General features: G+C 60.7%; 59 protein-coding genes and 8 pseudogenes (1 of these 67 running past the window's edge). 32 read left to right on the top strand and 35 right to left on the bottom strand.

Annotated features, from left to right (window positions below; genetic code table 11):
* Positions 1-284: 284 nt before the first annotated feature.
* The 4 genes from OKW38_RS01435 to OKW38_RS01420 all read left to right on the top strand — a co-directional run bounded on the left by OKW38_RS01435 (position 285) and on the right by OKW38_RS01420 (position 5,812).
* Positions 285-1,301, top strand: a complete 1,017-nt coding sequence (locus tag OKW38_RS01435) for a DMT family transporter (protein WP_244145117.1) — start codon at positions 285-287, stop codon at positions 1,299-1,301.
* Positions 1,302-2,475: 1,174 nt separating this feature from the next.
* Positions 2,476-3,834 carry a chitooligosaccharide synthase NodC gene (gene nodC, locus OKW38_RS01430; RefSeq protein WP_429359642.1) on the top strand — a complete coding sequence of 453 codons (1,359 nt, stop codon included), beginning with the start codon at positions 2,476-2,478 and terminating at the stop codon, positions 3,832-3,834.
* A 247-nt stretch (positions 3,835-4,081) separates the two neighbouring features.
* Positions 4,082-5,020, top strand: a complete 939-nt coding sequence (gene nodI, locus OKW38_RS01425; protein ID WP_429332826.1) for a nodulation factor ABC transporter ATP-binding protein NodI — start codon at positions 4,082-4,084, stop codon at positions 5,018-5,020.
* Positions 5,021-5,023: 3 nt separating this feature from the next.
* The gene (locus tag OKW38_RS01420) at positions 5,024-5,812 is read left to right on the top strand and encodes an ABC transporter permease (RefSeq protein ID WP_090811273.1); all 789 of its coding nucleotides are present in this window, start codon (positions 5,024-5,026) and stop codon (positions 5,810-5,812) included.
* Here OKW38_RS01420 and OKW38_RS01415 read toward each other — a convergent pair.
* The 12 genes from OKW38_RS01415 to nifH form a co-directional block, all read right to left on the bottom strand.
* Positions 5,802-5,924: a hypothetical protein gene (locus tag OKW38_RS01415; protein ID WP_429332324.1), complete on the bottom strand. Its 123-nt coding sequence runs from the start codon at positions 5,922-5,924 to the stop codon at positions 5,802-5,804. The two genes, OKW38_RS01420 and OKW38_RS01415, sit on opposite strands and share 11 nt — an antisense overlap.
* A gap of 79 nt (positions 5,925-6,003) precedes the next feature.
* Positions 6,004-6,507 (bottom strand): hypothetical protein, encoded by a 504-nt coding sequence (locus OKW38_RS01410; protein ID WP_429332325.1) that lies wholly within the window; start codon positions 6,505-6,507, stop codon positions 6,004-6,006.
* A gap of 263 nt (positions 6,508-6,770) precedes the next feature.
* Positions 6,771-7,331 carry a nitrogen fixation protein NifQ gene (locus tag OKW38_RS01405; RefSeq protein ID WP_429332326.1) on the bottom strand — a complete coding sequence of 187 codons (561 nt, stop codon included), beginning with the start codon at positions 7,329-7,331 and terminating at the stop codon, positions 6,771-6,773.
* Between the two features lie 11 nt (positions 7,332-7,342).
* A complete protein-coding gene (gene fdxB, locus OKW38_RS01400; RefSeq protein WP_429359640.1) occupies positions 7,343-7,669 on the bottom strand; it encodes a ferredoxin III, nif-specific in 327 nt (108 codons plus the stop codon).
* 25 nt (positions 7,670-7,694) lie between these two features.
* A complete protein-coding gene (locus OKW38_RS01395) occupies positions 7,695-7,895 on the bottom strand; it encodes a CCE_0567 family metalloprotein (RefSeq protein WP_090811280.1) in 201 nt (66 codons plus the stop codon).
* Positions 7,896-7,919: 24 nt separating this feature from the next.
* A complete protein-coding gene (locus tag OKW38_RS01390; protein WP_429359638.1) occupies positions 7,920-8,405 on the bottom strand; it encodes a NifX-associated nitrogen fixation protein in 486 nt (161 codons plus the stop codon).
* Positions 8,398-8,811: a nitrogen fixation protein NifX gene (gene nifX / locus OKW38_RS01385; protein ID WP_090811284.1), complete on the bottom strand. Its 414-nt coding sequence runs from the start codon at positions 8,809-8,811 to the stop codon at positions 8,398-8,400. Before nifX ends, OKW38_RS01390 begins: the two co-directional genes overlap by 8 nt.
* Positions 8,812-8,833: 22 nt before the next feature.
* Positions 8,834-10,225, bottom strand: coding sequence for a nitrogenase iron-molybdenum cofactor biosynthesis protein NifN (gene nifN / locus OKW38_RS01380; RefSeq protein ID WP_429359636.1), 1,392 nt, complete (start codon positions 10,223-10,225; stop codon positions 8,834-8,836).
* Between the two features lie 50 nt (positions 10,226-10,275).
* Positions 10,276-11,733 carry a nitrogenase iron-molybdenum cofactor biosynthesis protein NifE gene (gene nifE, locus OKW38_RS01375; protein ID WP_429359634.1) on the bottom strand — a complete coding sequence of 486 codons (1,458 nt, stop codon included), beginning with the start codon at positions 11,731-11,733 and terminating at the stop codon, positions 10,276-10,278.
* A gap of 370 nt (positions 11,734-12,103) precedes the next feature.
* Positions 12,104-13,663 (bottom strand): nitrogenase molybdenum-iron protein subunit beta, encoded by a 1,560-nt coding sequence (nifK, locus tag OKW38_RS01370; protein ID WP_429332330.1) that lies wholly within the window; start codon positions 13,661-13,663, stop codon positions 12,104-12,106.
* A gap of 74 nt (positions 13,664-13,737) precedes the next feature.
* Positions 13,738-15,201, bottom strand: a complete 1,464-nt coding sequence (nifD, locus tag OKW38_RS01365; RefSeq protein WP_133667172.1) for a nitrogenase molybdenum-iron protein alpha chain — start codon at positions 15,199-15,201, stop codon at positions 13,738-13,740.
* 105 nt (positions 15,202-15,306) lie between these two features.
* The gene (gene nifH, locus OKW38_RS01360; protein WP_184053497.1) at positions 15,307-16,188 is read right to left on the bottom strand and encodes a nitrogenase iron protein; all 882 of its coding nucleotides are present in this window, start codon (positions 16,186-16,188) and stop codon (positions 15,307-15,309) included.
* A gap of 379 nt (positions 16,189-16,567) precedes the next feature.
* On the opposite strand from nifH, the gene OKW38_RS01355 reads away from it, so the two are divergent.
* The 3 genes from OKW38_RS01355 (at position 16,568) to OKW38_RS01345 (ending at position 18,221) form a co-directional block, all read left to right on the top strand.
* Positions 16,568-16,987, top strand: a complete 420-nt coding sequence (locus OKW38_RS01355) for a group II truncated hemoglobin (RefSeq protein WP_026226291.1) — start codon at positions 16,568-16,570, stop codon at positions 16,985-16,987.
* Positions 16,988-17,023: 36 nt separating this feature from the next.
* The gene (locus OKW38_RS01350; protein ID WP_429359632.1) at positions 17,024-17,632 is read left to right on the top strand and encodes a hypothetical protein; all 609 of its coding nucleotides are present in this window, start codon (positions 17,024-17,026) and stop codon (positions 17,630-17,632) included.
* 76 nt (positions 17,633-17,708) lie between these two features.
* The gene (locus OKW38_RS01345) at positions 17,709-18,221 is read left to right on the top strand and encodes an ankyrin repeat domain-containing protein (RefSeq protein WP_429360659.1); all 513 of its coding nucleotides are present in this window, start codon (positions 17,709-17,711) and stop codon (positions 18,219-18,221) included.
* Between the two features lie 9 nt (positions 18,222-18,230).
* On the opposite strand, the gene OKW38_RS01340 is transcribed toward OKW38_RS01345, so the two are convergent.
* From OKW38_RS01340 to OKW38_RS01315, 6 genes are all read right to left on the bottom strand, one after another.
* Positions 18,231-19,313, bottom strand: a complete 1,083-nt coding sequence (locus OKW38_RS01340; RefSeq protein ID WP_429359630.1) for a fatty acid desaturase — start codon at positions 19,311-19,313, stop codon at positions 18,231-18,233.
* Positions 19,314-19,417: 104 nt separating this feature from the next.
* Positions 19,418-19,750, bottom strand: a complete 333-nt coding sequence (gene cyoD, locus OKW38_RS01335) for a cytochrome o ubiquinol oxidase subunit IV (RefSeq protein ID WP_090811308.1) — start codon at positions 19,748-19,750, stop codon at positions 19,418-19,420.
* On the bottom strand, positions 19,751-20,359 hold the full coding sequence (gene cyoC, locus OKW38_RS01330; RefSeq protein ID WP_429332335.1) for a cytochrome o ubiquinol oxidase subunit III: 609 nt from the start codon (positions 20,357-20,359) through the stop codon (positions 19,751-19,753).
* Between the two features lie 3 nt (positions 20,360-20,362).
* The gene (gene cyoB / locus OKW38_RS01325; protein ID WP_429332336.1) at positions 20,363-22,369 is read right to left on the bottom strand and encodes a cytochrome o ubiquinol oxidase subunit I; all 2,007 of its coding nucleotides are present in this window, start codon (positions 22,367-22,369) and stop codon (positions 20,363-20,365) included.
* Positions 22,370-22,372: 3 nt separating this feature from the next.
* On the bottom strand, positions 22,373-23,269 hold the full coding sequence (cyoA, locus tag OKW38_RS01320; RefSeq protein WP_260330634.1) for a ubiquinol oxidase subunit II: 897 nt from the start codon (positions 23,267-23,269) through the stop codon (positions 22,373-22,375).
* A 112-nt stretch (positions 23,270-23,381) separates the two neighbouring features.
* Complete coding sequence (locus tag OKW38_RS01315) at positions 23,382-23,663, bottom strand: hypothetical protein (RefSeq protein WP_429360718.1); 282 nt, start codon at positions 23,661-23,663, stop codon at positions 23,382-23,384.
* Positions 23,664-23,816: 153 nt separating this feature from the next.
* On the opposite strand from OKW38_RS01315, the gene OKW38_RS01310 reads away from it, so the two are divergent.
* A complete protein-coding gene (locus OKW38_RS01310) occupies positions 23,817-24,491 on the top strand; it encodes an OmpW/AlkL family protein (RefSeq protein ID WP_090811318.1) in 675 nt (224 codons plus the stop codon).
* An 82-nt stretch (positions 24,492-24,573) separates the two neighbouring features.
* The gene (locus tag OKW38_RS01305) at positions 24,574-24,810 is read left to right on the top strand and encodes an FmdB family zinc ribbon protein (RefSeq protein WP_429332337.1); all 237 of its coding nucleotides are present in this window, start codon (positions 24,574-24,576) and stop codon (positions 24,808-24,810) included.
* Positions 24,811-25,008: 198 nt separating this feature from the next.
* Here the strand turns inward: OKW38_RS01305 and OKW38_RS01300 are convergent.
* The 14 genes and pseudogenes from OKW38_RS01300 to OKW38_RS01235 all read right to left on the bottom strand — a co-directional run.
* Positions 25,009-25,473 (bottom strand): annotated as a pseudogene (locus OKW38_RS01300) (SIR2 family protein); the annotation flags it as partial.
* A gap of 10 nt (positions 25,474-25,483) precedes the next feature.
* Positions 25,484-26,647 carry a DegT/DnrJ/EryC1/StrS family aminotransferase gene (locus OKW38_RS01295; RefSeq protein ID WP_429359628.1) on the bottom strand — a complete coding sequence of 388 codons (1,164 nt, stop codon included), beginning with the start codon at positions 26,645-26,647 and terminating at the stop codon, positions 25,484-25,486.
* Positions 26,634-26,912, bottom strand: a complete 279-nt coding sequence (locus OKW38_RS01290) for a hypothetical protein (protein WP_429359626.1) — start codon at positions 26,910-26,912, stop codon at positions 26,634-26,636. The genes OKW38_RS01295 and OKW38_RS01290 overlap by 14 nt, the downstream gene beginning before the upstream one ends.
* A gap of 1 nt (position 26,913) precedes the next feature.
* Entirely contained in the window at positions 26,914-27,132 is a 219-nt protein-coding gene (nifT, locus tag OKW38_RS01285; RefSeq protein ID WP_007177241.1) for a putative nitrogen fixation protein NifT, read from the bottom strand.
* A 133-nt stretch (positions 27,133-27,265) separates the two neighbouring features.
* Positions 27,266-27,478, bottom strand: a pseudogene (locus tag OKW38_RS01280) (cysteine desulfurase NifS); the annotation flags it as partial.
* Positions 27,479-27,555: 77 nt separating this feature from the next.
* Positions 27,556-27,927, bottom strand: a complete 372-nt coding sequence (locus tag OKW38_RS01275) for a hypothetical protein (protein WP_184072322.1) — start codon at positions 27,925-27,927, stop codon at positions 27,556-27,558.
* Positions 27,924-28,199, bottom strand: coding sequence for a nitrogen fixation protein NifZ (locus tag OKW38_RS01270; protein WP_429359624.1), 276 nt, complete (start codon positions 28,197-28,199; stop codon positions 27,924-27,926). The genes OKW38_RS01275 and OKW38_RS01270 overlap by 4 nt, the downstream gene beginning before the upstream one ends.
* Positions 28,196-28,576, bottom strand: a complete 381-nt coding sequence (locus OKW38_RS01265; protein ID WP_090811330.1) for a nitrogen fixation protein NifZ — start codon at positions 28,574-28,576, stop codon at positions 28,196-28,198. The genes OKW38_RS01270 and OKW38_RS01265 overlap by 4 nt, the downstream gene beginning before the upstream one ends.
* 151 nt (positions 28,577-28,727) lie before the next feature.
* Positions 28,728-29,309: a hypothetical protein gene (locus tag OKW38_RS01260; protein WP_429359622.1), complete on the bottom strand. Its 582-nt coding sequence runs from the start codon at positions 29,307-29,309 to the stop codon at positions 28,728-28,730.
* 15 nt (positions 29,310-29,324) lie between these two features.
* Entirely contained in the window at positions 29,325-29,753 is a 429-nt protein-coding gene (locus OKW38_RS01255; RefSeq protein ID WP_429359620.1) for a HesB/IscA family protein, read from the bottom strand.
* Positions 29,750-30,775 carry an IS630 family transposase gene (locus OKW38_RS01250; protein ID WP_429359560.1) on the bottom strand — a complete coding sequence of 342 codons (1,026 nt, stop codon included), beginning with the start codon at positions 30,773-30,775 and terminating at the stop codon, positions 29,750-29,752. Before OKW38_RS01250 ends, OKW38_RS01255 begins: the two co-directional genes overlap by 4 nt.
* Before the next feature lie 139 nt (positions 30,776-30,914).
* Positions 30,915-31,109: a 4Fe-4S binding protein gene (locus OKW38_RS01245; RefSeq protein ID WP_090811334.1), complete on the bottom strand. Its 195-nt coding sequence runs from the start codon at positions 31,107-31,109 to the stop codon at positions 30,915-30,917.
* Positions 31,110-31,149: 40 nt separating this feature from the next.
* Positions 31,150-32,745, bottom strand: a complete 1,596-nt coding sequence (nifB, locus tag OKW38_RS01240) for a nitrogenase cofactor biosynthesis protein NifB (protein ID WP_429359618.1) — start codon at positions 32,743-32,745, stop codon at positions 31,150-31,152.
* A 174-nt stretch (positions 32,746-32,919) separates the two neighbouring features.
* Positions 32,920-33,207 (bottom strand): hypothetical protein, encoded by a 288-nt coding sequence (locus OKW38_RS01235; RefSeq protein ID WP_316252008.1) that lies wholly within the window; start codon positions 33,205-33,207, stop codon positions 32,920-32,922.
* 29 nt (positions 33,208-33,236) lie between these two features.
* On the opposite strand from OKW38_RS01235, the gene OKW38_RS01230 reads away from it, so the two are divergent.
* The 11 genes and pseudogenes from OKW38_RS01230 to OKW38_RS01180 all read left to right on the top strand — a co-directional run bounded on the left by OKW38_RS01230 (position 33,237) and on the right by OKW38_RS01180 (position 40,361).
* Positions 33,237-33,494, top strand: a complete 258-nt coding sequence (locus tag OKW38_RS01230) for a hypothetical protein (protein WP_429332342.1) — start codon at positions 33,237-33,239, stop codon at positions 33,492-33,494.
* Positions 33,495-33,554: 60 nt separating this feature from the next.
* A pseudogene (locus OKW38_RS01225) lies at positions 33,555-33,809 on the top strand (aminotransferase class V-fold PLP-dependent enzyme); the annotation flags it as partial.
* Between the two features lie 292 nt (positions 33,810-34,101).
* Positions 34,102-34,476 carry an iron-sulfur cluster insertion protein ErpA gene (gene erpA / locus OKW38_RS01220; RefSeq protein ID WP_187613735.1) on the top strand — a complete coding sequence of 125 codons (375 nt, stop codon included), beginning with the start codon at positions 34,102-34,104 and terminating at the stop codon, positions 34,474-34,476.
* Positions 34,477-34,492: 16 nt separating this feature from the next.
* Positions 34,493-34,648: pseudogene (locus OKW38_RS01215) on the top strand (2Fe-2S ferredoxin); the annotation flags it as partial.
* Between the two features lie 293 nt (positions 34,649-34,941).
* A complete protein-coding gene (gene nifV / locus OKW38_RS01210) occupies positions 34,942-36,078 on the top strand; it encodes a homocitrate synthase (protein ID WP_429359616.1) in 1,137 nt (378 codons plus the stop codon).
* Positions 36,079-36,232: 154 nt separating this feature from the next.
* Entirely contained in the window at positions 36,233-36,571 is a 339-nt protein-coding gene (gene nifW / locus OKW38_RS01205) for a nitrogenase stabilizing/protective protein NifW (RefSeq protein WP_090811340.1), read from the top strand.
* 34 nt (positions 36,572-36,605) lie between these two features.
* Positions 36,606-37,454, top strand: coding sequence for an electron transfer flavoprotein subunit beta/FixA family protein (locus tag OKW38_RS01200; protein ID WP_090811342.1), 849 nt, complete (start codon positions 36,606-36,608; stop codon positions 37,452-37,454).
* Positions 37,451-38,554, top strand: a complete 1,104-nt coding sequence (locus OKW38_RS01195) for an electron transfer flavoprotein subunit alpha/FixB family protein (protein ID WP_429332345.1) — start codon at positions 37,451-37,453, stop codon at positions 38,552-38,554. Before OKW38_RS01200 ends, OKW38_RS01195 begins: the two co-directional genes overlap by 4 nt.
* Before the next feature lie 11 nt (positions 38,555-38,565).
* Positions 38,566-39,876 (top strand): FAD-dependent oxidoreductase, encoded by a 1,311-nt coding sequence (locus tag OKW38_RS01190; RefSeq protein ID WP_429332346.1) that lies wholly within the window; start codon positions 38,566-38,568, stop codon positions 39,874-39,876.
* On the top strand, positions 39,873-40,172 hold the full coding sequence (locus tag OKW38_RS01185; RefSeq protein WP_018423212.1) for a ferredoxin family protein: 300 nt from the start codon (positions 39,873-39,875) through the stop codon (positions 40,170-40,172). The genes OKW38_RS01190 and OKW38_RS01185 overlap by 4 nt, the downstream gene beginning before the upstream one ends.
* 36 nt (positions 40,173-40,208) lie before the next feature.
* Positions 40,209-40,361 carry a hypothetical protein gene (locus OKW38_RS01180; protein WP_429332347.1) on the top strand — a complete coding sequence of 51 codons (153 nt, stop codon included), beginning with the start codon at positions 40,209-40,211 and terminating at the stop codon, positions 40,359-40,361.
* A 212-nt stretch (positions 40,362-40,573) separates the two neighbouring features.
* On the opposite strand, the gene nifA is transcribed toward OKW38_RS01180, so the two are convergent.
* Both nifA and OKW38_RS01170 read right to left on the bottom strand, forming a co-directional pair.
* On the bottom strand, positions 40,574-42,412 hold the full coding sequence (gene nifA, locus OKW38_RS01175) for a nif-specific transcriptional activator NifA (RefSeq protein ID WP_429359614.1): 1,839 nt from the start codon (positions 42,410-42,412) through the stop codon (positions 40,574-40,576).
* Between the two features lie 478 nt (positions 42,413-42,890).
* A pseudogene (locus tag OKW38_RS01170) lies at positions 42,891-43,190 on the bottom strand (hypothetical protein); the annotation flags it as partial.
* Between the two features lie 233 nt (positions 43,191-43,423).
* On the opposite strand from OKW38_RS01170, the gene OKW38_RS01165 reads away from it, so the two are divergent.
* The 9 genes and pseudogenes from OKW38_RS01165 to OKW38_RS01125 form a co-directional block, all read left to right on the top strand.
* Positions 43,424-43,666: a hypothetical protein gene (locus tag OKW38_RS01165; protein WP_429359612.1), complete on the top strand. Its 243-nt coding sequence runs from the start codon at positions 43,424-43,426 to the stop codon at positions 43,664-43,666.
* Positions 43,667-44,186: 520 nt separating this feature from the next.
* Entirely contained in the window at positions 44,187-44,819 is a 633-nt protein-coding gene (locus OKW38_RS01160) for a NodA family N-acyltransferase (protein ID WP_090811363.1), read from the top strand.
* Positions 44,816-45,508, top strand: a complete 693-nt coding sequence (gene nodB, locus OKW38_RS01155; protein ID WP_429332351.1) for a chitooligosaccharide deacetylase NodB — start codon at positions 44,816-44,818, stop codon at positions 45,506-45,508. The genes OKW38_RS01160 and nodB overlap by 4 nt, the downstream gene beginning before the upstream one ends.
* A gap of 1,041 nt (positions 45,509-46,549) precedes the next feature.
* Positions 46,550-46,813, top strand: coding sequence for a hypothetical protein (locus OKW38_RS01150; protein WP_341809964.1), 264 nt, complete (start codon positions 46,550-46,552; stop codon positions 46,811-46,813).
* Between the two features lie 142 nt (positions 46,814-46,955).
* A pseudogene (nifV, locus tag OKW38_RS01145) lies at positions 46,956-48,093 on the top strand (homocitrate synthase).
* A 42-nt stretch (positions 48,094-48,135) separates the two neighbouring features.
* A complete protein-coding gene (gene nifW / locus OKW38_RS01140) occupies positions 48,136-48,492 on the top strand; it encodes a nitrogenase-stabilizing/protective protein NifW (protein ID WP_429332354.1) in 357 nt (118 codons plus the stop codon).
* A gap of 38 nt (positions 48,493-48,530) precedes the next feature.
* Positions 48,531-48,659: pseudogene (locus tag OKW38_RS01135) on the top strand (electron transfer flavoprotein subunit alpha); the annotation flags it as partial.
* 165 nt (positions 48,660-48,824) lie between these two features.
* On the top strand, positions 48,825-49,310 hold the full coding sequence (locus OKW38_RS01130) for a hypothetical protein (RefSeq protein WP_090811371.1): 486 nt from the start codon (positions 48,825-48,827) through the stop codon (positions 49,308-49,310).
* A gap of 198 nt (positions 49,311-49,508) precedes the next feature.
* A pseudogene (locus OKW38_RS01125) lies at positions 49,509-49,690 on the top strand (IS3-like element ISBvi4 family transposase); the annotation flags it as partial.
* Positions 49,691-49,748: 58 nt separating this feature from the next.
* Here the strand turns inward: OKW38_RS01125 and OKW38_RS01120 are convergent.
* Positions 49,749-50,696, bottom strand: a complete 948-nt coding sequence (locus OKW38_RS01120; protein WP_187611945.1) for a LysR family transcriptional regulator — start codon at positions 50,694-50,696, stop codon at positions 49,749-49,751.
* A gap of 514 nt (positions 50,697-51,210) precedes the next feature.
* On the opposite strand from OKW38_RS01120, the gene OKW38_RS01115 reads away from it, so the two are divergent.
* The 3 genes from OKW38_RS01115 to nodU all read left to right on the top strand — a co-directional run.
* Complete coding sequence (locus OKW38_RS01115; protein ID WP_429359610.1) at positions 51,211-53,223, top strand: carbamoyltransferase family protein; 2,013 nt, start codon at positions 51,211-51,213, stop codon at positions 53,221-53,223.
* A 192-nt stretch (positions 53,224-53,415) separates the two neighbouring features.
* The gene (gene nodS, locus OKW38_RS01110) at positions 53,416-54,045 is read left to right on the top strand and encodes a nodulation methyltransferase NodS (protein ID WP_429359608.1); all 630 of its coding nucleotides are present in this window, start codon (positions 53,416-53,418) and stop codon (positions 54,043-54,045) included.
* 13 nt (positions 54,046-54,058) lie between these two features.
* On the top strand, positions 54,059-55,699 hold the 5' portion of the coding sequence (gene nodU, locus OKW38_RS01105; RefSeq protein ID WP_429359606.1) for a nodulation protein NodU. It continues 81 nt past the right edge of the window; the window shows 1,641 of its 1,722 coding nt (coding positions 1-1,641); its start codon is at positions 54,059-54,061; its stop codon lies off the right edge, out of view.

Raw genomic sequence — 55,699 nt, 5'->3', positions numbered from 1 at the left:
CGTTTGTCGGGAATCCGACGTCGGCAATGTCAGCCGAGGCAATTTCGCGAAATGCGCCAAAAGTTCGTTCACCGGGGATTTCGAGCTTTCAGGCCGACATGGTGCGAAAGCTGCATGCAGACAGCTATCCGACCTGGGATATTTCGACAAACCGCGACGTCCCGTAACGCGGCTCAATTCCGTCCACGCTGAAATGGCCCCGACAGTTAGCCGGTATGCGCCGTGTGGGCTTCGTTACCACACGCGATCGAGCAGGCACTCCTTTTTCGCGGGACCTTCGCAACATGAAAAAACTTTTCGTGATGACGCGCACAACGAAATTCTGCCTTCTGCGGTATGTCGGTTTGAATTGTGTTACGTTAGGGAATGCTCATATAAGTCACGATTCTTTTGAGACATCGGAGCAGTCTGGCTACAAGTTGCCGACCGAAAATCGGCTTTTTCGCACACGATTTAGAAAGCTGCGCGGGATTGCGTTCATGTTCTACGCGATTCTGCTCTTCGCAATAAGCAATGCGGTTGCGAGGATCATTCCGGCAAGATATCCGGCGAACGAGATGATGTTCTTTCGGATGCTATCCGGATTAATTCCCGCCGCGTTCCTGTTCGGGACTCGTCACATTCAATGGAAGGAACTGACGATTTATCGCTTAGGCGGTCATTTCATCAGAGCCGCCACAGGGCTTGCCGCAGTAGGATTTTTCATTGCCGGCGTGCCATATCTGCCTTTATCAACTGCTGTAACGCTGAAGGAGACAGAAGCAATCTTTGTCTGCTTTTTCGGCATCGTGTTCTTGGGCGAGCGTTTTCGTCTACCTACGGCGATAGCGTCGATGTCCGGATTCGTGGGAGTCGCGGTGGCTTCCTCACCATTTAGCGCCAATGGTGCGTCGCTGCGCGCAATGATTCTAATTCTGCTGAGTGCTATGTTTAGCGCCGGTTCAGTCATCCAGGTCAAGAGACTCTCGCGAACTGACGAGCCAGCGACAATCGTCTTCTATTACACAATCATAGCGACGATTGTTAGCGGAGTGTCACTTCCCGTCGCTTGGGTAGCGCCAGATCTAAGGGATCTCGGGTACATGGTTCTTTTTGGGCTGACTGCAGGTGTAGCGCAACTTATGCTAACGATCGCAGTCGCGACTGTCGCCACCCCAATCGTCGCCTCATTTGGTTACCTCAGCATTGTATGGGCAATCATTTTCGACTATTTTATTTGGGGGGAGGTCATTTCTCTACAGGTAGCACTCGGGACGGTCATAATTATTGCAAGTGTGCTCTACCTGTCGTGTCGCGCCTAAATGATCTTTCGTGACAGAGCAATCTGCGCAGGACCACGACCAGATACTGATATGACTTTCGCAGTCGAGTACCGCAAAGGTGACGACGCGAGCGACAGGACGCGCCGCTCAAGCTCGTCTTCTTCCAGATGTTCGACCGACGCCCAGCCCAGTCCTGCCGCTGTGGCAAGCTGAAGATACTGCGTGATCGTCCCCAGACCGACGCTGAGGGCGCCCTGCACGCTGGCGGTGCGTGAGATCGCATGCCCACTTCAGGCGGAGTACTTCCTTGATTTTGCGCATGGTTGTGCGATGAGCCGGCATCGTCGGTCGCTCCAAAAACGGAGCTACCTTAACGCCAGCGGATTGGTCTATACGCTCGAGCGCAACGAGCAGACTTAGATCGAAACCCTTAAAACCCATTTCTCAACATATCCACGCTATAGATGCAAGGCATCAACGCAATCGATTTTACAAATCAATTTTTGTGTTGCACAGTGAAGCCTCTCGTTGCGGAAATCGGAATCGAAGTTGATTGATCGAATACTTCAAATTTATAAGTAGTACGACAATGTTTAGACGTGTCTCCATGTTGACCATACTTTTAGATGTATCTCTCGACGCGCCACCTAAGCTTACCGGAACCGTGCCCGTCGCAGCCTTTCGGTTGGGACTATCGACCGTGGAGCGACCTACTGGCTCGATAATTGAACGAAACGGTCCAGAGCTGTGAAGGTCCTCAATTGCGTATCCGCGGCGCGCGACGAGTGCCACAATCGCGCCGGATGTCGCGACGTCTACTTAACCTTTGACGACAGTACCAATTCCTTTTTCATACCGAATTTGCTCGATTTACTCGGGCCGTACATGCGTGCCCCGTATGGCATGTGGACCGAAGCAGTGCTCACTACGTCAACGAGCGCTGGTCTGGCGCCCCTCCACTGGTCGGCAGGCCCGCGAGACTGGTCTCGTCCCGGCGTGGACGCGATTGTCAGCGCAGTGCTGGCCTCTGTCCGGCCGGGTGCAATTGTGCTCTTGCACGACGGATGCCCTCTCGATGAGTTGGGACGATGCACTCACGCTGGTCGGCGCGAGCAGACCCTCACGGCGCTTTCCCTCATGATTCCAGCATTGCATGACCGGGGGTTTGCAATCCGATCGCTTCCTCAACCTCACCGGACGAACCAGGTACCCTATGAACATGCTTGCCGCAACTAGCACTGTCGCTGTCTCGTTTTATGCGCTGCTCTCGACTGTCTATAAAAGCACGCAGGCGCTTTATGCTCAGCCGACAAACGTGTCATCGCTGTCGGACGGCCTGATCGACTCCGACACTCTGCCGGGCGTGGATGTCATCGTTCCCTGCTTCAATGAGGACCCACGCACGCTCTCGGCATGCCTGGAGTCCATCGCAAACCAGGACTACGCCGGAAAACTGCGCGTCTATGTGGTTGATGATGGTTCTGCGAATCTGGACGCCGTGAGGCCGGTATACGATGCGCACACGCGCGACCCCAGATTCAACTTCATTACGCTCCCCCAAAATATGGGAAAGCGCAAGGCACAGATCGCCGCGATACGCTCTTCATCCGGGGAACTGGTACTCAACGTCGACTCGGACACGACGCTGGCGCCCGATGTCGTCAAGAAGCTCGTATTGACAATGCGAGACGCGACGATAGGCGCCGCCATGGGGCAGTTGACGGCCAGCAACCGCAGCGACACCTGGTTGACCCCTCTGATCGATATGGAGTACTGGTTGGCTTGCAATGAAGAACGCGCCGCACAGGCTCGCTTCGGCGCTGTTATGTGTTGCTGCGGTCCATGTGCTATGTACCGCCGGTCCGCGCTCCTTTTGCTGCTAGATCAGTACGAGACGCAACTTTTTCGCGGGAAGCCGAGCGACTTCGGCGAGGACCGTCATCTGACGATTCTCATGCTGACGGCAGGTTATCGGACCGTGTACGTTCACGACGCCATTGCGGCGACAGTCGTTCCAGACAGACTGGGGGCGTATCTGCGCCAACAACTGCGCTGGGCGCGCAGTACGTATCGGGACACGTTGCTTTCGCTGCGCCTGCTGCCCCGTCTCGATCGTTACCTCACGCTGGACGTGATCGGGCACAATCTGGGCTCGCTATTTCTCGGCTTATCGCTACTAGCGGGTCTCGCGCAGCTCGCATTGACAGCGACAGTGCCGTGGTGGACTGCCCTGATAATCGCATCATCGACCATGATCCGCTGTAGCGTGGCATCGGTTCGCGCTCGCCAGGTTCGATTTCTTGGCTTTTCTCTTCACACACCCATTAACCTCTTTCTCTTGCTCCCCCTGAAAGTCTATGCGCTGTGTACATTGAGCAATAGCGATTGGCTGTCCCGTGGCTCTGCAGGGAACGTATCGAACGTTCGTGAAAAACAGGTCGATACTCCGAATCCGGTTACAAAGCCGAACGCCACTTCAGCGTCAAGATCTGCGACTCCACACCGTCGGCAGGATCACGCGTGCGAGTCTTCAACATTAGCGACGTCTCACGAAGCATTCGATGGCGATTAGTTAATCGTACATATAGATCTCGAGTATTGCGCCAACCCAGAACCGCCCACCATCGGCACTGGTCCGCTTGAGTGCGATCGTCTCACGCAAAGGCTCGATTGTCGTCTTCCCAACGCCAGTGCATTCACCGAAATCCTGGTACTTCATTGTCAGTAACTCTCGCGCTTGGCAGGCAAGGATCTTCTATCGACCAGGGCGTTTTCAATCGGGCCGCGGCAGCAGAACGGCTTCTTTTTCTTTAAGACGAGTGCGTAATTTCCTTCTTATCTCCATGTCCAAAGCAGCAATCAGCTTCACCGGCGTAAGGAAGTCATATGGCGACAAGATCGTAGTCGACGGATTGTCGTTCAGCGTCGCGCCTGGAGAGTGCTTCGGTCTGCTAGGGCCAAATGGCGCGGGCAAGAGCACGACGGTGCGTATGGTTCTCGGCATGGCGCCGCCCGACGCAGGCAAGATCATCGTGCTCGGGGAGCCAGTGCCGGCGCGCGCTCGCTCGGCACGTATGAGCATTGGCGTGGTGCCGCAATTCGACAACCTTGAGCCCGGGTTCACCGTGCGCGAGAACCTTCTGGTGTTTGGGCGCTACTTCGGCATGAGCACACGTGAAATTGAAGCGGTCGTGCCGTCGCTGCTCGAATTCGCTTGCCTCGAAAGCAAGGTCGATGCGCGCGTCACCGAACTATCCGGTGGCATGAAGCGGCGGCTGATGCTGGCACGCGCGCTGATCAACGATCCACAGTTGTTGGTCATGGACGAGCCTACAACGGGTCTCGACCCGCATGCGCGCCACCTGATCTGGGAAAGCCTGCGGTCATTGTTGGCGCGCGGCAAGACGATCCTCTTGACCACCCATTTCATGGAAGAGGCCGAGCGGCTGTGCGACCGACTGTGTGTGCTGGAGGAGGGGCGAAAGATCGCCGAAGGCGGGCCTCGCGTGCTGATCGAAGAACAGATCGGGAGCCACGTGGTCGAGATCCACGGCGGCAATCCGCATGAGCTGCGCACGTTGCTCGCGCCGCACGCGCAGCGTATCGAGGTCAGTGGTGGGACCCTCTTCTGCTATGTGTCCGATCCGGAACGGGTGTCTGTACAGTTGCGCGGGCGCGCGGCGCTGCGCCTTTTACAGCGTCCAGCAAATCTCGAGGATGTCTTTTTGCAGTTAACCGGGCGCGGGATGAAGGAGTGAACGATGAGAGAGTTTTATGCAGCGGCCCTGCCCGCGAACGTGTGGAACTGGGTTGCAGTGTGGCGCCACAACTATCTGGCATGGAAAAAAGTCGCGTTTGCCTCGATTCTCGGTAACCTTGCCGATCCTATGATTTATCTGTTCGGCCTCGGCTTTGGTTTCGGGATAATGGTAGGTCGCGTCGATGGCGCATCTTATATCGCGTTTCTCGCGGCGGGTATGGTCGCCACGAGCGCGATGACCTCCGCGACCTTCGAAACGATTTACGCAGCTTTCTCTCGCATGCATGTTCAGCGCATGTGGGAAGCGATCCTGTGTACACGGCTCACGCTCGGCGATATCGTTCTCGGTGAACTGGCATGGGCCGCCACCAGGGCCTTTTTTGCCGGCATCGCCGTCATGGTGGTAGCCACCGTACTGGGTTATGCAGCGTGGTCATCCATTCTCTATGCATTGCCTGCCATCGCCCTGACTGGCCTCGCCTTCGCGAGTCTGGCGATGATCCTCACGGCGCTTGCACCCAGTCACGATTACTTCGTGTTCTATCAAACGCTCGTTCTCACGCCCATGGTGCTCCTGAGCGGCGTGATCTTCCCGATCAGTAAGCTACCTGCCGTTTTTTGCGACGTAGCGCGCTTCTTGCCGCTCGCACATTCCGTCGACCTTATCCGTCCCGCGATGCTCGGACGCCCGGTGGGCAGTGTTGCCCTGCATATTGGCGCTCTCTGCATTTGCACGGTGTTGCCGTTCTTCCTGTCGGTGGCACTGTTACGTCGACGCCTCATGTCTTAATGCCAGCTATGGCCGGCGCATTACGCACGGTTTGCGTCTGCGCATCGCGCGCGTCGCCGTCGGGGTTCTCGACGTTGAGGAAAAGGCCGTAGCGTTGTGCGGAATCGGGCATTGCAGGCCCTCTCGTGGAAAGACCACGTCAAAGGCAAGTTTTGCGCCCACATCTCGCGGTACGTAAAGTCATGACGACGTCAGCCATGCCTCAGGCAGAAGCGCGACGCTGCGACCACGCCGCGCGGCTGGGCAGGCCGAGCCCGCAACACGCCCGCGATGAAGCTCGTCACGCTCGACGAACGCAAAGCGGACCACGGCGTGCGGTGACGCGCGCACAATCGCCGCAGCGCGACCAGCGAATCCGGGTCGATCAGATCCAATGGGCACAGCACCCGGTAGGCGCCCGACAGCAAAGCCTCGAAGCCTTCGGCACGGCTATCGTCGTCGATGGTTCCGGTGTGATGAACGAACTCGCCTCCGGCCGCCTCCACCAGCGCACGCAGCACGGCGTTGATGCTTGGCCGCCCGCCCACATAAACCCATCGACGCCCGCTCAATGCGCGCGTCAATGCGCGGTCGTCGAGCAGCGCCTGCTCAACCGCGAACAACTCGTGCTGCAGGCTCGCGACATGTGCCCGCGCGCGCTCCAGCGACAGGCTCGCACTGCTGTCGGGAAGGCATGTGCCGCGGTTCTGATTCATGACGGGCTGCGCTTCGGATCGCACCGTTACGGCAACGGCAGGCGGCATGGGTCTCATGGAGAGCGCCTCGTGACATGGCCCGCAAGCCGTTCGCCCGCTGCCGGAGTGAAAAACCAGCTACGCACCGTGTCGTACGTGTAGCGCGTCCGGCCGGCATGACGCGCGTGCGGCGCCAGCCGATGCTCGGACAGCGGCTTCGCCCAGCCCCAGAAGTCGGCCACCCGCGACGCGACACAATCGAAGCGGTGGCCGACGCGTGCTGCCTACTCCGCTCCAAAGCAAAGCGCATGGTCCGAACAGACGCCACAACTCGGCGCCTTGCAGATGAACAGGCCCTCGCGCTCGCACAGTTGCTTGTAGAAGAACTTCTTCCACTTCATGTCATGCGTATTCTTCGCGGCCAGCCGCGGAAACCAGTGGCTGATCAATGCGGACAACTCGCGCCGCGACGGCAGAAGCAGGTCTTGCCAAAGGTGGTTTTGCCCGAGGCTCGCGCAGGCCAATGCATGGGCCACGCAGTTCGCCTCGTCTGCCGGGCCGGCGCGGGGATCGGCATGGTGATTGAGCAACGCCACCAGGTCTTCCAGTTCGTCGCCACGCGGCATCGTGGCGGGCGACAAGACGCACGTAAGACCGAGCGCCGAGCCGGCACCCGGGAACCAGCGCGCGAGCATCCGGCGCGTCTGGTCGGCGTCCAGTCCGGGCATCGGCAGCACATCGACGCCGTGGTGCTCGAACCCGCTCGACAGCACGCCGGCCAGTGCCAGCACGGTGGGATCGCCCGCATCCACCGCACACGCCATCAGGGTTGCATAGGCGTCCATCGCGGCATCGCTCAGAGAACGGCCGCCGCGTGCGTGTAGCACTTTTTCGGGCAGATCTTCGCGCACGCGGTGCAGCCGACGCACAGTTCCCGATGCACGATAATCATCACCTTCTTCTCGTACTCGTCGTCGTCTTCGTCTTCGTCTTCGTCTTCGTCGTCGCCGTCCAGTGCGACGTGCGCGCCGTCCTCGTTAAGCCCGACGAGTTGCAGCACGCCACGCGGACAGACACGGAAGCAACGTCCGCAACCAATGCATTTTTCTTCGTCGAGCCTGTTGACGAAGGTCGGCGTCCAGGTGGCGCCGCTCGGCAGCGTAACGCTGAAGGTATCGCTCATGATGTGGCTCCATGGCTTCGCTGGTTCAGGCCTCTGCCGCAGCGGCAGCCTTGCGGGCTGCCATCAGCGCGGCGTGGGCGTCATGGCAGCGCTGGGCGACAGCGAGAATGTTCTCCCAGTTGGTCGGGAGTTCCTCTGAGAGGTCGTGCAGGTCCAACTTCGCCCGGGTCGCTTGCGCGTTGAGTTTCTTCAGGTGCGCCTTGAGTTCATCGGCATCGGTGCTCATCGTCTCGGTCCCCTCACGATTCCTTCAGGCGCCGTACTGTGCGACGGCGGGGTACATCCGGATCACCTCGACCGCTTCGTCGAAAAGCTTTGCGCCCGCCTGGGCGAGCGTCTCCAGCGAAGCGAAGCCGAACCGGTGTACGTCGCGCAACTGCTTGTTGACGACAACGAGCCGCCCCGCGATCAACACCATGCGGCCGAAGCCCTCGTGGCTCATCTTCATCATCGGCGAAACCATTTGGCCGGTCTCGCGCTCGATCGCCACCGCAATCGCGCTATAGAAAAGCTCGAGCCGCCACAGCGTTTCGGGGTCGGGGTCGCCCATGATCGGAATCGCGCGGCGTTCCTCCGGCGTGTGGATGTACGGCTTGAGCAGTTGCAGGTCGGTCTTTCCGTCCCACACGCCGTGGGTGTCCTGCGCGCGCAACTGCTTGACGAGCTGCTGCACAAACGGTGCGACCAGCAGCATTTCGTCGTTGGCCTTGGACGGAATTGCGGATGTTTCAGCCATGGGATACCTCATCGTCTTCAAAGTCGTATACACGTTCGCCATCCTTCGCCAGCGCCTTGCGCAGCCACGGCGGCGGCGTGCCCTTCAGCACCTGTTGCAACTTGCCGAGAGTCTCCTCGATGGACTCGGGCCGCGGCACCTTGATCGGATGAATCTTCAGCGCAACCACTCGAGCCGCGGCCGAGCCGCCGATTGCGGCGACGTACAGGATCGCGCAATCCTTGACGGCTTCGAGTTTGGGCGCGAGCTTGTCCTCGTCGCCGTCCTCTTCGAGCTTGTCACCAAAGTCGAACGCCTCGACGAACTGGTAGCCGTCCGGTGTGACGTCGTAGGTGACGATGCTCCTCGCCCAGCCAAAATGCGCATCGACGAACTGCCTGTCCTGGGTGGCGAACGCGATCTTCATGCTGTGTGCTCCTTTAGGCGGGTCAAGCACCGGCCGCGACGACAGGAATGTTCGCTTCGCGCGCCGGATCGGGCGCGGCCAGATCGATAGCGGCCTGCGGCAGCGGCCATTCGCCCGGATCGTGATGCGGAACCTGCTCGATCATCAGGTTGGCGATCTCAAAGATCAGGTTCATCGTGCCGCGGTAGCCGACGTAGCGTCGATGTGCGTTTCCAACCCGGTCGAAGACCGGAAAACCGATCCGGAAGAGCGGCTTTTGCAGGTGCTCGGCCATCTGCCTGCCGTGCGAATGGGTGATCAGCAGGTCGCAGTCCGCCGCGGCGCGCTCCATGTCTTCGAGATCGCCGATCACGACCTGATCAGCGGGCAGCAACGCGTGCGCGCGCGATCGCGTCGTGCTGATGCAGCAGCGCAACTGCGCGCCCATCTCGTGCAGCATGCTGCCGACCGCGAACAGCAGATCGGGCTCTGCGCCGATCGCGACCTTGATGCCTCCGGTGTAGAAATGGCCGTCCAGCATCGCATCGAGCAATTGGCTGCGCTGACGCCGGTATTTCGCGGGAACGGGTCGTTCGGAGCGCTGCGCGAGCAATTGCAGCAGACGATCGTTGGGTTCCAGTCCGGTGAGCCGCCCGAACACTTCGAACGGTGTGCCGGCGATAGCATGCAATGCCTCGGCGCCGTCGCGCGTCTGCTCGCCCACGCCGATCGTCAATGCCGATGCACCCGCGGCCCGGATCTCCGCGAGCGTGGTACCACCCAGTGTGGTGCCGCGCCAGTCCGGCGCGATATGGCCGTCGAGCGAGCCGGAAATGTCGGGCAGCACGATGACATCGAGGCCGAACGCTTCGATGATCTCGCGCAGTTCGTCGATGTCGCCAGGCGACAGATGGCTGCCGGGCAGCAGCGTCACCTGATTGGCCACCGTTGGCAACGCCTTGACCAGCGCGTTGACGATGCCGGTAATCGCATGCCGGTAGCCGTCTTCGAATGCGCCGACATAGTCGGGGGTCGACACATAGACGATCTCAGTGTCGTTGAGTTCGGGCTTGCGCTTGCGCACGGTAACGAGATAGCCGTCCACGTCGTCGCCCTCGGTCTCGGTGAGACCTGTTGAACAGATCGCGATGACCTTCGGCGCAGCGCGCTTGCGGATGTTGAGCAGCGCGGCCTCGATGTTCTCGTAGCCGCCGAGCACCGCGGTGACTTCGTCCATGGCTGTCGTCTGCAGCGGGATCGCCTCCCTGAAGTGGCGCACCAGCAGCACGAGGCCGAATGACGTGCAGCCCTGCGAGCCGTGCATCACGGGCATGCAGGCATCGAGCCCAAGGAACGCGAGGCTCGCGCCCAGCGGCTGGCTCATCTTGAGCGGATTGACCGCACAGGCTTTCATAGATTCGACGACATCGGCCATGGCATGTTCTCGAGTTCGGGGGCGTCAGGTCGGCATACTGGGTTCGAGGCTCATCGCCCCCACCCCACGGCGCTCGACAGCGGGCGCGCGGCTTGCGCCTGGACCACACCGAGCGCTCCCCCGTCGTCGCCCCACGGAGCGGGGATCCGCACCTGTTGCCACACCGGGTTGTAGATCGCGCGGTCGATCTCATGCACCAGCTCGACGATCCCCTCGTAGCCGCCATAAGGGTGGTGGCGTTCCTGATTGATGTCGAGCCACGGTATGCGGGCCTTCAATGCGACGAACTGTGAGCGGCCACCCGACAGCATGATGTCGGCCCGCGCGTCCCTGAGCATCGCGTACATCTCGCGCGGCGTCATGCCGTCGATCATGTGGGCGTCATCGCCCATGATCTCCCTGATCTTGTCCTTGTCTTCCTTAGTGCTCTTCTTGACGCTGGTGCCGACGATTTCGAGCCCTGCTTCCTGCAGCGCGGAAACCACCGACCAAGACTTCACGCCACCTGTGATGAGCAACACCCGCTTGCCGGTAAGGCGCGCTTTGTAGTGCGCGATGCGCTCCCACGCGCGCGCTTCCTCGACGGCGATCAGGCGCTCGGTCCGCTCGAGCAGATCGTCCGGCGCGCCCTGCTGCACGAGCAGGCGGGCGATATGGCGCAGCGTGTCGCTCATGTCGCCGATCCCATAGAACGAGCCCTCGAAGTAAGGGATGCCGTAGCGCCGCTGCATCTTTGTCGCGATGTTGATCATCGACTTCGAGCAGACCATCATGTTGACCTTGGCGCGATGCGAACTTGCGATCTCGTTGTAGCGCCCGTCGCCGGAGATGCACGAGAGGATACGGATGCCTAGCGCGTCGAGCAGCGGCTTGGTCTGCCAGAGTTCGCCCGACAGGTTGTATTCGCCAATGACGTTGATGTCGTACGGCGTCGTGTACTCGGGCTCGCGCGTGCCGATCACATAGTTGAGGATCGCCTCGCCGCCAAGCTTGTTGCCCAGATTCTTCGGCCCGGCGAAACCGGGGGAAATGACCGGAATTACCGGCTTGCCAAATTGTTCGGTGGCGCGCTTGCAGACTGCCTCGATGTCGTCGCCGATCAGCGCAGTGACGCAGGTCTGGTAGACGAACACTGCGGGCGGATCGTATTTCTCGATGATTTCGCGCACGCTTCTGAACAGGCGCTTCTCGCCGCCGTACACCACGTCGAGTTCGTTGATATCGGTGGTGAAGCCGGTGCGATAGAGTTGCGGACCGGATGAAGCGGCGTGCCGGTTGTCCCACGAGTTACCTTCACAGGCAATCGGCCCGTGCACGAGGTGTGCGACGTCCACCACCGGCTGCAGAGCGATCTTCGCGCCGTCGAACGCGCACCCGCCTGCGGCCGAACCCGGCGAAAGCTGCTTCGTGCAGCCCCTTTTGCGTTCCTTCTCGCTCTTGCCTTGATTCTTGTCGCAACCCGGCTCGTCGAAAACTTCGGCGATTTGGGCATTGAGCGAAGCAGACATGACGTGCTCCTGATGGATGGACGTTTCTCTAGTGGCAAGTCCCATACCACCGGGAAACGCCTTGAAAACGTGCCAATTGGCGCTGAGGCAGTCGCTCGCGCGCATCGCCATGGCGGGTTTGAACGGTTTGCGACAGACGGCTCGCGACACAGAAAACGACAACACACGTTCACTGCCTGCCTTGCCGTTCCGTATGGAGCAGGACCCGCGCGATCGCATTCGCGCGCGCCTCCAGCAACGCATCCGGCCTCGCCCACACCGGCCAGGCAAACCTGGCCGTTGATGACCTCGACGTTAAGGCCGTCCTGCGTCATCTTGACCAGCCGCGCCCGATGCATCTGCTGTGTCTGCCATGGCCGCGCTCTCCTCGTCAGCGAATGATGTCGTAGCTGTAGTCGGTCTTCGCCACGTCGATCGTGTTGGCGTCGAGCGCTTCGAAGAACTCGTCCAGCAGCGTGACCAGCACCCGCAACGCACCTTCATAGCCCCAGGTCGGGAAGCGATGGTAATGGTGGCGATCGAAGATCGGGAACACCATGCGTATCAGCGGCGTTTTGGTATCGCGCTCCAGATATTTGCCGTAGGTGTTGCCGATCAGGAAATCCACTGGCTCGGTAAACAGCAGTGAGCGCATGTGCCACAGATCGCGTTTCGGATACACCTTGCAGCCGGCGCCGTAGGGCGACGCGTCGAACAGCGCCTGCACCTTCGCAGCCCAGGTTTCGTTGCCGTTGGTCGCCAGCACGTGAGCCGGCTCGGCGCCGAGTTCCAGCAGGAACTGCGTGTAGCCCAGCATCTGGTCCGGGTCGCCGTAGAGTGCAAAGCGCTTGCCGTGCAGGTGAGCCTGGCTGTCGGCCATCGCATCGACGAGCTGGCCTCGCTCCTTCTCCAGTTGCGCCGGAATCGGCTTGCCGGTCACGCGCGAGATTTCCATCAGGAACTGATCGGTGCCCGCGACGCCAACCGGCGAGTTCAGCACCACCACTTCCTGGCCATGCTCGCCAATGAACTTGCTGGTCTTCTCGCAGCAGTATTCCTGGAACACGAAGGTCGCCTTCGCGTTCAACGCGCGCTCGACTTCCTCCTTGGTCGTGCCGCCTTCGTACATCCGGAACTCGCCGTCGGTCGGCGTATTCCACGTTTCGGATGGGTCGCAGATGATGTTCACCGTCACGCCGAACAGATCGAAGATGCGGCGAATTTCCTTCATGTTGCCGACCACGTAGCCGTCGAAGCCGCCGATGAAGTTGACGCTGTCGTCGGGCACGCGCTCAAGCGGCGTCGCTGTGCCGGCCTTGCCGTCCCAGAAGTGCCTGAGGATGCCGAGGAGCGCGTTGTCGTAGCCGGTCACGTGGCTGCCGACGAAGGCCGGCGTGTGCGCGAACGGCACGTCATAGTCTTCCGGCACGCTGCCCTTCTGCTTGCTGCTCTTGATGAGCGCGTCGAGGTCATCGCCGATCACTTCCGCCATGCAGGTCGTGGAGACCGCGATCATGTCGGGCTTGTACAGGTTGTACGCATTTGCGAGGCCGTCGATCATGTTGTTCATGCCGCCGAACACCGCCGCGTCCTCGGTCATCGACGAGCTGACGCACGAGGTCGGCTCCTTGAAGTGACGCGAGAAGTGCGAGCGGTAAAACGCTACACAGCCCTGCGAGCCATGCACAAAACTGAGCGTCTTGTGAAAGCCGTTGGCCACGTACACTGCGCCGAGCGGCTGGCAGGCCTTGGCCGGGTTGATGGTGAGCGAGTCGCGTGCAAAGTTCTTTTGCCGGTAGTCTTCGCTCTTGGTCCACTCGACGATCTGCTTGACCTGCTCGTCTGAATGGTTGAACTCGAAATTTTCCTTTTTCGCGCGAAAAATTTTCTGGTACTCGGGCTCACGGAACAGGAGTTCCTGGTCGAGAATCTGGTCTGCGGATTGGGGCACGGGATGCTCCTGATATTCAATTCAATGGCCTGCCGGCCGGTGATCAGTCCGGTGATCGGTGCGGTGGCCAGCGCTTAGGGGTTTTTCTTCCAGGGCGCCTTGGCGAGCCCCCATACCGGGCTGGAAATGGCCATGTCCATGTCGCGCGCGAAAATGGCGTAGCCGTCGTAGCCGTGATATGGACCGGAATAGTCCCAGCTGTGCATCTGGCGAAACGGCACGCCCATCTTCTGGAACACGTACTTTTCCTTGATGCCGGAGCCGACCAGATCGGGCTGGACCTGTTCGACGAACCTCTCAAACTCGTAGCCGGTCACGTCGTCGTAAATCAGTGTGCCGTCCTTCACGTAGTGCGTGGTGCGCTGATAGTCGTCGTTGTGGCCGAATTCGTAGCCGGTGCCGACCACGTTCATGCCGAGGTCTTCGTAGGCGCCGATCACGTGGCGCGGACGCAGCCCCCCAACGAACAGCATCACGGTCTTATCCTGCAGGCGCGCTCTGAACTTCGCGTTCACCGCATCGACCAGGGGACGATACTTGGCGATCACCCTCTCCGCGTTGGCTTTGATGGTGTCGTCGAAGTGGCTGGCGATCTCGCGCAGGCTCTTCTCGATCATCGACGGGCCGAAGAAGTTGTATTCCGCCCACGGAATGCAGTACTTCTCTTCCATGTGCCGGCTGATATAGTTCATCGAGCGGTAGCAATGCAGCAAATTGAGCTTGGCCTTGGGCGTGTTCTCGAGCTCGGCGATCGAGCCGTCGCCCGACCATTGCGCGATCACGCGCAGGCCGATCTCTTCGAGCAGAATCCGGCTCGACCAGGCATCGCCGGCGATGTTGTAATCGCCGATGATCGCAACATCATAAGGCGTCGAAACAAATTCGGGCCGCTTGTCCGGATCGGCCTTGTCGAATATCCAGTCTCGAATCGCATCGTTAGCCAGATGGTGGCCCAGCGACTGGCTGACGCCGCGAAAACCTTCGCAGCGCACCGGCAAAATGGTGTGCCCTTCATACTGCGCACTCTTCGTCTTCGAGACGGCCTCGATGTCGTCGCCGATCAGGCCGATCGGGCATTCACTCTGGATCGAGATGCCCTTGTTCAGCGGAAACAGTTCCTGAATCTCGTCGATGATCTTGTCGAGCTTCTTGTCGCCGCCGAAGACGATGTCCTTTTCCTGGAAGTCCGACGTGAACTGCATCGTCACGAAGGTGTCGATACCGGTAGTGCCGATGTAGTAGTTGCGACGCGCGGCCCACGAGTACTGGCCGCAACCGACCGGACCATGACTGATGTGGATCATGTCCTTGATGGGCCCCCAGACCACGCCCTTCGAGCCGGCGTACGCGCAACCGCGAATCGTCATCACGCCCGGCAATGACTTGATGTTTGATTTCACGCCACAGTCGGGCTTGCCGTCCTCGAAGGTGCCCAAATGCTTGGCGCGCCGTTTGGCCATCTTCTCCGGATAGGCCTTCAGCACTTCATCGATCAGGGCCTTGTTCGCGGCCTTGCGCTCTTCAACAGTGACGCTCATGGGGGAATGCTCCATAGGGTGAGTATCAAGCCTGGCAGCGGGTAGCCGGCATGGCCCGGTTCATCGCGTGAAGAAGAACACCGGGCCGCGCGCAGCGGCGCTCGCTTAGGCGGTCAGTTCCGCTGCAGGCTTGCCGACTTGCGATTCGTCGATGGACGTCATGATTCCGTGCTCCATTAACAGGTCTTCCAGTTGATCCATCGAGATCGGCGTCGGGATCGTGCCGTTGCCCGCGTTGTTGTGCACCTTGGTGGCGAGCTGGCGATACTCTTCCGCCTGTTTGGATTCGGGCGCGAACTCGATCACCGTCATGCGGCGCAGCTCGGCGTGCTGCACGATGTTATCGCGCGGCACGAAGTGGATCAGCTTCGAACCGAGCATCTTCGCCAGCGCTTCGGCGAGTTCGAGTTCCTTGTCGGTCTGACGCTCGTTGCACACGAGCCCGCCGATCCGCACACCGCCGCTGTTCGCGTACTTCAGAATGCCCTTTGAAATGTTGTTGGCCGCATACATGGCCATCATTTCGCCGGACATCACAATGTAGATTTCCTGCGCCTTATTCTCACGAATCGGCATTGCGAAACCGCCGCACACCACGTCGCCGAGCACGTCGTACGACACGTAGTCCACGCCGTCATAGGCGCCGTTTTCTTCGAGAAAGTTGATCGACGTGATGACGCCACGGCCCGCGCAGCCGACGCCCGGTTCCGGACCGCCGGACTCCACGCAACGGATGTTGCGGTAACCGATCTTCATCACGTCCTCGAGTTCGAGGTCCTCCACCGAGCCGGCTTCGGCCGCTAGCGACAGGATGGTGTCCTGCGCCTTTGCATGCAGGATCAGGCGGGTAGAGTCCGCCTTGGGATCGCAGCCGACGATCAGGATCTTCTGCCCGAGTTCAGTCAGGGCTGCCAGGGTGTTCTGCGAGGTGGTCGACTTGCCGATACCGCCTTTACCGTAGAAAGCGATTTGCCGAAGTTTAGACATTGCATTTCTCCATTCAGGAAGAAGGGTTGAAACCAGGGTTGCGTAACCGCGACCATGTCAGCCTGTCGTGCCTGTATGGGTCTTCTTATATCGAGTCACGCATTGGCCGGACCTGTGTCCGCGCTGGACTCCAAACGCAGCTTCTGTGCCACGTCACCAGCGGTACTGCGACGCGTCCGACCCGCCGCGCTGCGGCGGTTGGTTCGGGACTTTTGCGGACTCCTCTTCTGTCTTGTCGATTTCGCGACAAACCACGCGAACTTCGTCGCCAATGAAACCATTCGGGCGCGTTTGTCGTGCGATTTCTGTCGCATTGGCCTGCGTGCAGCCGGACAATCGCCGGGTTGGGGCCTGGTTCGGTTATTGCATTGATCGCGCCATGGACACACCAGCCACCCAAGCTTCGCGACCCGTGCCGCGCGAGACGCACTTCGACCGTCTAGGCGGCGAGACCGCCGTCATCCGCCTGGTCGATGCGTTCTATCGGCACATGGATACGCGGGCCGACGCGCAGCGCATTCGCGCGATGCATCACCCGGACCTGTCTTCGACGAAGGCCGTGCTGGTGCTGTATCTGTGCGAATGGCTCGGCGCCGACAAGCGGTACTCGGCACAGCGCGGCCAACCACGGCTGCGCACGCGTCATGCCGCATTCGCGATCGGCACCGCCGAACGGGATGCGTGGCTAGCTTGCATGCGCGCCGCGTTCGACGAGACGGGTGTCGATCCGGTGCTACGCGATGAACTGATGCAGGCCTTTTTCAAAATCGCCGACCGGATGCGCAATACGCAGACGTGAATCCCTCTTCAACGCTGTTTAACCCAAGGATCTGTGATGACCGAAACGCTCGCGCACAAGGAGATCGACGACACCGCGTTCGCCCGTCTCGAACATGAAGGCCGTCTGCTCAACCCGGTTCTCAAGGGGCTGACGAACAGGCTCGACCGGGTCGGCTTCCGCGGCGAACTTGCGCTGCGGTTTGCCCCGAAGCTCGCCGACGAAGCGCGGCCGCCGGAGCTGACCTGCGATCAGGTCATGGCATGCGCGACGATCGGCCATAAGCACTTGCCGTTCTTCGCCGGGTATCTGTTGAGCTTCGAGCATCTGAAGGACGTGGCCGAGGTGCTCGGCGACACGCTCTCGGCGGGTGGCAAGTATTTTCTGTTTTGCGACAACATCGACCTGAGCAAGCGATATCAGGTGCCGTACAAGGGCGCGATGTTCTATGTGCTGCCGATTCTCGAGTCCACTGTCTACAACGAGATGCTCGAACTGCTGTACCTCGAGAAGAACGAATTGAAGAAAAAGGACTCAGGCGGCAAGCTGGATGCGGTAGCGGACGCGGCCATCAAGTTCGACGTGACCTTCGAGACGATCGCCTACAGCGAAGGACTTGAATTGATGGGGCCGGTGCGCAACCCCAACGAGAACCGGCCCGTCTGAGGCGCCGGTCCCTGCGGCCGCCGCCCGCGCGGCTGCGCCAACCGATGTTCCCTTGCACCCGAACGCGACCATGATCATGCGCACTGACACTGCTTTCGTCGTCCGCGAACGCCTGGCCTCGCGCCTTGTCCGGAACGCCGATGCACAACTCGATACGATCGTGCCCGCCGCACTCTCCACTTGGCTGGCGTACCACGGCTTCCCTGCTCCGCATTCGCGCTGCGTGAACGGCGAAACCCCGTTGATGCGCGCCGCGCAGCATGGCGAGGACGCGGTGGTCGAAGCGTTGCTCGCACTCGGCGCACGCGTCGACGCGCTCGATGACGACGGCAACCATGCGCTCTGGTTCGCGTGCCTGCACGGCGGCCCCGCGACCATCCTGCGGCTGATCGACGCCGGCGCGCCGATCGACCATGTGAACGACGACGACATCACATGCCCGATGCAAGCAGCCGCGAGCGGTCGCCTCGACGTCCTGCAGATGCTGCTTGCGCATGGGGCGAATGCAGAACTGTGCGCACCGGATGGCCGCAGCGCGCTCGACATGGCAGCCGACCTCGGGCTGCAACTGCTGCTTGCTTTCGGATGACAGGCTTTGTTAGCGAGTCTTAAGAGGGACGTGCGTCGCGCGACCAGCGAAATCGGTCCACTGATCAGTCGAAAAATCGTATAGTTTGCAGCCTCGTGCGGTGTCGAAGTACCAACGCCACGAAAACCGCTGCACGACGATCCGTTCCGGAAGCATCGCTTCGAGGGTTCGCTGAGCACCGACGAGCCCGTATAGAGGCAGACTCATGTCGACGTGATGCGCGGTGTGCTCCATGATGTGATGAAACAGCGCGCCAACACGCCAGCGAAAGGTCAAGTGCACCGTCGTGGATACGAACGGATCTGAACGCCCCCATTTCGCGCGATCGTCGTACCAGCGGATTTGCGGATGCGTGTGGTGCGCGTACACGACGAAACCCACCATCGCGCACCAGAACAGGAACGGCACCGCGAACCCGCATGCGATTGACGGGACCACCCCCCGCTGCGTCGCGCGAGCGATCCACGCGAGCGCGCCGATCCACAGCAGTGCGAACACCGATACCAGCGTGCAGTCACGGAAAAACACGGGGCGCCGCGTCGGCATTGCGGCCCGCGACGGGAAAAACATCTTCGTCCACCAAATTTCGATCATGTAGTAGAGACCGGGCGCCCAGCCGCTGCGATAGATACGTTCCAGTGCGCGCCGTGGCCCACTCAAGGCGCGATATTCCTGGATCGTCAGCGGTGCCCACACAAAATCGACGCCTTTCAGGTTCGTGTAGCCGTGATGCACCACGTTGTGACCCACTTGCCACAGGCTGTACGGCGTGAGCGACGGCAGGAAGGCGATCCGGCCCAGCCAGCGGTTGAGCGTGCGGTGCCGGGTCAGGCTCTCATGACATGCGTCGTGACCGATGACGAAGAGCCGTCCGATGACGAAGCCCGCCATGCATCCGAATACGGTCTTCAGCACGAACCCGTGCGCGAACACGCTCGCGGCGAGCGCACACAACAGCAAAACGTAGTCGAACACGAGCAGCAGAAGCGCGTAGGCGGTGCGGCGTTCGGCGAACGGTGTCAGCCACGAGCGGATGACCTTGCGATGGGGCAATGGCTCATTGGCGGGAACGGGGTGATTCGGACTGTTCATGAAGAAGACCGGTAGAGCGGTGCAGGACAACACTACGCACGCGGCCGACGGCTGCATGCCGTGTCCGCGATGATGTGACCAGACCGTTTCGCGCTGGTGGCGAGTCAGCGCGACATCATGTTCATGCTGACATTGTGCATTACCCAGATCGTGCCGAAGATCAGGAACAGCGCGGCGAGCGCGGTGTAGCATAACGCCAGCACGTTCCAGCGCTGGCCGCGCGACAGGTCGAGATGCAGGAACGTCACCAGATGCACGACGATCTGCACGAACGCCAGCAACGCGAGCGCCATAATCGCGGAGCCGGACGGCAGCAACCGTTGCGTGACGATCGAGAATGAGCCAGCCGTCAGCGCCACGGCAAGCACGAAACCGGTGATATAACCGGCGACGTCACCACGCGAGGCGGTCGTGGACGTCGAGTGTGAATGGACCATTTAGAGCATGCTCCCGAGATAGACAAACGAAAACACGCAGATCCACACGATGTCGAGGAAGTGCCAGAAGAGGCTCAGGCATGTCAGACTCGTGAGGTCGCGACCGGACAGTTCAGGCGAGCGGACGACATGCACGACGAGCACGGCCATCCAGACGAGGCCGGCTGTCACGTGCAGGCCGTGGGTGCCGACCAGCGTGAAGAACGACGACAGGAAGGCGCTGCGACTGGGCCCAGCACCATTGGCGACCAGGTGCGAGAACTCGCGCAGCTCTAACGCGAGGAACAGCGCGCCAAGCACGAACGTCACGAGGAGCCAGCCGATCACGGCACCACGCCCCTGGCGCTGCGCGCCGAGCATCGCGAAGCCGTAGGTGGTGCTGCTCAGCAGCAGCACGCCGGTTTGAAGTGCGACACCCGGGATGTCGAACAGGTCCCGTCCGGACGCGCCACCCGCGAACTCGTGCGCCATTACGGCGAACACGGCGAACAGCGACGCGAACAGCATGCAGTCGGTCATCAGGTACAGCCAGAAGCCGAATACGGTGGGCGTTGGGCCGTGGTCAGCGCTCGACCTGCCGTGATGGACGAGTAATGCAGATTGCGACATGGATCAGGTCTCCGCGGATTCGGGTAGTTCAAGGGCGGCCGGGGTGCGTGCGCTGCCGCGACGTGCTTCGATTTCGCGCACGCGCGAGGCCGGAATCACGTAGCCATGGTCGTCGCGGAAGCTACGCGCGATCAGCGCGGCGACGATCGCGACTAAGGCCAGCACGGCGAGCCACGTAATGTGCCAGACGCCGGCGAAGCCGAGCACGAGGCTGAATGCGCCGATCAGGAACCCGTCCGCGGTGTTCGACGGTAGGTGGATGTCCTCGTAATGCGCCAGTGCGGCATTTGCTGCGCCGCTTTCCTTCATGTGCGCGAACGCGTCGAGCTGGTGGACGACCGGTATGCGCGCGAAGTTGTAGACAGCGGGCGGCGACGAGGTGGCCCATTCGAGCGTGCGGCCGTTCCACGGGTCGCCCGTCAGGTCGCCGTATTCCGGCTCGTTGCGATGGATCACGCTCACGACGACCTGGGCGATCTGGTGCACGACACCGAGTGCGATCAGCACCACGCCGCATGCGGCGACGAACAGCCAGGGATGCCAGGTCGGGTTGTCGTAGTGATTCAGGCGCCGGGTCATGCCCATGAAGCCGAGCACGTAGAGCGGCACGAACGACACGTAGAAGCCGACGAACCAGCACCAGAACGCCCGCTTGCCGAGCTTCTCGTCAAGCTTGAAGCCGAACGCCTTCGGGAACCAGTAATGGAAGCCTGCGAGATAGCCGAACACGACGCCGCCTATGATCGCGTTGTGAAAGTGCGCGATCAGGAACAGGCTGTTGTGCAGCACGAAGTCCACGCCCGGGATCGCCATCATCACGCCCGTCATGCCGCCGATCGTGAACGTGACCATGAAGCCGATCGTCCACAGCACGGGTGTGGTGAACTCGATGCGACCGCGGTACATCGTGAACAGCCAGTTGAAGATTTTCACGCCCGTGGGGATCGCGATGACCATCGTCATAATGCCGAAGAACGCGTTGACGTCCGCGCCGGAACCCATCGTGAAGAAGTGGTGCGCCCACACGAGGAATGCGAGCACCGTGATCGCGCACGACGCGTAGACCATCGTTCTGTAGCCAAACAGCGGTTTCTTCGCGAAGGTCGCGATCACTTCCGAGTAGATGCCGAACGCGGGCAGCACGAGGATGTACACCTCCGGGTGGCCCCACGCCCAGATCAGGTTCAGGTACACCATCGCGTTGCCGCCGAGCTCATTGGTGAAAAAGTGCATGCCTGCGTAGCGGTCGAGGCCGAGCAGTGCGAGCGTCACGGTTAGGATCGGGAACGTTGCCATGATCAGCACGTTCGAGCACAGCGCGGTCCACGTGAACACCGGCATCTTCATCAGCGTCATGCCGGGCGCGCGCAGCTTGACGATCGTCACGAAGAAGTTGATCGCGGTAATCAGCGTACCGACGCCGGAGAGCTGCAGACTCCAGATGTAGTAGTCGACCCCGACGCCGGGACTGAACTGCAGCTCCGACAGCGGTGGATACGCGAGCCAGCCGACCTGCGCGAACTCGCCGATCACGAGCGACAGATTGATCAGGATCGCGCTGATCGCCGTCATCCAGAAGCTCAGCGAATTCAGGAACGGGAAGGCGACGTCGCGCGCGCCGATCTGCAGCGGCACGACAAGATTGAAGAGGCCGACCATCAGCGCCATCGCCATGAAGAAGATCATGATGACACCGTGCGCGGTGAATATCTGGTCGTAGTGGTGCGGCGGCAGGTAACCCGGGCCGTGAAACGCGATCGCGAGCTGAAGCCGCATCATTACGGCGTCGACAAAACCGCGCACGAGCATCAGCACCGCGACGATGATGTACATGATGCCGATCTTCTTGTGATCGACGCTTGTCAGCCACTCGGTCCAGAGCCACTTCCAGCGGCCGAGCTTCGTGAGCGTGACGATGACCGCCAGCACGATGAGCGCCATGAACGCGGCCGCGCCCATGATGATCGGCTGATCGAACGGAATCGCGCCGGGCGTGAGTTTTCCAAACATGGCTTACTCCGTGGTCTGCGTGCGACAGGCGGCGTCGCGGAAGGCCGTGACGTTGCCGTTGTTGTATCGGGCAACGATGTTGCGGAACAGGTACTGGTCGATCGATGAGAAGTAGCGTACCGACTGCTTCTCGCTCGGCTTCGCGACTTCGGCGTATTCGTCCATGCTCAGGCGGTCCGGCGAAGCCTTGACCTTGCGCACCCATGCGTCGAAGTCGGTGGCGCTCGTCGCGAGCGTGCGGAACTTCATGTCGGCGAATCCCTTGCCGCTGAAGTTGGCGGACATGCCTTCGAAATTTCCCGGTGCATCCGCGATCAGGTGCAGACGGGTCTGCATGCCGACCATTGCATACACCTGGGTGCCGAGTTGCGGGATGAAGAATGAGTTCATCACCGAGTCCGACGTGATCCGGAAATTCACCGGCGTATCGACTGGCACGGCGAGCTGGTTCACCGACGCAATGCCGAGGTCCGGGTAGATGAAGAGCCACTTCCAGTCGAGCGCGACCACCTCGACGTCGATCGGCTTCACGCTCGACTGCAGCGGCCGGTACGGGTCGAGCTCATGCGTGGTGCGCCACGTCAGGATACCGAGGTACAGGATGATCAGGGCGGGGATCGTCCAGACGACGATCTCGATCGCCGTCGAGTGCGCCCATTTGGGTGCATAGACCGCGTGACGGTTCGACGCACGGTAGCGCCACGCGAAGAACAGCGTCAGCAGGATCACCGGGATCACGACGATCAGCATCGCCCACGTGGCGGTGGCGATCAGCGACTTCTCGGCCGCGCCGACGCTCCCTTTTGGATCAAGCACAGTCAGATCACATCCCGATAGACAGGCGCTCAATGTCGTGACGATGGCTATCGACCGTTTCCTTAAGGCTTTTCTGTCTGTCATAGTGGTTAAGTCCGGGTTGTGGCACTTTTGACCTCAAGCTGGCTTGACGCATGCGGCATCACACTCGCAGCGTCATGGTCCGACAACCGGCCAGCTTTGTGATTGATGTCGATCAACGACGAACAAAGCGGCGGGGTGCGGTGCACTGACGCAGTGCGCCGCTGAGTGCGCGTTCCACCACATCGAGTGGCTGGATGCGATTGACAGCCTGCTGAACGTCGGTAGCAAAGTCCTGTACGCCGAAGCTTGCGTAATGACCTTGTTGCATGCGCAGAAGTAGCAGAGTGATCTGCGTGCCGTTCGGCGGCTGCAGCCAGTCCGGCAATGGCTGCGAAATCGGTGTCTGCGGGTGCGAGAAACATCTTGGGTACCAGTCAATGCGGTTGAAGGCCAATAGTCCGGCCTCAAGGCTCCCGCTATCTCGACATTCCTACGCGTGACCCGGTGTCGCATCTTGACTTCGGGATCGGGACCGGTTGACCCTGCGCAAGGGCAGCCCTGATTTGCGCGTCGACAATTCCCCGCATACGTCAACAAGGGGAAAGCGATGAAGCACATGATTAAGGCCGTCATGATCGTGGCAAGCCTGTGCGCTACCGGTTTGTTCGAAGTGCTGGCATACGCGGATGACGTCAGCGCGAACGGAAGCACGATGGCAGGCGAGGTGACGGCTGATGGGATCCACGCCGGCGACGTGCTCGTGCGTCTGCGTGCCATCTCGATCGAGCCGGACGTTCACACCAGCGGCACGTTGTCGTCGCTCGGCGTGGGTGTCAATAACGCATTCGTGCCGGAGTTGGACCTGACCTATATGATCCGCGACGCGATCGGCATCGAGCTGATTCTCGCCACCTCGCGGCATCACGTGACGTCCGGCCTCGGCGATCTCGGTGGCGTGAACGTGCTACCACCGACGCTGCTGCTGCAATATCACTTCAACCATGCTGGCATGATCCGACCGTATGTCGGCGCGGGGGTCAACTACACCTACTTCTACAACGACGGCCTGAGCGCGGGCCCCGTAGGCATCCAGGTGTCACGCAGCAGCTTCGGTCCGGCGGTGCAGGCTGGCGTCGACGTGCAGATCACGAAGACCGTCTTTCTCAACGCGGATATCAAAAAGATCTGGATGCACACGGACGCCTCGGTCGCCGATAGTTCGTTGGGCCGGCTGGACATCGACCCACTGGTACTGGGAATAGGCGTCGGGATGAAGTTCTAGCGAGCGCGCAATGACAGACCACAGCTCGCACCAGCGGGCGATCCGCTGCGCCCCATCCACCTGAAACGGAGATCTGGTCACTATGCCCCTGTACGACTACCGCTGCGCGGCCTGCGGCCACGCATTCGAAACGCTGGTGCGCGCCGGCCACGCGCCCGTCTGCCCGCAATGCGGCGGCACCGCGCTGGACAAGCAGGTCAGCGCGCCGGCCTCGCCCGGCAAGAGCCGCGCGATCATCTCCCGCGCGCGGCGTCAGGCGGCGCGCGAAGGGCACCTCAGCAACTATTCGCCGGCCGAGCGCCGCAAGCTGCTGCGCTGAGCCCAACGGGGAATCGCGCTGTCGATGTAGATGAACCTCGAGGGCGCCTACGGGATGGCACTCAGTCTCACCGTCTTCATGGCCGGCACGCTGGATCGGGCCACCGCCGACAGCCTGCTGGAACGCGCGAAGGGCATCTGCCCGTATCTCGACGCGTGGCTTCGCAACATTGCGTCAGCACGGCCGCCCTCGCGCTCGCGCGCTTCGATGACCATGACGGAAACGTCCTGCCGGCTTGTAGAGCAGCGCGCCCGAGGCCGGCACGTCATCCAGCAACGCGCCGTCTGCGCTATAGGCCGCGAACCAATGGCCGAAATGCTCGGCCTGAGACAGCCCCTGCGACTGCGCCCAGCCGCCCTGCGGCCGCGCCTGCGCCAGCGCGCAATGCAGTGCCGACGGCGTCGGCGTCATGGCGAAGGCCTCATTCATGACGCTCACCAGCGACTTGCGATGCTTGAAGTTTTCGATGAACTGCGCCGCCTGGGTCAGCCGGGTGCGGATCTTGTGCAGCACGCTGACCTTGGCCGTGATGATTTCGGCGAGCGCGAGCGGCGTGGCAGGGACGGCCGTATCGGGGCACAGCGCGAGCAGCGCCGGTCCCAGGTACGGAATGAGCCCGCCCGCACACAGGCGTTCGGCGATGGTCTGGACTGAAACGGTCATGCAGTGCGCCTCACAGATAAATGGCAGCGCCGGCGCCCACGTTGGTCGCGGTGTCTTTCAGCGTCTTGACGATGTACTTGACCTGGTCGGTGTCGAGTAGCGTGTGCAGCGGCAGCGCCAGCGCGCGTTCGCCGATGCGCTCGGTGTCGGGCAACAGGCCGCTCTTGCGGCCGATCGCATCGCCCGCGTTCGTGTAGTGGAACTGCTGATGCAGCGGATGGCTGTAGGCCACCGTCTCAATGCCGCAAGATTTCATGTCGTCGATCATCTGGGCGCGCGCGCTCTGCGTAAAACGCTTGCCCAAATGCACAACATAGAGCATCCAGTGCACTTCTTCGACGTCCTCGGCCACGTAGGCCGGCTTGATCCCTTCGAAGCTTTGCATCTCTTCGTGATACCAGGTCTCGACCTGCTTTCGCTGCGCGAGGCGCGTGTCGAGTTCGGCCAGTTGCGCGAGACCGAGCGCGGCGGTCAGATCACTGATGCCCGCCTGCAGCGGCACCCGCGAGCCGACCGAGACGGACGCGCGGTCCGTGACGCGCCGCTCGCGCAGATAGCGCAGTTCATGGACGAGTTCGTCATCGTCGGTGACGAGCATGCCGCCCGCTCCTGTGCACAGCGCGGACGGGCTGGAGAAGTCGAACACTGATACGTCGCCGAAACAGCCGACGTTGCGGCCCCGGTAGCGCGAGCCCAACGCCTCAGTACTGTCTTCGATCAGCCGCAAGCGCTGCGCGTCGGCCAGTTCGCGCAGCAGCGCCCACGCGGCCGGGTGGCCGTTGGTATTGCCGGCGAGGATCGCGCGCGTGCGAGGGCCGATCTTCTGCGCGGCTTTTTCGGCGCTCAGACAACCGCTCCAGTAGTCAATGTCGGCGAACACCGGCACGGCCCCCGCCAGCGTGATCGCCTGCGCCACCTGATGCCAGGTGTGCGACGCGCAGACCACCTCGTCTCCCGGGCCGATCCCCGTCGCGCGCAACGCAATCCAGGTGGCGAGCGTGCCGCTCGCGACCGCGACCGCATACTCCCGGCCAACCCAGCCCGCAAACGCGCGCTCGAACGAATCAAGCATCGGCCCGTCGCTCCAACGCGAGGATTGCAGCACCGCGTTGACGAGATCGATCTCGCGCGCCGCGCAGGCCGGTTCGCTCAGCGCGATCTCATCGATTTCCATGTGCCTTGTCCTCGGTCAGGATCAACGCATCGGCCTCTTCAGGCCGCTGCGTGATGGTCCTGTAATACCCGGCCGATATCGCGAAATAGATACTGCGCACACCGAACCGGAGCGCTGCTGTCTCGTCGCGCATCACCGTTGCGCTGACATGCATTGTGCGCACCTCGGGATAACGTTCGTGCCATTGCGCGGCGGCGTCGCGTAGCGTCGGTGCCGTGCGGAGCAGGTTCGCCGCGAAGTCCAATTGCTCGGCGTTCAGGCTCATCTCACTCCTCCACGCCAGCAATGCGCCGCGCTTCGACCGTGATGGGCAGTGGCGTATCGTCGGCCATCGCGGGCAATTCGAGTTGCCAGCCGTTCGCAAGTGTGACGAGACCGCCCCACATCCCGGGCTGCGCCATCGCGACAATGGGCTCTTCCAGGTCCTTCTTTGGCACGTAGGCGCTCAGCGCGCCCTTGCTGTCCTTGCGGATCATGACTTTCATGGTTGCGGACTCCGGAGATTGATGACAGGTTCAAACCAGGTTCAAGCGGGATGCGCTGCTTCCTCCAGCAGTGTGCAGCCAGCGCACGCGCCAGCTTCAGGTGCGCTGCATGTTCGATCGCGCTGAATACGCCACGGTGCCGGCCCTCCGGCGCCGCCGCGTGCAGCCCGCACACAGCCAGGTGATTGGCTTCGGTGGCGCCGCTGGCGAAGATCAACTCTGCTGGCTTGCAATCGAGCGCTCGCGCGATCGTCGCGCGGGGCGCAGCGAGCGTACCCTTCGCCGGCTGCCCGACGGCATCCTGCGACGACGCGTTGCCCCACACATCCGTCAGGATGGACAGCATCGCCTGCCACGGCGGAGGCTGGCGGCATGGTCGCGTTGTGGTCGAGATAGATCGTCGGCCGGCTCCGTTAGTTTGCTTCACGGCCAGAACACGCATTCGCGATCGATGCACAGCGTGTCCAGCAGCTCGGCCAGATCGGTGCTCTCATGCTGGGGCATCCATCGGTGCGACGCATGGTCGCGCGCGCTCAGGTGCCACATACCGTCTTCATCGCGCGTGAGCCAGGCTATGTCGATCAGCCCGCCATTCGCGTCGACATTGCGGGAGCAGCACGGGCTCTCGACACGGAACCCCTGCCCGTCGCGCAGCACGCGCGGCAGCACATAGCGGTAGCGGGTACGCTCGCGCAACGCTTGCTCGATCTGGCGCTGGGTCAGGTCGAACGGGCGGCCCGCGCGCAAACCGTCGCGCGGCGGCGCCGCTTCTGGCGCGCTCGCCTGAACCGTCATGACATGGCTCCTTCTTCGGGTAGCAGGCCGGCGGGTGCGGGCGCAATTTCATTCTCCGTGCATCCGACGACACAGTTGCCGAACTGCACCAGATAGACCGGCTCGCCGCTCTCAATCACCTGGCCGACGTTGACGATTTCGCCGACCGTACCCGCCTCGGCCAGACAATCGTCCTGGCCGCGCTCCGGAAAGCTGCCGTCGTTGCACAGGTCATCCAGCGCGATCACGCGCATGCCCCACTGATAAGCAGGCTGAACCGGTTCGATACTCATGCTGACGGCTCCTGCGGTTGCGACGTTTCCGGCTGGACCCGCGTGCCGATCTTGTGCAGCGCTTCGGCCCGCTCGCCCAAGCCTTGCAGCACGTCGTCCGGCAGGTTGTCGAGCGTGCATAGCTCTTTCGCGCGCATGCCGACACGGTGGCCGCTCTCGACGAAATCCACCGCGTAGATATAGAACTGCTGAAGGAAGGTGTCGATGCTGGTGACGTAACCGATCTCGCCCTTGTTCACCAGCACTTCGCCGATGTCCTTGCCGTTGTAAGTGCCGTCGTTGCGGATCACCGCGCGTGCGATTACGCGCTCGCCGTAGTTGAAGCGCGGGGGAAACGCGACCTCGAGCAGGTCGTCGTCGCGGTTGATGTCAGCCATGCTTCACTCCTGCTGATCTCCTGCTGATCGTTGCGTCTGTCCGGTGGTCATCAGGTTCGCGGCCTCGCCCGACGGCCGGCGCAGTCGAGCGGGCCGCCCTGCCAGTGGCGCGGTGCAATGTCGCCGCCTGGTACGCGCACGTTCTGTACGTTCATGGTTGCGTCCCCGTCCAGCCGCGCGTCGGATACGCACTCAGCGCATCCATTGCATCGTCGGACCCGACGCCGGTCTCATGACGATCCAAGACTTGCGAAAGCAGCGCGCCTCCCACCCGGTCTTCGGGATCGAGCCGGCGCAATTCGCGCAGTCGCATGCGCGCTTCTTCAAAGTCGCCGAGACGCATGTTGAGGTACGCGAGGCCCTTCAGCGTGAACAGATAAAAGCGCGCGGCCGCGTCATAACGCGTGGTCACGATCGCGGTTGCAAGCGGTTCGTCGCCGAGATCCGAGCCCAGCGCGGTGCGGGCGACCGCCAGCGCGTCTTCGCCGATCGCACGCGCCTGCGCCAATTGATGGCCGTAGAAGTAAAAGCGGTACAGCGCGATCAACGGCACCGGATGGCGCGGCGCGGCGGCGCGGGCGCGTTGCAACAGCGCGAGCGCCTCGTCGGGGCGCTCGCGCGACCGACCCGCCTCGGCGATCAATGCATTGACGCCCGACGGCAAGCCGCCGCCAATCGCTCTCTGCGCAAACGCGGTCATTACGTCGTCGAGGGCACGGTCGCCGGACTCCATCGCCATCGCTCCTCTTCAGGAGATCTGACGCGGCAGCGGCGGCCGCCCGCGGCCAATCGCGCTGACATCGATGGTCGCCACGCCCGGCGGCGCCGACTCCGCACTGCTGCTGCAACCACAAGCGGCCTGGTTCGGATTGAAGAAGATCAAGCCGGACTGGGTTGGCGTGTCGGCGAAATCGATCGTTATGCCTTCGAGCATCAGCCAGCTCTCAGCCGGCAGGAATACGCGCAGGCCGTTGATGTCGAGTTCCTGTTCGCCTGGTTGCAGCGCCGGCTCGGCGGTGAATTCCGCGGTATAGCCGGAACAGCCGCCGGCGCTCACCACCAGACGAAAGCCGGCGCCAGCCGGCAGGCCCGAAAAGCGCACGATACGACGCATGAACTTCTCGGCGGCGCTCGTAACAGTTACTAAGCCGAAACAAAGTAACCGGACATGGGTCAAGCCGCGTAGCGGACTGACGGATGTTGAAACATGGATCGGACCAAAGCCGGAATCTTTTGCAACGAGCGCAGAACCGCTCGAACACGCTGCTTGAGATGCCCGGGACCTTTGATGGCAAGCTTGCCGATCTTGTGATGTTTGAGATAACCCCATACCAACTCGTCCGGGTTCAGGTCTGGCGAGTAAGCAGGAAGGAAGAACAGACAAAGGCGCCCATCTGATTCCGCGGCAAGCTGCCGGATCGCTTTGCAACGATGTACCGGATGACCATCGGCAATCAGGAAGACAGGCGCATCGGCGGTGAGCATCAGCCGTTTGACGAAGTCGACGTATACGGAGATCTTGAAGCTGCCTTCGAAACACATGAAGCGAAGTTGGCCACGCGGGCTGATCGCTGAGATCAGGTTCACCTTGAAGCGCGCGCCAGTGACTTCGACTACCGGAGTTTGACCGACCGGCGCCCAGGTCGTGCCGCTGTGATAGTCCGATCGTACCGTCGATTCGTCGACGAAGAAGATCTGTGCCCCGACGTGTTTGGCCTGCCCGACAATGGCCGGGTATTCGTCCCGCATCCACGACTCGACCAGTTCAGGGTCGCGTTGGTACGCACGCGCAAGCGGTCGCTGGGGCGAAAGCCCGAGCTTGCGCAGCAGTCGACCGACCGACACCTCGGAGAGCCTGACGTTGAAATGTTCGCGAATCAACTCCCGCACCATGTCTCGCGTCCACAATGCAAACTCGAACTTCATCTGCATGGGGTTCTTCGTTGTGACCGTCTGATAGACGAAGCGGATAGCCTCGGACGACAGCTTCATCGGTCGACCAGGGATTGCCTTGGCTCGTAACGCCTCGATGCCCCCTTCGCGCCAGGCCGCCAACCACTCGTAAATACGCGCCCTCGAGAATCCGAGCGTGCGGATCACGTCCTCCGGCGACTCGCCAGCTTCGACGCGCTTGACCGCACGAATACGGATCTCTTCAAGCGTTGCATGTGAAAGCTGCCGGCCGTCGTCCTCTCGCATCTCGCCTCTCCCTAAACCCCTTAAAGCTTAGACCATGGCGTCGATTTATGTTCGCTTACTTACGCACTGGTTAGTACGTTGGACAGCATGATGCGTAGTCTCCTGATGGATGAATGGCCGGCCCGGCCACGAGCCAGACTCAAACCTGAACGATGCAGCCGTCCACGGGACACACGGCGACGCACTGCGGGTCGTCGAAGTGGCCTTCGCATTCGGTACATTTCTTGGGGTCGATCGCGAACACGCCGCCTTTGTCGCTGATCGCGACATTGGGGCATTCCGGTTCGCAGGCCGAGCATCCCGTACAGGTGGACGCAATAATCTTCAGAGGCATGGAGGCTCTCCTGTTGTCCTGTCTGGAAGGGTGTGGGGTGTCACGCCGCTGAGGCTGACGAGGTGTAAGCGCCCTGGCGGATCGAAGCATCGCCGCGGTCCCGGTGCACGATGGCGCCGCTGGCGATGCGACTGCGGTAGTCGTTGAACCAGGCAAGCACCGCTTTTTCGATAAATTCGCCGACGTACTGATCGACCGGCTCGATGCCCGCTTGCGCCAGTTCGTCTTTCGGGCAGGCGCCGATCTTCGCGACCAGCACCGCGTGGCAGTCGTCGAGCGCGCGCACGACCGACGGGAGTTGCTCGTCGTCGCCGTAACCGCCCAGGCAATACAGGTCCACCCGGCGATGGCCGACGAACAGCGCTTCGGCTGCCGAGACCTCGAAGATCTGAAACTCCGTGACGTGGCCGAAGTGCTCGTTGACCCGGCCGCCGCCCTTCGTTGCGACCGCGACCAGCGCCTTCATGTCGTCGGCGACGTCGATCTCGCGAGAGACAGCCAGCGCTTCCTGCTTCGCGTCGTGCTGCGCCTGACGCTCGGCTTCGACGCGCTGCTGGTATTCACGGCGGCGGTCGAGGTCGTAGACCACTTCCATCCGCTCGATCTTGTCGAGCGTGAAATCCTCGCTGCGGTCCTCGCCCAGCAGGCCAACCGCATCCGCGCGGCACTGGCGGCAATGACGCATCAGGTTGGCGCCGCCCATGCAGGCGTCCTGCACGGCCTTGAGTTCCTGCGCAGTCGGTCCGCGCTGGCCGCTCAGGCCAAAGTAAGTGCCGTGCTCGGGCTGCGAGATCAGCGGCATGATGTTATGCAGGAACGCGCCGCGTTTCTTGACGTCGCGGTTGACCTCGATCAGGTGCTCCTCGTTGATGCCGGGAATCAGCACCGAGTTGATCTTGGTCAGCACGCCGCGTGCGGTGAGCATCTCGAGACCCTTCATCTGCCGGTCACGAAGGATGCGGGCTGCTTCGTAACCGGTCACGCGCTTGTGCTTCCAGAAAATCCACGGATAGATTTTCTCGCCCACCGCCGGGTCGACCATGTTGATGGTGATTGTTACGTGGTCGATGTTGTACTTGCAGATTTCGTCCACGAGGTCGGGCAACGCCAAGCCATTGGTCGACAGGCACAGCTTGATGTCCGGCGCCTGTTCCTGCAGCATCCGGAACGTCTCGAAGGTCTTCTTGGGGCTCGCCAGCGAATCACCGGGACCGGCAATGCCAAGCACCGTCATCTCGGGAATCTCGCTTGCGACCGCCACGACCTTCTTCACTGCCTGTTGCGGCGTTAGCTTCTGAGAGACCACGCCGGGACGCGACTCGTTCGCGCAGTCGTATTTGCGGTTGCAGTAGTTGCACTGGACGTTGCAAGCCGGCGCCACCGCCACATGCATGCGCGCATAGTGATGATGGGCTTCTTCCGAGTAGCATGGGTGATCCTTGACCTTCTCCCAGATGTCCGGCGGCATGTCGTCGAGACTACCCGACGCGCCGCAGCTGGCCTTACCCTCGCCACCGTGCGTGCCGCAGCCGCCACCGGTGGACGGGTCTTCGATCTTCACGCCGAGCGGTTTAATCTGCCCGATGCTGATATAGGCCGCTGCGGGCAAGTCGCTCGCATTTGAACTCGCTTGCATGGATATCTCCTCGCAACCAACGGCGGCCGCGCGCAAGCCATAGAGCCAGATCCATGCCACTCGACAAGAACGCCAGGAATCAACGGGTTAGGATATATTTCGCAGTTCTGTTTGATCCCGGCGCGCGACGTATCCCTACAATTTCGTTGCGTCGTGTCGGTGTTGCGACAAATCTCACACGACCCGGACAGCATGTTCTGAACCAGCGAGATGGACCCGCACAAACCAGATCAATCGTTCGCGTTCACCCTCCGGCTTCCCCGGCTTGCGATGTCGCGAACGTGCGGTCGTCCGCTGCTGCTCGTCACGCGAAAGACCCGTAGCGCTCAGGCCGCGCAGTTGCCCGTCCGGTTCGGCCAGCACCACAAAGGCGCGCCGCCACTCCATCGTCTGCACAAGATAGTTCAGGGACTCGCGCAAGGCTTTCGCCACATCGAGCGACGAAACCAGCGTCTTGCTCACCTCGTAGACGCCGTCCAACGCTTGCCTGAATGTTCACCGTTGACTTCCCCTTCGTGTGCTGCGCGCTTTCGATGTACCAGCGCAAGGCGCACGATCGACGCAAAGACACAGCGTTTGAAGTAAGTGCATTTCTACGCCTGATGATTCAGCCATCGCGATGTCAATCCCGCGCGCGTAACGACAAATCCGACAAAAAGAACGGCGGCAATCCTCACTCGTCGGGCGCATCGACACAAAACAACAGCGAAACAACAGCGGCCCAGTTGAAAGAGGCCACTAGAGCGTGAAAATCCACTGGCATGGAAGTTGCCCTGAAGGTCGCATTACCCCGCTTTCAGGAGCCTGCAATGTCGGATTTCCAACGCGTCGGTACCGGCCTCCATCCGCGCGGCGCCAACCCGGTGCATCTGGATCATGCCGCCACCACGCCGGTCGATCCGCGCGTGATCAGACGCATGCTGCCTTACCTGAGCGAGATGTACGGCAATCCCGCCAGCCGTTCGCATGCCTACGGCCGGGTCGGCGAAGAAGCGGTGGAACTGGCCCGCGAGCAGGTCAGCTCGCTCGTCAACGGGGACCCGCACGAGATTGTCTGGACCTCGTGGAGCTTCGGCCGCGCATGCGAATCGCGTGCCAAATGCACGGCGGCGTCCACGAGCGCGGCATGCGTTCGGGGACGTTGTGCAAGCATCAGATCGTCGAGGAACTGCCATTGCCGGCGGTCGAGATCCACTGCTCGATTCTCGCGCCGAGGACGCGATCAAGGCGGCCGTGTCTGACTTTCGCTCGCGCCAGACGATTCGAGGCGCAGCAGCCGACGACCTGTAACTCGCCGAGCGACCGACCTGCTCGTCTAACCCGAAGTGAGTCCATTCAAGCCTGAGAGGAACCTCCATGGAAACGCTCACCCAACCGGCCTCCGCCACACCCGGCGTCATGCCCGGCCTACTCGAATTCACGCCTCAGGCCGCTGCGAAAGTGGCCTCGCTGATCGAGGAAGAAGGCAATCCCAACCTGAAGCTGCGGCTGTACGTGTCCGGCGGCGGCTGTTCGGGCTTGCAGTACGGCTTCGCGTTCGACGACCAGGTGGCGGACGACGACATGCAGACCGTCACGGACGGCGTCACGCTGCTGGTCGATTCGATGAGCCAGCAATACCTGCCCGGCGCGCGCGTCGACTACGAAGACAGCCTGGAAGGTTCGCGCTTCGTCATTCACAACCCCAATTCGCAGAGCACCTGTGGCTGCGGCAGTTCGTTTTCCGTGTGATGCAATCATGAAAATCTCACTGGCGCCTCCCGACGACGAGGAGAACAACCAGTTCGACAATGCGTGGGGCCTTGACCTGCAATCGCGTCTCGCGTGCTGCGTGAAGCTGCGCGATGCCGACCTGACGATCGAACTGCCGCCACATAGGCGCGAGCTCGCGCGTGAGCATTGAGGGCATGCGTCCTTAGCGCTGTGCGGCCTCTTCAAGCGCCATAGCGGTCATCGCCGCGTCCGCACGTCCTCGCTGACCACGCCCATCGCATCGCGCATCGCTTTCTGCAGCGCCGTGTTCATCGCTACACCTGGCTGTTCGAAACAGGACATTCGCGACAGGTCTTCGTTGGAACCGCTTCATCACAGCGCCAGCGAACACCGGAAGCCCCGCGGCAAGCGGCTATTCGCACTAACCGTGCATGGCGCAGTACTTGCAAACCGTATGTTCAAATGCCTAAAGGACAACTTCCCGTGTCGAATCCGATCATCAACGACACCACACTGCGCGACGGCGAACAGACCGCTGGCGTCGCATTCACGGTTGCCGAAAAATGCGCGATTGCCGAGGCGCTCTCAAGCGCCGGCGTACCCGAACTGGAAATCGGTATCCCCGCGATGGGTGCCGAGGAAATCGATTGCATCCAGACCATCGTCGCGCTGAATCTCGACGCCGATCTGATGGTCTGGGGCCGTCTCACCGACGCGGACCTGGCGTCGGCCTTGTGCTGCAATCCCGACATCATTCACCTGTCGATTCCCGTGTCCGATATCCAACTTCAACACAAATTGCGCCAGCCGCGCTCGTGGGTGCTCGCGCAGGTGAATCGCGTGATCAGCGCCGCCGTCAAAAGCGGCCGCAAGGTTTCGCTGGGCGCGGAGGATGCCTCGCGCGCGGCCCCCTCGTTCCTTGCCGACGTGGCGCGGCACGCGCAACAGTGCGGTGCGCAACGCATCCGCTTTGCGGACACGCTCGGCGTCCTCGATCCTTTTTCGACCTATGAAGCGATTGCGCGATTGCACGACGCGGTCGATCTGGAAATCGAAATCCACGCGCACAACGACCTCGGGCTCGCGACCGCGAACACCCTTGCCGCACTGCGCGCCGGCGCAACCCACGCCAACACCACTGTCAATGGTCTCGGCGAACGCGCCGGAAATGCCGCGCTGGAGGAGATCGTGATGGGCGTGCGCCATATCATGGGTCGCAATACCGGCGTCGACACGACCGCGCTATTGAGCATCTCGCGGCTTGTCGAACGGGCTTCAGGACGCCCGGTCGCGCTTAACAAAAGCATTGTCGGCGCCAGCGTTTTCACGCACGAGTCCGGCATCCACACAGACGGGCTCACGAAGAATGCATCGACCTACGAGAGCTTCGATCCCGCCGAACTCGGTCGCGAACGCTCGGTCGTGCTCGGCAAGCATTCGGGTTCGCAAAGCGTGCGCCGGGCTTATGACGCGCTCGGCCTGGCCGTCAGTGAAAAGCTGCTCGTGCTGCTGCTGACCCGGATCCGCCACCATGCCGCCCAGCACAAGCAAACGCCCAGCGCCGCCGACCTGTATCGCTTCCTGATCGAGTTGCGCTACACCGTCGGAGAATTGTCATGAGCGGCGCTGTGGTCGGCTTCACGAAGTGCGTCGCGAAACCCGAACAGTCAGGCACGACGGCGCCGTGCGCGACCAGCGGCGCCTGCGACAAGTACTTCGCCGAGCCGACGCTCTGTCCATACCTATCCTCATCCGCTTGCAAGGAGTAAACGCGATGGAAAGCTTTGTCCAGCAACTCAAGGCGCTGTCCTCAGCCGAGGACTTCCTGCAGTTCTTCGGCATTGCGTTCGACCAGAAGGTCGTCAACGTGAGTCGACTGCACATCCTCAAGCGCTTCTTTCAGTACATCCAGCAACAGGACGCGCTGCCGGAAGGCGACGAACCCGCCCTGTTCGCGTCATATCACGCGCTGCTGCTGAAGGCTTACGGCGACTTCGTCACCTCCACGCCGGCGCAGGAAAAAGTGTTCAAGGTGTTCCGGGACACAAATGGGCGGCAGCACGTTTCACTCGACAGTCTGCGCGCGTCGCTGCCCGCGCGCACCCTTGCCTGACAGGTGGAGCAAGACCATGCACATCGTTAAGACCATGCACATTGTCGTCTGCATCAAGCAGGTCCCGGACTCGACGCAGATCCGCGTTCATCCGGTCACCAACACGATCATGCGCCAGGGTGTTCCGGCGATCGTCAACCCGTATGACCTGTTTTCACTCGAAGAGGCGCTGCGACTGAAGGACCGCTTCGGCGGCAAGGTCACGTTGCTTTGCATGGGCCCGCCGCAGGCCGAGGAAGCGCTGCGCAAGTGCATCAGCTTCGGCGCGGACGACGCCGTGCTGCTCACCGACCGTGCATTCGCCGGCGCGGATACGCTCGCTACGTCGTACGCGCTGGCAGCGGGCATCCAGCAGATCGCGAAGGAGCAGGCGGTGGACATCGTGTTCACTGGCAAGCAGACGATCGACGGCGACACCGCGCAAGTCGGCCCCGGTATCGCCAAACGCCTCGGGCTGCAACTGCTGACCTACGTGTCGCGCATCGTCGAGACCGCTCTCGATGCGCGCACGATCACCGTCGAGCGCCGCGCCGAGGGCGGCGTGCACGTGCTCAGGACTGCGCTGCCGTGCCTGATCACAATGCTGGAGAACACCAACGAACTGCGCTTTGCGACGCTGCCCGCGATGATTCATGCGGCCGGCTATCCGGTGCACAAATGGAACTGCGAACAGGCCGGCATCGAAGATCTCAGCAAGATCGGCCTGAAGGGCTCGCCGACAGTGGTCAGCAAAGTCTTTGGACCGACGCCGCGCAGCGAGAAAGCGGAGATGCTCGACCTCGACGCATCGAGTCTTTGCGACGTGTCGGTGAACCTGCTGCAAAAGATCTTCGCGCGCCATCCTACCCTGGAAGCTGACCTGCTGATGAAGGAGGGTTCATGAACGCACCCGCCGCCCCCGCGAAGAAACCCGCCGGCCGCGCGGGACGCAATCTCGAACTGCCGAAACACCTGAAGGTCTACAAAGGCGTCTGGGTCTTTATCGAGCACGACCGTGGACACGTGCACAGCGTCTCGTGGGAACTGCTCGGTGAAGCGCGCAAATTGGCCGACACGCTCGGCAGCCGAGTGGGCATCGCGGTGCTCGGCGGCGCGAATGAACCGCTCGAACAGTTCGCCGCAGAAGCCTTCACTTACGGCGCGGACGATGCGTACATCGTCCACGACCCGGTCTTGCAAGGCTATCGCAACGAGCCGTTCACGAAAGGGCTGACCGACCTCGTCAACCGGCATCAGCCCGAGATCCTGCTGCTGGGCGCGACGTCGATGGGCCGCGACCTCGCCGGCTCCGTAGCGACGACCCTGCTGACCGGGCTGACCGCCGATTGCACCGAACTCAACATCGATCCCGCGTCGCGTGCGCTGGCGGCGACGCGCCCCACCTTCGGCGGCTCGCTGTTGTGCACGATCATGACGCTCGCGTACCGTCCGCAGATGGCGACGGTGCGCCCGCGCGTGATGCCGATGCCGCTGCGCGACGCCGAACGCACCGGCAACATCGTCCATGGAACGCTGGGGATGATCGAGACGGACATCGTCACGAGGCTGCTCGACTTTATCCCGGATGCGAGCAGCAACCGGATCAACCTGCCCTATGCCGATGTGATCGTGAGCGGCGGCAAGGGGTTGAAGAGCCCGGAGAACTTCCAGTTGGCGTTCGATCTGGCGAACGTGCTCGGCGGCGAAGTGGGTGCGACCCGGCCATGCGTGCAGGCCGGCTGGGTCGAGGGGGAGCGCCAGGTGGGACAGACCGGCAAGACGGTGCGGCCCAAGCTCTACATCGCCGCCGGCATATCCGGCGCGATCCAGCACCGCGTGGGCATGGAAAGCGCAGACGTGATCGTGGCGATCAACACCGACCCGAACGCACCCATCTTCGATTTCGCACACTACGGGATTGTCGGCAATGCACTGCAAGTGTTGCCCGCGCTGAAGCAGGCTTTTGTGGAGCATTTGACCCGGCGCCGCAAGCAGGCTGCCTGAGGAGAATCACGATGAGAAAACCTTCACAGTTCGATGTGATTGTGGTCGGCGCCGGTCCGTCCGGCAACGCTGCCGCTTACACGATGGCCAAGGCAGGTCTGGAAGTGCTGCAGATCGAGCGGGGCGAATATCCGGGCAGCAAAAACGTTCAGGGAGCGATCCTGTACGCGAAGGCGCTCGAAGAGATCATCCCGGAGTTCCGCGACGATGCGCCGCTGGAGCGCCACATTATCGAGCAGCGGATGTGGGTGCTCGACGATACGTCGTTTGTCGGTACACATGTGCGCAGCGAGGATTACAACAGGCCGCCCTATAACCGCTACACGATCATCCGCGCGCAGTTCGACAAGTGGTTTTCATCGAAAGTGCGCGAAGCCGGCGCACTGCTGCTCTGCGAGACCACGGTGAAGGAACTGATCATGGACGGCGACGTGGTGGTCGGCGTGCAGTGCGACCGCGAGCACGGCGATGTCTATGCCGACGTGGTGGTGCTCGCCGACGGCGTGAATTCGACGCTCGCGCGCAAGGCGGGCTTTCATGGAGAGATCGGGGCCGGCAACGTTGCACTCGCCGTCAAGGAGATTCTCTTCATGCCGGAGGAGACGATCCGCCAGCGCTTCAACGTCGGCGAGGACGACGGCGTCGTGATCGAGATGGTCGGCAGGATCACCGACGGCATGATGGGCACTGGCTTCCTCTATACCAACAAGGAATCGCTCACCATAGGCGTGGGCTGCATGCTGAGCGACTTCAAGAAAAACCCCAACCGCACGAGCCCCTACGTGCTCCTCGAAAAGATGAAGCAGCACCCGTCGATCGCACCGCTGATTGCGGGCGGCGAGATGAAGGAGTATTGCGCGCATCTGATTCCCGAAGGCGGTTTTCACGCAATCCCGCAGGTCTACGGCAACGGCTGGATGATCGTTGGCGATTCAGGCGGTTTCGTGAACGCCGCGCACCGAGAAGGTTCGAATCTTGCGATGACCACGGGACGCCTCGCCGCCGAAACGGTGATCCACGCGAAAGCCGCGGGCCACGGCTACCGCGCCGGCACGCTCAAGGCCTACAAGGCCGCGCTCGATCAGAGCTTCGTGATGAAAGACCTGCACAAGTACCGCGACATGCCGGCCGTGCTGCACCAGAATCCGCAGTTCTTCACGACCTACCCCGACCTCATGGCGCGCGCCGCGCGCACGATGATCACGGTCGACGGTAAGGACAAGAAAAGCAAGGAGCGCGAGATTTTTTCGAGCTTCCGCACAGCCCGTTCGCTTTCCGGCATCGTGGGTGACGCCTACAAACTCCTGAGGGCCTTCCGATGAGCACCCTACCCGTCAACGTAGAGGAAAAGCTGTTCCAGAACCGTTATCGCGTCGATGCAGGACGGCCGCACGTCCACATCAAGGATGCCGACGTCTGCCAGAGCGAATGCAGCGCGAAGAGTTGCACCTTCGTCTGCCCGGCCTCGTGCTACAAGGCCGAAGGCAACGGCGCGGTGACGCTGATCACCGACGGCTGCCTCGAATGCGGGAGTTGCCGCATCCTCTGTACCGACCACCAGAATATCGAGTGGGACTACCCGCGCGGTGGTCACGGCATCCTGTTCAAGTTCGGTTGAGGAACATCGTCATTGCCAGACCAGAACGACATGTGTTTGCTTGCACCGAGAACCGGCCGCCGCCGCATCCGCGGGGCGCCGGGCGGCAAGGGCTCGACCGCGCTGCTGAAGGCCTTCTGGGCGGAACGGCAGAAACGCCAGGCGCCCGATACCGTCGCGATTACGTATTCGGGCTGCCTCGGCCCGTAGTGGAAGCGTTGCTGCAACGGTCCGTCTGAGGAGACACATGGCCAACGAACCGGCGATGACAGCGCCGCGTTCGCACCACCTTAGTCGAGATACGGACCGCTTCCGATCGTGATCGTGCCAAGGTCCACGCCAAATCCAGATTTGACTTGTCCGAGCCATTCGCCTCAGTCGCGATGTCGCGGCCCCGACACGCCGCAAGTCCGACAGTCCTTTCAGAGGCGCTTGATCTCGACACCGTATTTCCTTAGCGCGTAGCCAATCTGGCGCGGCGTCAGTCCAAGCAGCCGCGCCGCTTTTGCCTGCACCCAGCCGGATCTTTCCATGGCGGCGATGAGACGCTCGCGGTTAGTCATCTTCGCATCACTTCCGAGGACTGCGCCGCCAGCCGCTAACGGAGCCCGCTCGCTGCCGACAGGCTGGACCGCAGCAACTGCGCCCGACGTAGCAGCCTCAGCCCGCGGCGTAGCCGGCTTCACGGGCACTGGCCCGATTGGCCCGGGCTGCAGCGCAATTTCGTCCGATCGGCTCTTCCACAGCATCGCGGACAGGCACTGGCCGTGGCAGCAGGCAAAGTCGTTTCTCAAGATCGCTGGTCCCGGCGCCAGGGTCGCGCTCCGCTGCACGCAATTCTCGAGCTCGCGGACATTGCCGGGAAAACCGCAGTTCATCAATACTTCAATCGCGCTCGCATCGAAGCTCAGCGTACGGCCGTTCTCGCTGTTGAAATTCTCGAGAAACTCAACGGCGAGGAGCGGAATATCACTGCGCCTTTCACGCAACGGCGGCAACAGCAAGGGAAGCACGCAGAGGCGATAATAAAGGTCGGCGCGGAACTCGTTCCTTGCCACCGCCTCTTCCAGGTTTTTATTCGTGGCGGCAATCACGCGAACATCGACCTTAATGGTCTGGTTGCTGCCCACGCGCTCGAATTCTTGCTCCTGCAGGACGCGCAGCAGCTTTGCCTGGAACGAGGCCGAGATCTCGCCGATCTCGTCCAGAAACAGCGTCCCCTTGTCGGCGAGCTCGAAGCGCCCCTTGCGCGAATTGAAAGCGCTGGTAAAGGCACCCTTCTCATGACCGAACAATTCGGATTCCAGCACCGTCTCATGGAGCGCCGCGCAATTGAGCTTGATGAAAGGCCGCTTGGCGCGCGGCGACAGCTCGTGAACGGCCTTGGCGACCAGCTCCTTCCCGGTACCGGATTCGCCGCGCAACAGAACCGTGCTGTTCGATTCGGCTACCACCGCGATCTTCGCGAGCAGCCCGCGCAGCGCCGGGCTGTCGCCAATGATCCCCTCGATCTGAAACTTCTTACGCTCACCTGCAGGGTGCTTGAGCTCGGACAATGGCTTTTGCAGCCCGTCCTTTCCCGCCATCAGTCGCTCGCGGTCGCTCTTGAAAAAGCGATGCAGCTTCACCGTCTGCCCCACCAGGTTGGCGACCATGGTAAGCAGCCGCACGTCGTAATCGAGCCGGAAGTTCGACCCATAGTCCAGGATGCGGTCGATGGTCAGCGTGCCTACGACTTTCGCGTCGATGCGAATAGGGACGCCAATGAACGACACTCGCATGTTGTCGGAGGCACCGAGCACGCCCATGTCGGCGGCACTGAAGCCCGAATGCACCGCTACGTTCTCGGCGACGAGCGGCCTGTCCGTCGCCATGATCTGGTCAATTGCCTTCTGCGGCAGGCGCATCCGGTAGTGCTCATCGCTGCCTTCGCTCCAGTCCGCGCCAACGGTAATGTCCGGTACGCCATCATCGTCGAAGAGAGAGACGATACCGAGCCGCATCTGAACAAACGATTGCAGGAGATCGATGACGTTGGCCAACGTGACTTCGAGCCGGTAGGGGGCGGTCAGTACCTTCGATATTTCGAAGATGCCGGTAAGCACGCTCTCGTGCCACTGCACGATAGGGACCGCGTGGTCCGTCTCGGACTTTGAGCCAGGCCTTTCGCGCACGGAAGCGATATGCAGCATGACGACGTCCCCGTTGTGGGGACCGTGCTCCCCGTCACCTTGTTCGGATTTGCGGGCATTGTGTTGCATATCATCCTCGATCTAGCGCCCAATTTCACGGGCTGACTTCAAAAGATAATGCCCTTTCATGGAAGGACGGTGAAACTGTAGTGCCTTGATGTACTTATTTTCTGCTTTTGCGATTTCGCTGCGTGGATTCCGTTAGGAACGCGAGTTCCATTGATGTCGCTCAAATCAACTGCGATTTGTCTACTCCAGGTGCAGCCGTTTACAGGTGTCGTCCATCATTGATTGCTGCCTCGGTGCCCGTGAGATAACCCGCCGCATCCGAGCATAGGACGAAGATGATCTATCTTTGCGACCGCTTCGGGCGTGCCCGCCCGGCGCAGCGGGATATTTGGCACAAGAAGCGCTTCCGTGTCGGGCGACAAAATGTCCGTCTTGAACTGGCCGAGGACGTAGGGAAACTGTTTTCAGATCGTTAGATGCGAGTCTATCGGTCCGATTAATCTGGTTTGGTAAGTCATGCCTGCGTTAGCGTAACGTTTCAAGTGCAAAAAAAAGCCCCTCCGGGCTCTAGTTGCCAGCCATCCTCACTACCGCTATTGTTTTGGCAATCCCAAGTATCTTCACAGGCGCTGGGCCAGTAGCCGTCGTACTTGCGCACGTTCTGGCCAAGAAAATCGAAACCGTCTGCAATGTTCGTGATCCGGGTCTTCTCTTCCGAGCGCTCCAGATCTTGAGCGGCCATCAACTGCCTGAGCGCCGGAAGCACCTCGAATTCGAGCACTTCTTTCGACATACCGGTCACAACAAAGTCATCGGCGTAGCGAACGACGTTGAGTTGGGCCTTGCTGCGTGCCGCCGGGGTGAGATTACGCTCGGTCATCAGAGCATCGAGCACGACGAGCAGATTGAGATCGAGGCCCTTGAAACGCATGATCCCAACTTATCCATAGTGTGGATGCGTTCCATCAAAACAATCGATTTTACGAAATGTACGGCATGGAGGATAGTGTTCCTGGTAAATCCATTTCAATTTCGCAAACCTGCTGGCGCCTTCGTCGTGCCGGGTAGCGGATGAAGTGTGTCGTAGAACTGAGCGAAGCCGAGGAAATGACGTTGCAGCAGTTGTCGATCAATCACATGCATCGGGACACGCGCACGCGAGCGGCGGCCCTGTCGCCGCTCGGACACAGGATCAAGCGCAAGCTCACCGCCGAGCAACTCGGGGTGAGCGGGCAGTCGATCTGTGACTGGCTCAAGCATGGCGCAACAGCGGCGTGTCCGGCCCGATGGGCGGCCATAACGGTGGGCACATGAAGCACCACTGGCGACGCTTCATCACCTGGACGAAGGAAATCGCAGATCCCGAACTCGCTGAACTTTCTCGGCGGACACGGCACCAAATTTCAAGTCAATTTCTCGTGGACGCTCTCATGAATACTGTGGCAAAACGTCGGGCCGGAGAAATAGAATTTGGGCATATCAAGATGGTTGTCGGTCTTTGCCCTGACGCCGAGAAAAATCCTCAGGTGTACGCTAAGCATCAACCGAGGCACATGTCCAATGCGACCACGGTCTTCGGCGGCGTGGGCAAGCTGGATCGCGCCGACACGACGCGACAAGCGTCTGGCAGGTCGCGTAGGCGCTTACTACCGGCAAAACTTCGCATAGTTCTCCAAACCCTTTCTATATCGGCCGCTTACCTTCGTACAGTTGAGGCAAACCTCGACTTCGCCTTGGCTTCGCGACGAATCCTGAAATCGAACCGCTTTCTCAGCAAGTCCTTCGCGTCCGTCAGGTCCACCCTCAAAGGCCGGACGGCGCATAGGAGGCAGTCGTGAATTTGGCCGTGTCCACAGATAGAGGACCTCTCTCCGTGCGCTCTCAGGTGCGGTGGAGGCTGGTTTGGGAAAATGAGTTGCGACTCGCCGACCACATCGAACTGTCCGAGTTCTTCCGAAAGACCTACGGACCGACCGGGGCGTTTAATGCAAAACCATTCGAAGGCAATCACAGTTGGGCTGGTGCGAGGCCAGAGTTCCGTGCAATCGGCTACGACGCGCGCGGCGTAGCGGCTCATATCGGCGCACTGCGTCGTTTCATCAAGGTTGGCGCAGTCGATCTACTAGTGGCCGAACTAGGATTGTACGCGGTACGTCCGGATCTTGAGGGACTCGGAATCCCTCAATTAATGCGCGTGATGTATCCCGTGTTGCAGGAACTTGGCGTTCCATTTGGCTTCGGCACGGTTCGACACGCGTTGCGGCAACATATTGCAAGGCTGCTCGGCCGACCCGGTCTGGCGACTATTGTGTCTGGAGTTCGCGTGAGGTCGACCCTTCGAGAAGTGCATCTCGACACGCCGCCCACGCGCATCGAGGACGTACTCATTGTCGTCTTACCGATTGGACGGTCAATGAGCGATTGGCCGACCGGAACGATAATTGACCGGAACGGGCCAGAGCTGTGAGGCACTGCTTATCCGAAGCGCGCAGCGAGTGCGCTGACACCAACGGACGTCGCGACGTCTATTTGACGTTTGACGACGGCCCTAATCCACTTTGCACACCGGACGTCCTCGATGTGCTGGCGCAACACCGGGTGCCAGCGACTTTCTGCGTCATCGGCGCGTACGCAGCGGACCAGCCGAAGCTGATCCGACGGATGATCGCAGAAGGACACGAGGTCGCAAACCACTCGATGACTCATCCGGACCTGTCCAGATGCGAACCCACCGAAGTACAACAGGAAATACTAACGGCAAGCAGGGTCATCAGGATGGCGAGCCCGCGTGTTTCGCTGCGGTATATGCGTGCCCCGTATGGCATGTGGACCGAAGCAGTGCTCACTACGTCAGCGAGCGCTGGTCTGGCGCCCCTCCACTGGTCGGTAGACCCGCGAGACTGGTCTCGTCCCGGCGTGGACGCGATTGTCAGCGCAGTGCTGGCCTCTGTCCGGCCGGGTGCAATTGTGCTCTTGCACGACGGATGCCCTCCCGATGAGTTGGGACGATGCACTCACGCTGGTCGGCGCGAGCAGACCCTCATGGCGCTTTCCCTCATGATTCCAGCATTGCATGACCGGGGGTTTGCAATCCGATCGCTTCCTCAACCTGACCGGACGAACCAGACACCCTATGAACATGCTTGGCGCAACTAGCACTGTCGCTGTCTCGTCTTATGCGCTCCGCGGTCCTTTTGCTGCTAGATCAGTACGAGACGCAACTTTTTCGCGGGAAGCCGAGCGACTTCGGCGAGGACCGTCATCTGACGATTCCCATGCTGACGGCAGGTTATCGGACCGAGTAGGTTCCGGACGCCATAGCGGCGACAGTCGTTCCGGACAGACTGGGGGCGTATCTGCGCCAACAACTGCGCTGGGCGCGCAGTACTTATCGGGACACGTCGCTTTCGCTGCGCCTGCTGCCCTGTCTAGATCGCTACCTTACGCTGGACGTGATCGGACAGAATCTGGGCTCGCTATTTCTCGCCTTATCGCTTCTAGCGGGGCTCGCGCAGCTCGCATTGACAGCGACAGTGCCGTGGTGGACTGCCCTGATAATCGAATCATCGACCATGATCCGCTGTAGCGTGGCATCGGTTCGCGCTCGCCAGCTTCGATTTCTTGGCTTTTCTCTTCACACACCCATTAACCTCTTTCTCTTGCTCTCCCTGAAAGTCTATGCGCTGTGTACATTGAGCAATAGCGATTGGCTGTCACGGAGCGCTGCTGCCAACGTACCACACGGGGGTGGAAACAGGCCGCCACCGGAAACCCGAAGGCGGGACCGAACGCTACAGAATTTTCGGTATTGCGATGGCGCTTGGCAGAGCGGATCTTACGCGCGATTCTTCGACGTTGGTGGTGGCATACGACGGCGTTTGTAGCGACGAGTGATCGTGCACGCCAATTATCTTAGATGCTATGAGACGATCGTGCTTTCCGTTGAGAATCTAGCAGTTGGTTTCTAAAATCCCTTACCGACTAACGATTTGTCCATCCGTCGACTCCGTGAAAACTGGGAGCTACTGAGCCTTACCGCAAGCAGCTCGGCACTCGCCCACCACCAGATTTTGCACGGAGAGGAAGATTCCCCTGTGAAACGTTGCCGCGCGGCAAAGCGTTCGTACCGCATCCGCATATAAACGTCTCAATCTAATGCACCATTACCTTGGGGGCCTGTAGAAATATTCGAAGGACATCACCCTCTTTCTGGCGCCCCACATCAACTCCTACAGGCGATTCCAGATCGGTACGTTCGCGCCGACCAAGGTCGCATGGAGCCAAGACAATCGGACGGTCGGTTTCCGCCTTTACGGCGAAGGCTCGGACGCCGTCCGCGTTGAGTGCCGCATTGGCGGTGCGGATCTGAATCCGTATCTCGCTTTTGCGGCCCTGATCGCGACGGGTCTTGCGGGCATCGAACGAGCCACCTCCAGCGCTGCCGCATTGTCCAAAACGTAACATTCGCGACACCAACAATCGGACGATGCACCGCCATAACCCGACATTGTGCCGGTCAACATCCCGCAAATTGTGCTCCGACTGTAGATGCTCGCTTGGCACAACGCTTGCGATCCATCGCCGACAACTCAAGAGACCTGACATGCTCAATCCGATCATCAATGACACGACGCTTCGTGACGGCGAGCAGACCGCCGGCGTCGCGTTTCGCACCGAGGAAAAATGCGCAATCGCCGCCGCACTGTCGCAAGCCGGCGTGGCCGAACTCGAAATCGGAATTCCTGCCATGGGCGAAGACGAAATGGCGTGCATCGCTGCAATCGTCGACCTGAACCTCGACGCCCGCCTGATGGTTTGGGGGCGCCTCACGAACGAGGATCTCACCGCGGCATTGCGCTGCGATGCCGATATCGTTCATCTCTCGGTTCCCGTTTCGGATATTCATTTGGAACACAAGCTGCGGCAGTCGCGCAGTTGGGTACTGGCGCAGATCGCACGCGTCGTCGACGAGGCAGCGAAAAACCATCCCAAGATTTCCCTCGGCATGGAAGACGCCTCGCGCGCGGATCCCTCATTTCTCATAGAAGTGGCTCAATGCGCGCAGCAGCACGGGGCCCAGCGCGTGCGCTTTGCCGACACTGTCGGTATCCTGGACCCCTTTAAGACCTTCTACGCCATTGCAGCGCTGCGCGTCGCCGTCGATCTGGAGATCGAAATCCATGCGCACGACGACCTCGGGCTCGCCACAGCCAACACACTGGCCGCCCTTGGGGCCGGCGCGACCCATGCGAGCACCACCGTCAACGGGTTGGGTGAGCGCGCCGGCAATGCAGCGCTGGAAGAAGTCGTGATGGGCGCGCGGCACCTGCTGCGACGAGACACTGGCGTCGACACCAGAGCGCTGCCCGACATTTCGTCGCTCGGTCGAACAAGCCTCAGGCCGCGCAGTTTCCTTCAACAAGAGCATCATCGGTAGGAGCATCTTTACTCACGAGTCGGGCATTCATACCGACGGCCTCGCGAAGCACCCCACGACCTACGAGGGATTCGATCCAGCAGAGCTCGGCCGGCAACGGTCGACGATACTCGGGAAACATTCTGGATCTCAAAGTGTGCGTGAGGCCTACGACGCTCTAGGCGTGAGGGTGTCGGAGCGGCTCATCCCGCTCCTGCTTGCGCGCATCCGCTCTTTCGTCACGCAGTACAAGCAGGCGCCGAATGCAAGCGATCTGCGCCGCTTCCTGACGCAAGCCCACAGCACGCGGGTGAAGGTGTCGTGAGTGTGGTGATGGCGGCCAAACTTGTCCAATAGAAGTAACGACATGCAAGAAGTTATCGAACAACTGCGTCACCTGTCGTCGGCCGAGGATTTCCTGCGATTCTTCGACATCGCATTCGACGAGAAGGTGCTGAACGTGAGCCGCCTGCACATCCTCAAGCGCTTCTTTCAGTATATCGAGCAACAGAAAGAACTACCGCGTAACAACGCGACGGCCGTGCTCGCCGTCTATCGATGCTTACTGCAGAAGGCCTACAACGACTTCGTTGTATCCACGCCCGCGGAGCAAAAGGTCTTCAAAGCGTCCAGCCTGCGCGACGTGTCGCTGAAACTCGTGCACAAGATATTCGCTCGCCATCCGAGATTGGAGGCGGACCTGTTGATGAAGAGGGCCTCATGAACTCGCCCGCTGCCTCGGAAAAGAAGCCGGCCGCGCCGGTCAACAAGTACCGCTTCGAGATTCTGCTGCTCGGTGCAACCTCGATGGCCCGGGATCTCGCCGGATCTGTCGCAACGACGCCCTTGACCGGCCTCACCGCCGACTGCACTGAGCTGAACATTGACCCGTAGTTGCCGCATTCTGTGCACGGACCATCACAACCTCGAATGGGCGTGTCCGCGCGGCGGGCATCGCATCCAGTTCAGGTTCGCGTAGACAAACACATCCATCGTCACATCGGCTTCCGAGCGCCGCAAAAGCGGCCGGACGCCTCACCATATCGGAGCAAATTGATGAATCTCATTACTGGTATCGAATCGACCGATCTCTTCGGCGGCAACGTTCCCTTCCCCGTGCTACAGCTGATCGAGAGAACCCGCGGCGGCAGCAATGACGATGTGGCCGCCGCGTTGTGGACTGCGGTCCTGTCGTACCCGCGCTGCCTGCCACCCTACTATCTGCTGTATAAGTTCCATGCGAACCGGGGTGAACTTGGCGAGGCGCAGGAGGTCGCGACCAAGGCTTTGGCGGTCGCCGCCCGGCAGGCGTCGCTCGACAGCGACTGGTGTGCGGTACAGCCGGGCGACACCGACTTCACCATTCCTGGTCCAGGCCGCTTCTGGCTCTTCACACTGAAGGCGCTCGCGTTCATCAGCGTGCGGCGCGGCGAGCGCACCGTTGCACTGAAGCTGATCGCCAAGCTGCGCAGGCTGGACCCGATCGATTGCATAGGCTTGGACGTCGTGGAAGCCTTGCTCGCACAGTCCGGATCCCAATAATCGCCGCCGGAAGATCAACTGACAGATCGACAATATGTCCCCGGCTTGGCTATGGCAGAACTCCATTGCAGTTCATGGTGATCGTTTCAGTAGTCAAAGCCGACGCTCACCGCACACTTCGCGCGGGCGCGCAGGCCATGCCGTGGACGTTTTTTCAGCGAGCCGTGGAAACCGGTAGCCCAGCGGTGCCGATAATTCGGCGTACATCCGATAAAGAGACTGCGTCGCAAGCAGGGGTCGCGTTGCAACCAGAGACGCAAATCAAGACAACAACCGGATTGACACACGGCTTGCCAGTCCCGCCGAACCTGCTCGATCAGGCGTTTGCCGTCACCGCGCCGAATGAGGCCTGGTGTGGCGATACACGGTATATCGCCACAAAACCCTCGAAACCCCACAAATCCATGCCGCAAAAACCTTGCTGAAAGATCCCATTTCCTAACTTGGCTGGATTGGTCTTCGCGTGGTCTTAGGCAGAGGAATCATGCGTGACGCCTCCTCCAATATTATCTCCCGCATCCAATTGCTTGCCGGATCACTGTTGTGAAGGGCAGACCATTGGACGGCCTCGGTGAATGCGGGACGTGGCAGCGGAAGTTCGACGATCCGCAGAGGCATCGCCTTTTCGAAATACTTGACCAGCCTTAAGGGCATCGTCCCTATACGGTCAGTGTTTAATAGCATAGGCGGGATCATGCTAAAGCTCGGCACGATGACCTCGTCCCGTCTCTTGAGACCGTGCTGAAGCAAAAACCATTCCTCGATGGAGGGCTGCCGCGCACGCCCGAACTTGACCACAACGTGCCCCATCGACATATATCTCTCGAATGTGAGCTGCCCTGATAGCTGCTGGTTCGTGCGGCAGCCTACGCACACGAGCGTCTCCTCGAACAGCTTCGCTTTAGGGTGCGCGCTCGACATGAAAAATTCCGGCAAGATAAGAAAATCGGCTTCGCCGCGCCGGAGAACCTCATCGGGGTCATCGGCAAGTGGCAGCAATTCGAAACTGACGGCGGGAGCTTCCCGTGCAATACGCTCCACGATCTTTCGAAAAAATACGACTGTCATGAAATCGGAAAGAATGATCCTGAAGCGGCGATCCGATTTGGCTGGGTTGAACACGTCCTGGGAAATAACGGAGAGCTGGATGTGCACCAGAGCCTCCCGGACTGGAGCAGCGAGCCCTTCTGCACGCGGTGTTGGGACAAGTTCCCGGCCCCTCATCGTAAATAGTTCGTCGCAGAAATAGGCGCGTAGCCTGGCGACGGCCGCGCTCATGGCCGGCTGGCTCAGGTTGATGCTGCGTGCCGCCGCAGTGAGGTTACGCTCGGTCATCAGAGCATCGAGCGCGACGAGGAGATTTAGATCGAGGCCCTTGAAACGCATGATCCCAACTTATCCATAGTGTGGATGTGTTCCATCAAGACAAACGATTTTACGAATTGTACGGCATGGAGGATAGTGTTCCTGGTAAATCCGATTGAATTTCGCAAACCTGCTGGCACCTTCGTGGTGCCGGGTAGTGGATGAAGTGTGTCGTAGAACTGAGCAAAGCCGAGGAAATGACGTTGCAGCAGTTGTCGATCAATCACATGCATCGGGAGCCATCCTCCCGAACCCGCCGCATGTTTGGCAACGATTGGGGATTTCCTCGGGGTTCCAGCGCTTCAGCTTTCTGGTCGCGCCATCCTTCGTCGCCAAGAAACGCGACCCTGGACCAAACGGTACAGAATTTTCATGAATTGCGGCGCCATTTTGCAGACGGACCCTACGCGAGATTCTTTGGGGCTGGTGACGTCTGACCGGTGTTCGCAGCGGCGAGCGATACCCTACCTTACCTATGTGGTAGGGTTTCGAGTTTTGCCAATAGGGGCTTCCTACCACGATGAAGGAGAGAAACATGCTGTGCTTAGGAGTGAGCGGCGGGCTAGACAAAGTTCATGAAAATTCACTCGAACTGCCGAACACATTTCTGCACGACGGCGCTGCGGTGCTTGTCCGGGACGGACGCGTAATAGCGGCCGTCGAAGAGGAGCGCCTCAACCGGATCAAGCACTCTAACAAGTTCCCGAGCAGTTCAATTCAATTCTGCCTCGCATCCGCAGGGATTCAGCTCAGCGATATCGACCACATCGCGTTTTACGCTACCGAGGCCTATTGCAACGTTATGCTCGAACGCCTGTTCCTGTCCCAGCCGAACATCTCCATTCCGGTGGATGCCAAGCTGTTTCTGCGTAACTTACTAATGCGGGAATTCGGTACCGAGGTCGATCCTTCGAGAGTCTCATTCGTGAGTCACCATCTGGCGCATGCCGTGAGCGCGTTTGCGATGTCTGGATTCGAGCAAAGTCTGATCCTCGCGGTCGATGGCGGCGGTGATTTCCTCTCGGGGCTCTTGGCGCTCGGATCTGGAACCGAAATTACGCAACTCGCGACTTTCGCAGAGCATAATTCTCTAGGGCTGTTTTATCTCGAAACAATCCGGTATCTCGGTTACGGCTTGTTCGATGAATACAAGGTCATGGGGCTTGCACCTTATGGGGATCCCGCTCCCTATCGCGGGCTCTTCGAGCAATTCTATCAACTGTCCGCCAACGGTGAGTACCGCGTCTACCTGGACCGCATCGGTCCGACGTTGCTCCGCAGCATCCAGGTCCGGCGAAAGGGAATGCCATTCACACAGCAGCATCGAGATGTGGGTGCTTCATTGCAGGAAGCGCTGGAGCGGATCGTGTTTCACATTCTCCGCCATCATCGCGAGGTCACCGGTATGAAGCGGCTGTGTATAGCCGGAGGAGTAGCTCATAACTGCACCATGAACGGTAAGCTGCTGTATTCGGGACTTTTCGAAGACATCTTCGTGCAGCCCGCAGCGCATGACGCCGGTTGCGCATTAGGCGCTGCCCTTATGATGTCAAGCGACTTCGGTCGGCCCGCGCCGCGTGAGCGATTGCAGGAGGTTTATTGGGGGCCCGATCTGGGGAGCGATCTGGTCGTGGAGCAAGAATTGAATGCGTGGGTCGGACACCTCGACGTTGAACGCAGTGATGACGTGGTAGGCAGAGCAGCGGACTGGATGGCCAATGGTGCCGTGATCGGCTGGGTGCAGGGTCGTTCGGAGTTCGGGCCACGCGCGCTTGGCAACCGCAGCATTCTTGCCGATCCCAGGCCGGCCGCAAACAAGGACCGGATCAACGCCATGGTCAAAAAGCGTGAGGGTTACCGACCGTTCGCGCCATCAGTGCTCGAGGACGATGCGCACGAATTTTTTGACCTCCCAGAGGGCACCCGCGAATTCCCTTTTATGAATTTTGTAGTTCGCGTGCGCGACTCCAAGCGTGCCTTGCTCGGCGCCATCACGCACATTGACGGTACAGCGCGGCTGCAAACAGTATCGCGCAAGACCAATTCCGCCTACTGGGAGGTTATTAATGCGTTCAAGAAGCGGACAGGAATCCCAATTCTGCTGAATACTTCCTTTAATAACAACGCTGAGCCGATCGTAGATTCGGTTGCAGACGCGATTGCCACATTTCTGACGACAGAGCTGGATGGACTTGTGGTCGGACCGTTCCTCGTCAAAAAGCGGCCCGCAACGCAGGAACATTGGACTGCGCTCGCGGTTTCACTGCCGCCCTATGCATCGCTCTATCGAGTCCGCGCTCATACAGCGCGGGATCGTCAGGAGACGGTGTGCGAAATTCGCACCGGCGGCTCCAACTGTGACAGTGTGCGTATTTCACATGAGTTGTTCGATCTGCTGATGCGGATCGAAGGCGAAGCCGTGCTCGGACATCTTCTCGATACGATTACGCCTGAGCAGACTCGACGTGAAGCCCTCGTCGAGGAACTGCGCGGATTGTGGGAACAGCGTCGGGTTCGGCTACATCCCTCACGGGCGTTGTCACGGTAACGACGTCCTTCCAATGAGTGGCTGAAGATCTGAAACTAGGTAACAGCGCTCGCGAGCTATTTTTCTAGAACGTTAAACAATAGCGTTTGGCCGCCGTGCAGTTCTTGTACCAACACGCCGGTGTCCAACGGAGCACCAGTCCCGGCCCAAGGTCCGGACACATGCAGCAGCGCACCATAAAGGTAGGCGGAATTGACACATCAAACGAACTTCGAATTGCTGCGTCGGGAATTGGACGCAGACGATCCATGGCGGCTCGACAGCAATCCCTTTGAGCACGAGCGCCACAGGCAAATGCTTCGGATGGCACTTTCGCAGGGATCCGTCACAAATGCGCTCGAAGTCGGATGCGCAGGCGGAGCCTTCACGGAAAAATTGGCACCGCACTGCCAACGGCTCACCGTGATCGATATCGTGCCACACGCAATTGCCAGGACACGCGAACGGATGATGGACCCACCACACATCAATTGGATCGTCTCCGATGTCCAGCATTTTTCGACTGAGCAACAGTTCGATCTGGTCGTGGCGGCGGAGGTTCTCTATTACCTCGACGGCAGCGCCGAGGTGCGTGCGGCTGTCCGCAATTTAGCACGGATGCTTGCGCCCGGTGGACAGCTGGTTTTCGGATCGGCACATGACGCCAATTGCCGGCGATGGGGCCACATTGCCGGAGCCGAGACGGTCATAGCCATCCTGCAAGAAGAGCTGGTTGAAATCGATCGTTTGAGGTGCGTCGGTCAGTCGTTGAATGAAGACTGTCTGCTCGCCTGTTTTCGAAACGCGGCTTCGCCTTCGTGCGGACCAACTTACCAGCGTTAGGCCGGGAGATATTATGCGCATCTGTGGGATCAAACTGACGCACGACGGAGCGATCGCCCTTGTCGAGGATGGAAAACTGGTTTTTTGCGTGGAGCAGGAAAAGCGAGACAACAATCCGCGGTATCAGGCGATCGACGACCTCGACGCGATCGCGATCGCATTGGCCGAGCATGGTTTCGATGCGCACGATATCGACCAGTTTGTCATCGACGGCTGGGACGGAGTAGTCGAGTCGCAGTTTCGGGTCCTCAGTGGGTCGATTCCCGTCAGCCTGAAAGGGGCCCCTTATGCCGAACGCCGAGCCGATGATCTTCTCGCTTCGCTCGACGGCTCCGGACTGCTTGTCGGCGGCCAGTCCTTTCCTTATAAAAGCTATCCTCACGTGTCAGGCCATGTGGCCTCCGCGTACTGCACCAGTCCCTTTGCCCAAAGCGGGCAACCTGCATTCTGTTTGGTGTGGGATGGTGGCATCGTCCCGCGCCTCTATCATGTAGAACGCCACCACGCCCGCCATGTCGACTGCCTGTTCCCCGTGATAGGTCACATCTACGCTGCGGCGGGTCATCACTTTGGTCCTTATAAGAAGCCGGGCGGCGCCCGGTGGGATCTGGGTGTGGCCGGCAAGCTGATGGCCTACATCGCGCTAGGCTCCGTTGACGAAGATATCGTTGAGGTATTTCGCGAGCTTTATCAGGCACGCTTTGCTGGCGACACGGAGTGTGCGCAAGCTTACCGCGAGAACATCCACAGCGCGGACGCGTCACTAGCGGCTGTAGGAGAGTTCTTCGAAGCAAGCGCGCTGCGACTGGAAGCCAGGCCGCCCGAAGACGTACTCGCCTCGTTCCATGTATTCCTCGAGCGTCTTCTCGTTCAAGAAATGGGTATCGCGCTGCAGCGCCATTCGATTGCGGGCCCGAAAAATTTGTGCATCGCTGGCGGATGCGGACTCAATATCAAATGGAACAGCGCCCTGCGCGCGAGCGGTTTGTTCGACGCAATCTGGGTGCCGCCGTTTCCCAACGATAGCGGGTCTGCGATTGGCGCCGCTTGTTGCGCGCTGGCAGCAGAGAAGGGCTTCGTGCCGCTGGAGTGGTCGGTATATAGCGGACCGGCCTTAAAAGGTTGCCAAGTACCGCCCGGATGGACGGCGTCTACTTGCTCCATTGCGGAACTCGCCAGCATACTCGCCAGTAGCAAGCCCGTCATTTTCCTTGCCGGCCGGGCCGAACTCGGACCACGAGCATTGGGGGGCAGAAGCATTCTGGCCGCCGCGACTTTGCCCACAATGAAGGATCATCTCAACGACATCAAGTTTCGAGAGCACTTCCGTCCCGTGGCGCCAATTTGCCTTGAGGATCGTGCGCCGACCATTTTTAGCCCGGGGAGCCCTGATCCCTATATGTTGTTCGATCATCAGACGCGCGCGGAATGGCGAGAAAAAATCCCTGCCGTCGTGCATCTCGACGGATCTGCCCGATTGCAGACCATGTCAAGAACTTCCGAGCATCCGGTGGCGCAACTTCTGGTCGAATACGAAAAGCTGACGGGTATTCCGTTGCTCTGCAACACGAGCGCCAACTATCACGGACGAGGTTTCTTCCCGGACGCTGCTTCAGCCTGTGCGTGGGGACGCGTCGAACGTGTGTGGTGCGAT

Origin of the sequence: Paraburkholderia sp. MM5496-R1, assembly GCF_050436205.1 — a bacterium.
Taxonomy (GTDB): domain Bacteria; phylum Pseudomonadota; class Gammaproteobacteria; order Burkholderiales; family Burkholderiaceae; genus Paraburkholderia; species Paraburkholderia tuberum.
This window is presented reverse-complemented; position numbering and strand designations above follow the sequence as displayed.

Coding starts and splice junctions, on each gene's coding strand:
- OKW38_RS01435 (WP_244145117.1), top strand. CDS start 285: ATGAAAAAACTTTTCGTGATGACGCGCACAACGAAATTCTGCCTTCTG.
- nodC (WP_429359642.1), top strand. CDS start 2,476: ATGAACATGCTTGCCGCAACTAGCACTGTCGCTGTCTCGTTTTATGCG.
- OKW38_RS01420 (WP_090811273.1), top strand. CDS start 5,024: ATGAGAGAGTTTTATGCAGCGGCCCTGCCCGCGAACGTGTGGAACTGG.
- OKW38_RS01415 (WP_429332324.1), bottom strand. CDS start 5,924: ATGCCCGATTCCGCACAACGCTACGGCCTTTTCCTCAACGTCGAGAAC.
- OKW38_RS01410 (WP_429332325.1), bottom strand. CDS start 6,507: ATGAATCAGAACCGCGGCACATGCCTTCCCGACAGCAGTGCGAGCCTG.
- OKW38_RS01405 (WP_429332326.1), bottom strand. CDS start 7,331: ATGGACGCCTATGCAACCCTGATGGCGTGTGCGGTGGATGCGGGCGAT.
- fdxB (WP_429359640.1), bottom strand. CDS start 7,669: ATGAGCGATACCTTCAGCGTTACGCTGCCGAGCGGCGCCACCTGGACG.
- OKW38_RS01395 (WP_090811280.1), bottom strand. CDS start 7,895: ATGAGCACCGATGCCGATGAACTCAAGGCGCACCTGAAGAAACTCAAC.
- OKW38_RS01390 (WP_429359638.1), bottom strand. CDS start 8,405: ATGGCTGAAACATCCGCAATTCCGTCCAAGGCCAACGACGAAATGCTG.
- nifX (WP_090811284.1), bottom strand. CDS start 8,811: ATGAAGATCGCGTTCGCCACCCAGGACAGGCAGTTCGTCGATGCGCAT.
- nifN (WP_429359636.1), bottom strand. CDS start 10,225: ATGGCCGATGTCGTCGAATCTATGAAAGCCTGTGCGGTCAATCCGCTC.
- nifE (WP_429359634.1), bottom strand. CDS start 11,733: ATGTCTGCTTCGCTCAATGCCCAAATCGCCGAAGTTTTCGACGAGCCG.
- nifD (WP_133667172.1), bottom strand. CDS start 15,201: ATGAGCGTCACTGTTGAAGAGCGCAAGGCCGCGAACAAGGCCCTGATC.
- nifH (WP_184053497.1), bottom strand. CDS start 16,188: ATGTCTAAACTTCGGCAAATCGCTTTCTACGGTAAAGGCGGTATCGGC.
- OKW38_RS01355 (WP_026226291.1), top strand. CDS start 16,568: ATGGACACACCAGCCACCCAAGCTTCGCGACCCGTGCCGCGCGAGACG.
- OKW38_RS01350 (WP_429359632.1), top strand. CDS start 17,024: ATGACCGAAACGCTCGCGCACAAGGAGATCGACGACACCGCGTTCGCC.
- OKW38_RS01345 (WP_429360659.1), top strand. CDS start 17,709: ATGCGCACTGACACTGCTTTCGTCGTCCGCGAACGCCTGGCCTCGCGC.
- OKW38_RS01340 (WP_429359630.1), bottom strand. CDS start 19,313: ATGAACAGTCCGAATCACCCCGTTCCCGCCAATGAGCCATTGCCCCAT.
- cyoD (WP_090811308.1), bottom strand. CDS start 19,750: ATGGTCCATTCACACTCGACGTCCACGACCGCCTCGCGTGGTGACGTC.
- cyoC (WP_429332335.1), bottom strand. CDS start 20,359: ATGTCGCAATCTGCATTACTCGTCCATCACGGCAGGTCGAGCGCTGAC.
- cyoB (WP_429332336.1), bottom strand. CDS start 22,369: ATGTTTGGAAAACTCACGCCCGGCGCGATTCCGTTCGATCAGCCGATC.
- cyoA (WP_260330634.1), bottom strand. CDS start 23,269: ATGACAGACAGAAAAGCCTTAAGGAAACGGTCGATAGCCATCGTCACG.
- OKW38_RS01310 (WP_090811318.1), top strand. CDS start 23,817: ATGAAGCACATGATTAAGGCCGTCATGATCGTGGCAAGCCTGTGCGCT.
- OKW38_RS01305 (WP_429332337.1), top strand. CDS start 24,574: ATGCCCCTGTACGACTACCGCTGCGCGGCCTGCGGCCACGCATTCGAA.
- OKW38_RS01295 (WP_429359628.1), bottom strand. CDS start 26,647: ATGGAAATCGATGAGATCGCGCTGAGCGAACCGGCCTGCGCGGCGCGC.
- OKW38_RS01290 (WP_429359626.1), bottom strand. CDS start 26,912: ATGAGCCTGAACGCCGAGCAATTGGACTTCGCGGCGAACCTGCTCCGC.
- nifT (WP_007177241.1), bottom strand. CDS start 27,132: ATGAAAGTCATGATCCGCAAGGACAGCAAGGGCGCGCTGAGCGCCTAC.
- OKW38_RS01275 (WP_184072322.1), bottom strand. CDS start 27,927: ATGACGGTTCAGGCGAGCGCGCCAGAAGCGGCGCCGCCGCGCGACGGT.
- OKW38_RS01270 (WP_429359624.1), bottom strand. CDS start 28,199: ATGAGTATCGAACCGGTTCAGCCTGCTTATCAGTGGGGCATGCGCGTG.
- OKW38_RS01265 (WP_090811330.1), bottom strand. CDS start 28,576: ATGGCTGACATCAACCGCGACGACGACCTGCTCGAGGTCGCGTTTCCC.
- OKW38_RS01260 (WP_429359622.1), bottom strand. CDS start 29,309: ATGGAGTCCGGCGACCGTGCCCTCGACGACGTAATGACCGCGTTTGCG.
- OKW38_RS01250 (WP_429359560.1), bottom strand. CDS start 30,775: ATGCGAGAGGACGACGGCCGGCAGCTTTCACATGCAACGCTTGAAGAG.
- OKW38_RS01245 (WP_090811334.1), bottom strand. CDS start 31,109: ATGCCTCTGAAGATTATTGCGTCCACCTGTACGGGATGCTCGGCCTGC.
- nifB (WP_429359618.1), bottom strand. CDS start 32,745: ATGCAAGCGAGTTCAAATGCGAGCGACTTGCCCGCAGCGGCCTATATC.
- OKW38_RS01230 (WP_429332342.1), top strand. CDS start 33,237: ATGTTCACCGTTGACTTCCCCTTCGTGTGCTGCGCGCTTTCGATGTAC.
- erpA (WP_187613735.1), top strand. CDS start 34,102: ATGGAAACGCTCACCCAACCGGCCTCCGCCACACCCGGCGTCATGCCC.
- nifW (WP_090811340.1), top strand. CDS start 36,233: ATGGAAAGCTTTGTCCAGCAACTCAAGGCGCTGTCCTCAGCCGAGGAC.
- OKW38_RS01200 (WP_090811342.1), top strand. CDS start 36,606: ATGCACATTGTCGTCTGCATCAAGCAGGTCCCGGACTCGACGCAGATC.
- OKW38_RS01195 (WP_429332345.1), top strand. CDS start 37,451: ATGAACGCACCCGCCGCCCCCGCGAAGAAACCCGCCGGCCGCGCGGGA.
- OKW38_RS01190 (WP_429332346.1), top strand. CDS start 38,566: ATGAGAAAACCTTCACAGTTCGATGTGATTGTGGTCGGCGCCGGTCCG.
- OKW38_RS01185 (WP_018423212.1), top strand. CDS start 39,873: ATGAGCACCCTACCCGTCAACGTAGAGGAAAAGCTGTTCCAGAACCGT.
- nifA (WP_429359614.1), bottom strand. CDS start 42,412: ATGCAACACAATGCCCGCAAATCCGAACAAGGTGACGGGGAGCACGGT.
- OKW38_RS01165 (WP_429359612.1), top strand. CDS start 43,424: ATGAAGTGTGTCGTAGAACTGAGCGAAGCCGAGGAAATGACGTTGCAG.
- nifW (WP_429332354.1), top strand. CDS start 48,136: ATGCAAGAAGTTATCGAACAACTGCGTCACCTGTCGTCGGCCGAGGAT.
- OKW38_RS01130 (WP_090811371.1), top strand. CDS start 48,825: ATGAATCTCATTACTGGTATCGAATCGACCGATCTCTTCGGCGGCAAC.
- OKW38_RS01120 (WP_187611945.1), bottom strand. CDS start 50,696: ATGCGTTTCAAGGGCCTCGATCTAAATCTCCTCGTCGCGCTCGATGCT.
- OKW38_RS01115 (WP_429359610.1), top strand. CDS start 51,211: ATGCTGTGCTTAGGAGTGAGCGGCGGGCTAGACAAAGTTCATGAAAAT.